Here is a 57671-nt window from a genome sequence, read left to right on the forward strand (position 1 = left end):
CCGGCACCGGCACCAGGCACCGCGCCGGTTGTTGCAGCACCGGTCACGCCAGCCGTGACTTCACCGACTGCCCCGGTCGTGCCTAACCCGCCAGCGAGCGCCTCGGTGACTCCGACCATTCCCGCCCAGGCAGGGACGGCGCCGGTTGCCGGTCAGGGTCAGGTGCAACTGCAATTCACCGCCGATTGCTGGACGCAGGTCACCGATGGCACCGGCAAGGTGTTGTTGAGCGGCCTCAAGCGTAAAGGCGAAAACGTTTCTGTCAGCGGCAAGCCACCTTTTGCCGTGCGCCTGGGCTTTGCCCGCGGCGCGCAGGTCAGCTACAACGGGCAAGTGGTTGATGTCGCTCCGTTCACCAGTGGCGAGACTGCTCGCCTGAAGTTGGGTCAATAAGTCATGCACGGCGAATCTCCAATCAAACGTCGCGAATCCCGCAAGATCTGGGTCGGTAACGTACCCGTCGGTGGCGATGCACCTATTGCTGTGCAAAGCATGACCAACAGCGATACCAACGATGTCGCCGCCACCGTCGCGCAGATCAACCGTCTGGAAGCCGCCGGCGTCGATATCGTGCGGGTTTCGGTGCCGGACATGGACGCCGCCGAAGCGTTCGGCAAGATCAAGCAGTTGGTAAAGGTGCCCTTGGTCGCCGACATCCACTTCGACTACAAGATCGCCTTGCGCGTAGCCGAACTGGGCGTTGACTGCCTGCGCATCAATCCCGGCAACATCGGTCGCGAAGACCGCGTGCGGGCCGTGGTCGATGCCGCCCGTGATCGCGGGATCCCGATCCGCATCGGCGTCAACGCCGGTTCGCTGGAAAAAGACCTGCAAAAGAAATATGGCGAGCCGACCCCGGCCGCGCTGGTTGAATCCGCGCTGCGCCACGTCGAGCACCTCGAGCGCCTGAACTTCCAGGATTTCAAGGTCAGCGTGAAAGCCTCCGACGTGTTCATGGCCGTCGCCGCCTACCGCTTGCTGGCCAAGGAAATCGTCCAGCCGCTGCATCTGGGTATCACCGAAGCCGGCGGTTTGCGTTCAGGTACGGTGAAATCCGCCGTAGGCCTCGGTATGCTGCTCGCCGAAGGAATTGGCGATACTATCCGCATTTCGCTGGCGGCCGACCCGGTCGAGGAAGTGAAGGTCGGCTACGACATTCTCAAATCCCTGCACCTGCGTTCCCGTGGCATCAACTTCATCGCCTGCCCGAGCTGCTCGCGGCAGAACTTCGATGTGGTCAAGACCATGAACGAACTGGAAGGGCGCCTCGAAGACCTGCTGGTGCCGCTGGACGTCGCGGTCATCGGATGCGTGGTCAACGGGCCGGGTGAAGCCAAGGAAGCGCATATCGGCTTGACTGGCGGCACGCCAAACCTGATTTACATCGACGGCAAGCCGTCGCAGAAGCTGACGAATGACAATCTGGTGGATGAGCTTGAACGCTTGATCCGTCAGAAAGCGGCCGAGAAGGTCGAAGCCGATGCAGCGGTTATCGCGCGCGGCTGATCAAACGAATTTAAGGATTTTTTGTGAGCAAGTCTCTGCAAGCCATTCGTGGCATGAACGACATCCTGCCCGAACAGACTCCGCTGTGGCGTCACTTCGAAGGCACCGTATCGCGTTTGCTGGATAACTACGGTTACAAGCAGATCCGCATGCCGATCGTTGAATTCACCGAGCTGTTCAAGCGCTCCATCGGTGAAGTGACCGACATCGTCGAAAAAGAGATGTATACCTTCGAGGACCGCAACGGCGATTCGTTGACCCTGCGTCCCGAAGGCACTGCCGCGTGCGTGCGTGCCGTACTAGAGCACGGCATCACCGGCGGTGGCCAGGTGCAGAAACTGTGGTACATCGGCCCGATGTTCCGCCACGAACGCCCGCAGAAAGGCCGTTATCGCCAGTTTCACCAGATCGGTGTCGAAGTGTTCAACCTCGACGGTCCGGACATCGACGCCGAGCTGATCGTGCTGACCTGGCGCCTCTGGGGCGAGCTAGGGATCCGCGATGCGGTCAAGCTCGAGCTCAACAGCCTTGGCACCAGCGAATCCCGTGGTCGCTATCGCGAGGCGCTGGTCGAGTTCCTGTCCGCTCACCTGGACAAACTGGACGAAGACAGCCAGCGCCGCCTGAAGACCAACCCGCTGCGGGTTCTGGATACCAAGAACGCCGACACCCAAGCGATCCTGGTCGACGCGCCGAAAATGGCCGATTACCTCGATGACGAATCCCGCGTGCACTTCGAGGGCCTCAAGGCGCGCCTCGATGCTGCCGGCATTCCTTATGTGATCAACCCGAAGCTGGTACGCGGGCTGGATTACTACAGCAAGACCGTTTTCGAATGGGTCACCGACAAGTTGGGCGCCCAGGGCACCGTGTGTGCCGGTGGTCGTTACGACGGCCTGGTGGAACAGATGGGCGGCAAGCCGACCGCTGGCGTGGGTTTCGCCATGGGGATCGAGCGCCTGGTGTTGATGTTGGAAACCCTGGAAAAGATCCCGCAAGAGATCTCCCGCCAGGTCGACGTCTACCTCTGCGCGTTCGGCGAGGCAGCCGAGCTGGCCGCCCTGACCTTGAGCGAAAAGGTGCGTGATCAATTGCCCAACCTGCGCCTGCAGATCAATGCCGGCGCCGGAAGCTTCAAAAGCCAGTTCAAGAAAGCCGACAAGAGCGGCGCGCTGTATGCGCTGATCCTTGGTGACGACGAAATGGCCCAGCAAGTGGTAGGTTTCAAACCCCTGCGTGGCCAGGGCGAACAACAAAGCATTGCCTGGGATGCGCTTGCTGCACACCTGGCCACCTGCGTCGTGCAGGGTTGAAGCTGTCAAACAGCCGATTTAGCGATTAAGGAGTATTGGGGTGTCGAGTACCGAAGACGAACAGCTGGCGGATTTGAAGGACTGGTGGACACGCAACGGCAAGCCCCTGGTTACTGGCGGCCTGTTGGCGCTGGTCATCGTGTTCGGTTGGCAAGCCTGGCAGAAATATCAGAGCAATCAGTCGCAAGGCGCCTCGATTCTCTATCAGCAACTGCTCGAAACCACGCTGACGCCGGACGGCAAGCCTGACGCCGCCCGTGTTTCGGACCTGGCCGGCAAGCTCAACAACGAATTCGGCGGCACCGCGTATGCACAGTACGGCAGCCTGTTCGTGGCGAAAGTCGCGGTCGACAGCGGCAAACTGGACGACGCCGCCACCGAGCTCAAAGCCATTATCGCCAAACCGGCCAAACCAGCGCTGGGCGAAATTGCCCGTCAACGTCTGGCCCAGGTTCTGGCGGCGCAAAGCAAGGCCGATGAAGCTCTGAAGCTGCTGGAAGGCGATGCCGACACAGCGTTCCTGGCCACTCGCGAAGAACTCAAGGGCGACCTGCTGGTGCAGTTGGGTCGTACCGACGAAGCAAACACGGCGTATCAAAAAGCCAAGGCGGCACTGTCGGATGAAGCGGCGGTCGGCGGCTTACAAATCAAGCTGGACGATCTGGCCAAAGGGGATGCGTGACGTGATTCGTTGGAAACATGCAGCATTGCTGGCTCTGGCCATTTTGGCCGCGGGTTGCAGCAGCAACAGCAAAAAAGAACTGCCACCGGCCGAGCTGACTGACTTCACTGAAGAAGTGGTTCTGCAAAAGCAGTGGAGTCGTTCGATCGGTGACGGTCAGGGCAAAACCTACAACATGCTGGTTCCGGCGATCGAGGGCGATACCATTTATGCCGCGGACGTCACCGGTGTGGTGATGGCGATGGATCGCAGCAATGGCGACGTCAAGTGGGAGAAGGATCTCGAACTGCCTGTCTCCGGCGCTGTTGGCGTGGGTTACGGTCTGGTCACTTTCGGTACCATCAAAGGCGAGATCGTTGCGCTGGATTCCAGCAGCGGTGAAGAGAAATGGCGCACGCGTGTGTCCAGCGAAGTACTCGCGCCGCCAGCCAACAACGGTGACGTTGTCGTGGTGCAGACTCAGGATGATCGTCTGATCGGCCTGGACGCTGCCACCGGCGACCAGCGCTGGTTGTACGACAGCACGCCAGCCGTCCTGACCCTGCGTGGCACCAGTGCACCGATCGTGACCAACCGCCTTGCGGTGGCTGGCCTGTCGACCGGTAAAGTGGTTGCGCTCGATATCTCCAACGGCGTGCCGGTGTGGGAACAGCGGGTTGCGATTCCTCAGGGGCGTTCGGAACTGGAGCGTGTAGTCGATATCGACGGTGGCTTGCTGCTGTCCGGCGGTACGCTGTATGTCGCCAGTTATCAGGGTCGCGTTGCGGCACTGGACCTGGAAAGCGGTCGTCAGCTGTGGCAGCGTGATGCTTCCAGCTATGCCGGTGTTGCTCAGGGTTTCGGTAGCGTTTACGTGAGCCTGTCGTCGGGCACCGTTGAAGGTGTCGACGAGCGTTCTACCTCTGCATTGTGGAGCAATGATTCGCTGGCTCGCCGTCAGCTCTCGGCGCCGGAAGTGTATTCCAGCTACGTAGCCGTCGGTGACATGGAAGGCTATCTTCACCTGCTGAGCCAGGTGGACGGTCGCTTCGTCGGCCGCGAACGCATCGACAGCGATGGCCTGCGCGCCCGTCCGCTGGTGGTGGGTGACACGATTTATGTGTATGGCAACAGTGGCAAACTGGAAGCCCTGACCATCAAGTAAAGATTTGACTATGCTTGGGTCAAACCCCAAGCGGCTTCATCTGTGGTGATCAATGTGGGAGCAGCCGGTCGACGCTCGACTGCTCGCGATGGACGTCAACGATAACGTTGGCATCCTGAATAAACGCGGTGCCTTTGCGCTTAGTCGCTGGCAGGCCAGCTCCCACAATGAAACCTACGGTGTTGCCCCGAGCACCAGCCGCTGCCTCGCAGCGGCTTTTGTATTTTCTGAAATAACGAAGTGGAGAGCCGCATGGTTCCCGTAATCGCCCTGGTGGGCCGACCAAACGTCGGCAAGTCCACCTTGTTCAACCGCCTGACCAGGACGCGTGACGCCATCGTTGGCGACTTGTCCGGTCTGACCCGTGATCGCCAATACGGTGAGGCCAAGTGGCAAGGGCGTTCCTACATTCTGGTCGACACCGGTGGTATCTCCGGTGACGAGCACGGTATGGACGAAAAAATGGCCGAGCAGTCGCTGCTGGCCATTGAAGAAGCCGATGTGGTTTTGTTTCTGGTAGATGCCAAGGCCGGTTTTACCGCCGCCGACCAGATGATCGCCGAGCATTTGCGCAAACGTAACAAGCGTTCCTACGTGGTGGCCAACAAGGTCGACAACATCGACCCTGAAATGGCGCGCGCCGAGTTCGCCCCTTTGGGCATGGGCCACGCGATCCCGATCGCCGGTGCCCACGGTCGCGGCATCACGCAGATGCTCGAAATCGCCCTGAGCACCTTCCCGAAAGACGAAGAAGAGCCAGAAGAGGGCGATGAAGAGATCGTTGCTGAAGGCGAGGAAGCCAAGCGCATTCCTGGCCCGAGCGAAAAAGACGGGATCAAGATCGCTATCATCGGCCGCCCGAACGTCGGCAAGTCGACCCTGGTCAACCGTATGCTCGGTGAAGACCGGGTAATCGTTTATGACGAGCCTGGCACCACCCGCGACAGTATCTACATCCCGTTCGAGCGTAACGAAGAGAAGTACACGCTGATCGACACTGCCGGTGTGCGCAAGCGCGGCAAGATCCACGAAGAAGTTGAAAAATTCTCCGTAGTCAAAACCCTGCAGGCCATCAAGGACGCCAACGTGGTGATCTTCGTGATGGACGCCCGCGAAGGCGTTGTGGATCACGACCTCAACCTGCTGGGCTTTGCCATTGAAGCGGGTCGTGCGCTGGTGATCGCGATCAACAAGTGGGACGGCATGACGCCCGGCGAGCGCGACTTCGTCAAGGTCGAGCTTCAACGTCGACTGTTCTTTGTCGATTACGCTGACATCCACTTCATTTCGGCCCTGCACGGCACGGGCGTGGGCAACCTCTACGCGTCCGTACAGAACTCGTTCAAGTCTGCGGTCACCCGCTGGCCAACCAACCGTCTGACCACGATTCTGGAAGATGCGGTTGGCGAACACGCGCCACCGATGGTAAACAACCGCCGGATCAAGCTGCGTTATGCCCACTTGGGTGGCGCGAACCCGCCAATCATCGTGATTCACGGTAACCAGATCGAGAAGGTGCCGAAGTCTTACGTGCGTTATCTGGAAAACACTTACCGTCGTGTCTTGAAGCTGGTCGGTACGCCGATCCGCATCGAGTTCAAAGGCGGCGAGAACCCGTACGAAGGCAACAAGAACTCGCTCACCGACCGACAGGTCAACAAGAAGCGTCGCATGATGTCGCACCACAAAAAGGCCGACAAAAAACGCCGCGATAAGAAATAGAAGCAGCTTTAAGCCTCAAGCTGCAAGCTTCAAGCTAAAGCGGATCTGCTTGTAGCTTGCAGCTTGCAGCTTGCAGCTTGCAGCTTGTAGCTCAAACCGCCAAACATACGGGTCCTGACAGGGCCCGTTTTATTGTGCGGCGGTTTGCCGCTTGACCGCTTGCAGCTTGTCGCTTGAAACTTGCAGCTCACCTGCAAGGGGCTACCGATGATCACCAGTAAGCTGCCGAATGTCGGCATCACCATCTTCACGCAGATGTCTCAGCTCGCGGCGCAAACCGGCGCGATCAACCTGTCTCAGGGTTTCCCCGATTTCGATGCTCCGCAGGCTCTGTGCGAGGCGGTCGGTCGGCACATCGCCAGTGGCCACAACCAGTATTCACCGATGACCGGCCTGCCAGCGCTGCGCCAGCAGGTGTCGGCGAAGATCGCTCGCAGCTACGGCGTCAATGTCGACCCCGACAACGAAGTGACCATCACACCCGGCGCGACCCAGGCGATTTTCTGCGCGATCCAGGCGGTTATCCACAGCGGCGACGAAGTGATCGTGTTCGATCCTTGCTACGACAGTTATGCACCGGCCACGGAGCTGGCTGGCGGTCGTTGTGTGCACGTGCAACTCGGACTGGAAGACTTTTCCATTGACTTCCAGAAGCTTGCTGACGCGATTACCCCGCGCACGAAAATGATCGTCCTCAACAGCCCGCACAACCCGAGCGGTGCCCTGATCAATCGTGGCGAGCTGGACCGGTTGGCGGCGTTGATTCGTGACCGCGACATCTATCTGATCAGCGATGAGGTCTACGAACACCTGGTGTTTGACGGTGTGCCCCACGTCAGCGTGCTGAATCACGAAGAGCTGTATCAGCGTGCCTTCGTGGTCAGCTCGTTCGGCAAGACGTACCACGTCACCGGCTGGAAAACCGGCTACGTGGTCGCGCCGCCGGCGCTCACGGCCGAACTGCGCAAGGTGCACCAGTACGTCAGCTTCTGCGGGGTAACGCCGCTGCAATATGCCTTGGCCGACTTCATGGCCGAGCACCCGCAGCACGTCGAAGAACTGCCGGCGTTCTACCAAACCAAGCGGGATCTGTTCTGCGACCTGCTGACACCGTCGCGGTTTAGCTTCAACCGCGTGGCCGGCACGTATTTTCAGTTGGTCGACTACTCGCAGATTCGCCCCGACCTCAACGACGTCGACATGGCGCTGTGGATGACCCGCGAGCATGGCGTGGCAAGCATTCCGATTTCAGTGTTTTATCAATCGCCGCCGGAAGGCCAGCGCCTGGTACGGCTGTGCTTCGCCAAGCGCGAAGAAACCTTGCGTGAAGCGGCGGAGAAACTATGCGTGATCTGAGTGCATTGCCCAATCTGAAACTTGCGCTGGTTCAGACCACGCTGACATGGCATGACCGGCAGGCCAACCTCGAGCATTTCGAAATACTCCTGGAACAGGCGCGTGGTGCCGATCTGATCATTTTGCCGGAGATGTTCACCACCGGCTTCTCCATGGAATCGCAAACCCTCGCTGAAGCCGAGAATGGCCCGACCAGCAAATGGCTGCGGCTTCAGGCGGCCAGGCTCAACGCGGTGATCACCGGCAGCGTGATCATTCAGGCCGCCGATGGCAGTCATCGCAACCGCCTGCTGTGGGCGCGGCCGGACGGCGAAGTGTTGCATTACGACAAACGCCATCTGTTTCGTATGGCCGGCGAGCACAACCACTACACGCCCGGCGAGCGCCAGGTGCAGTTCGAGCTCAAGGGCTGGCGGATTCGACCGCTGATTTGCTATGACCTGCGCTTCCCGGTGTGGAGTCGCGACGCCCAGGACACCGACCTGTTGCTGTACACCGCAAACTGGCCCGGCGCACGCCGGCAACACTGGAACCGCCTGCTGCCGGCGCGGGCCATCGAAAATCTGTGCTACGTGGCGGCGGTTAATCGCATTGGCACGGACGGCAAGGGTTTCGCTTATACCGGCGACAGTCAGGTGCTGGACTTCCAGGGTGAGACATTGCTCAGTGCAGGGGAGGCGGACGGCGTGTTCGAGGTGGTTCTGGATGCGGCTGAACTGGCGGCGTATCGCACGCGGTTTCCGGCGAATCTGGATGCGGATACCTTCGAATTCACCTAACACATTCGCTGTTTGACCCGGCCCTTTCGCGAGCAGGCTCGCTCCCACATTTGATCATTGTGAGTATGGATTTTGTGTACCAATGCTCCACTGTGGGAGCAAGCAGGTTCGCTTCCAAATTTGATCATTGTGAACACAAATTTTTGTACACCAATGCCCCACTGTGGGAGCGAGCCTGCTCGCTTTCACATTTGATCATTGTGAACACAGATTTTTGTACACCAATGCTCCACTGTGGGAGCGAGCCTGCTCGCGAAGAGGCACTGGCAGACAATACAGAACAAGCAGACAAAAAAAGGCCCCGAGGTTCACACCCCGGGGCCTTTGCATTGCAGCGATGACTTACGCCGCTTTCGCTTCCGGCTGACTCAGCGAGCGGTTCAGCGCGCTGAACAGCGCCTTGAAGCTCGCCGTGGTGATGTTTTCATCGATGCCTACACCGTGGACCGCGCGCTGACCGTCCACCCGCAGTTCGATGTACGCCGCCGCTTTCGCATTGGTGCCTGCGCCAATCGCGTGTTCGTTGTAGTCCATGATTTCCACCGGAATTGGCAGGCCGGCCACCAGCGCTTCGAGTGCGCCGTTGCCCTTGCCCCGCCAGTGCAGGTTGGTTTCGCCCTGGCCTTTGCCGGACACTTCCACTTCTACGGCGCTGTGACCGTTTTCTTCCTGCAGACGATGGCTGACCAGCGCGTACGGGGTGTTTGCCTGCAAGTATTCGCTGATCAACAGCGAGTGGATCTGCTTGGCGGTCATTTCCAGGCCAAGGCGATCGGTTTCCCGCTGCACCACCTGGCTGAATTCGATCTGCATGCGACGCGGCAGGCTGATGCCATATTCCTGTTCCAGGAGGTAAGCGATACCGCCCTTGCCCGACTGGCTGTTGACGCGAATCACCGCTTCGTAGCTGCGGCCGATGTCCGCCGGGTCGATCGGCAAGTACGGCACTTCCCACAGTGCATCCGGTTTCTGCTGGGCGAAGCCCTTGCGGATCGCGTCCTGGTGCGAGCCGGAGAACGCGGTGTGGACCAGATCGCCGACGTAGGGGTGACGCGGGTGCACTTGAATCTGGTTGCACTCTTCGACGACTTTGCGCACGCCGTCGATGTCGGAAAAATCCAGCTCAGGGTGGATGCCCTGGGTATAGAGGTTCAACGCCACGGTAACCAGATCGACGTTGCCGGTACGTTCACCGTTACCGAACAGGCAACCTTCGACACGGTCGGCACCGGCCATCAGACCCAGCTCGGTGGCGGCGACGCCGGTGCCACGGTCGTTGTGCGTGTGCAGGCTGATGATCACGCTGTCACGACGGTTGATGTGACGGCCGAACCATTCGATCTGGTCGGCATAGATGTTCGGGGTGGCGCATTCGACGGTGGCCGGCAAGTTGAGGATCATCTTGTGTTCAGGCGTCGGGTTCCAGACTTCGATCACCGCGTCGCAAACTTCCTTAGCGAACTCGAGCTCGGTCGCGCTGAAGGTTTCCGGCGAGTATTCGAACGTCCATTGGGTGTCCGGCTGTTGCGCGGCGTACTTGACGAACAGTTTGGCGGCGTCGACTGCGATGGCCTTGATGCCTTCCTTGTCCTGATTGAACACAATCCGGCGGAAGGACGGGGAGGTCGCGTTGTACAGGTGAACGATGGCTTTCTTCGCCCCGCGCAGAGATTCGAAGGTGCGCTCGATCAAGTCTTCACGGCCTTGGGTCAGCACCTGGATGGTGGTGTCGTCCGGGATGTGGTTGCCTTCAATGAGCGTGCGCACGAAGTCGAAATCGGTTTGCGACGCGGCCGGGAACGAGGCTTCGATTTCTTTCACGCCGACCTGCACCAGGGTTTTCCAGAAGCGCAGCTTCTTGACCGCGTCCATTGGCTCGATCAGCGACTGGTTGCCATCGCGAAGGTCGGAGCTGCACCAGATCGGCGCCGCGGTGATGGTCTTCGACGGCCAGGTACGGTCTGGAATATCAATGGTCGGGAACGCGCGGTACTTCGAAGACGGGTCTTTGAGCATGCTCATCGGGAAATCCTTATTGTGTGGCCGAAAAAAGGCGGCCTGCCGGTGGATCAAATGTTCTTGGGGAAAAGCTCAGGGCGAGGTACCGCGATTCAGCCCGGCAGTCGTGCACTGACAAGGCACAGACTGCGATGCTGGCGAAGCTGGATGAGGGTGTGAGAGGTTTTCATGCCCTCAACCCTAACCGCGAGGCTGAAGGTTGGCAAGCAGTCGAAAAAAATTGAGAGAATTTCTGCTTTGATTGAGTTTAGTGAGATTTAATCGCGCCAAATTGCTCGTTATGCATTATTGATTGCGGCGATAGTTGAACGTCGGCAATTGTGGAAGGGTGGTGATACGGCTTCCGCTATCGTCGGAATGCCGCCCAGAGCAGGCTTGCTCCCACAGTGGTTCTGCGGCGTGTCACAAATCCCCTGTGAGAGCGGGCTTGCTCTGGGCGGCATTCCGACGAAGGGGGCCATCAGCTCCTCCCACTCTCTAAGGCTGAAAAGCCCCAATAAAAATCGCCGGATCCACCCGCGCATCATTCAGGCTGACATTCCAGTGCATGTGCGGCCCGGTCGCCCGGCCCGTGGCGCCGACTTTGCCGACCACACCGCCCCGGGCCATCTGCTGTCCAACCTTCACGTCGATCTTCGACATGTGACAAAACATGCTGATGAAGCCCTGACCGTGATCGACAAATACCGTGTTGCCGTTGAAGAAATAGTTGCCGATCAGGATCACCCTGCCCGCCGCCGGCGTCTTGATCGGCGTGCCGGCGGGTACGGCGAAGTCCAGCCCGGAGTGGGGATTGCGCTCTTCACCGTTGAAGAAGCGGCGCACGCCGAATTTGCTCGACAATGGACCTTTGACCGGCTTGTCCAGCAACAGATTGCTTGGGGTGTTCGGGCTGAAAGTGCGGTAAGCAGCGATCTGCACCGCCAGTTCCCGCTCGATGCGCTTGAGGTTGTCCGGATCGGGGTTGACCTGCTGGGTGTTTTTCAAGGTGATGCGTTGTTCCGGGTATTTCTTGGTCCCTACGGTGAAATTCAGCAGGCGACCACCGCTACTGATCTGCTGAGCGCCGGGTTTGACCGTTAGCGGTACGCCGACGATCGCCAGCCAGTTGTTCTGTTCCTTGACCACCAGCACCGGTTTGCCTTGATAGCTGGCTTTCGGCGGCTGAGCGGCGGCGCCGAGATCGACCACGGCCACACCGCCCGGCACCGGTTTGTTCAGCAGGCGGGTGATGTAGCTGTCAGCGTGGGCATTGAACGTCAGGCACAGCAACAACAACGGAGCAAGAAAACGCGGCATTGATCAATCCAGTAGAGAGAGGGTGACGGGCGTCAGGTGATTGTCTTCGACCCTGACGTGCAATTCGCCTTCGCCAAGGCGCGCTTTCAAGCGCTGGCCGTTGCGGGTTTGCGCAGCGCTGCGGATCGCATGGCCGCGCTCGTCGAGCAAAATGCTGTAACCGCGCGCCAGGGTCGCCAGCGGGCTGACCACTTGCAGTGTCTGCACCTGACTCTGCAGCTCCAGGCGCCGCGATTTGAGCCCTTCGCGCATGGCGCGAGGCAACCGCTCGGCGAGGCTGTCGAGGCGTTGACGGAGCATCGCCAGTTGCCGTCCCGGATGTTGCCCGGCGAGGCGGGTTTCCAGACGGATCAGGCGTTCGCGGCGAGTATTGAGGCTGCGCTCGAAGGCGCGACGCATGCGCATGTCCAGGTCATCCAGACGTTGCGCTTGCTGGCGCAGACGTTCACCGGGGTGGCGCAAACGACGGGCCATGCCTTCCAGGCGCAAGCGATCACGCATCAGGCGGTCGCGGATGCGCATGACCAAGCGGCGATGCAGGCTTTCGACTCGGCGCACCAGATCGCTGGAATCCGGCGCGAGCAGTTCGGCGGCGGCGGATGGCGTCGGCGCGCGAACGTCGGCGACAAAATCGCTGATCGATACATCGGTTTCATGCCCGACGGCGCTGACAATCGGCGTCACGCAGGCATCCACCGCGCGGGCTACGGCTTCTTCGTTGAAGCACCAGAGGTCTTCCAGCGAGCCGCCGCCACGGGCCAGGATCAGCGCATCGAAGCCACGGGCATCCGCCAGTTTCAGCGCGCGGACAATCTGCGCGGTGGCTTCGCGGCCTTGTACGGCGGTCGGGATCAGCGTCAGTTGCACCTGTGGCGCCCGACGTCGGAATACGCTGATGATGTCGCGAATCACCGCACCGGTAGGCGAACTGATGATGCCGATGCGCTGCGGATGAGCCGGCAGCGGCACTTTGCGTTCGGCACTGAACAGGCCCTCGGCACTGAGTTTTTCTTTGAGCGCATCAAAGGCCAGACGCAGGGCGCCATCGCCGGCCGGTTCCACGGTGTCGAGGATCAGTTGATAGTCACCGCGCCCTTCGAACAGCGAAACCTTGCCGCGAACCTTCACCGCCAGACCGTCCTTCAGTGCCTGCCGCACCCGCGCAGCGTTCTGCCGAAACAACGCGCAACGCACTTGGGCGCCGCTGTCCTTGAGGGTGAAATACACATGGCCGGATGCCGGGCGGGCGAGGTTGGAGATTTCGCCTTCGACCCAGATATTGCTGAACACGTCTTCCAGCAACACCCGCGCGCGGCCGTTGAGCTGGCTGACAGTGAGCACTTCACGGTCCAGGCCGAGTCTTGCAAAAGGATCTTTAATCATGGGACGCAGTTTAAAGGCAATCTCCTGTGCAATGCACGATCACCTGCAGTGGCTGCCGCAGGATGCGAGCTTTAAATCATGTTTGGCGCTGATCAGTGGCAGGCCCATGATGCGTCTGAGCCTGTTTGCTGATACGGATGTGTCGGCCAAGCTAACCTTATGGCTGTTGGCGGCGTATTTGTTGCCGGCGGTGATCTGATCGTGTGGAATTTGAGTACTTGACCTCAGAGTGCCAGCCTTTAAGCTGCCCGGCGCCAAACCTTGTGGGAGCGAGCCTGCTCGCGAATGGGGTGCTTGTGTCGACATCACTGTCAGAAGACGGAATGCATTCGCGAGCAGGCTCGCCCCACAAAGGTGTTCACTCAGTATTTGCAGGCCTTCACCATGAATTCGCAAAGCATTATCGTCCCGAAAATCTCCGAGTTACCCGTGCACGAACCTCGGGCGCGGGCGATCGTGCGTTGGCTGGCACGCAAGAACATCATCAAGGAAGAACTGAGCACCTGCGGCCGGACCGGCAATCGCATGGGCCACGCCATTGCTGACGGTGCCCGCGCGGTAGTGTTGCATCCGCAGGCGCTGCCGTTTGGCGAGCCGATCAATGGCCTGGAAATCATCACCAAACGTTGCATCTACACGCCGGCCAAGGGATTTCTGGGCGAGGCGGGCTGCGCAGAGTGTCGCAAGGAAGTCGGCGAAGCGTTGTTCGAAAGCCTGGAAGAGTGGATGCCCGGGCGCACCGACAATTTCACCTGTCCTGAATGCGGTCATGAAGATGACATCAACGGATTTCTGTTCCTGCAAGAGTGCGGGTTTTCCAACCTGGGGTTTATTTTCAACAACTGGGCGGAGGCGGGGTTCAAGCAGAGTTTTATCGACGAGTTTGCCGACTGGCTGGATCAGCCGGTGAGTTGGGTCAAGGTCGAACTCTAAACGCCGCATCCCCCACGTAGGAGCTGCCGAAGGCTGCGATCTTTTGATCTTGTTTTCAGAACCTTCAACGTCAAAAGATCGCAGCCTTCGGCGGCTCCTACACAGCATTCAATCCCCGTATATCAATACTGGCAATAATAGCCGGAGTTTTACATTGAACCCGAGGGGGTGTCTGACTATAATGGCGCGCTTCCATTTTCCCGCTCGGGAGCCCCCGCGATGCTGCGTATCAGCCAAGAAGCTCTGACATTCGACGACATTCTCCTAGTGCCCGGTTATTCCGAGGTGCTTCCTAACGAAGTCAGTCTCAAGACCCGCCTAACCCGTGGCATCGAGCTGAATATTCCTCTGGTTTCTGCCGCCATGGACACCGTCACTGAAGCCCGTCTGGCAATCGCCATGGCTCAGGAAGGTGGCATCGGTATCATCCACAAGAACATGACCATCGAGCAGCAAGCTGCCGAAGTGCGCAAGGTCAAGCGTTACGAAGCCGGCGTGGTCAAGGACCCGATCACCATCGAGGCCGATGCCACGGTGCGTGAACTGTTCGAACTGACTCGCCAGCACAACATCTCCGGCGTTCCGGTGCTGCACGATGGCGACCTGGTCGGCATCGTCACGTCTCGCGACGTACGTTTCGAAAACCGTCTGGAAGCCACTGTCCGTGAAGTGATGACGCCTAAAGAGCGTCTGGTCACGGTCAAGGAAGGCGCCGACAAGAACGACGTGCGCGAGCTGTTGCACAAGAACCGCATCGAACGCGTGCTGATCGTCGACGACAAATTTGCCCTCAAAGGCATGATGACCGTCAACGACATCGAAAAAGCCAAGGCCTACCCGCTGGCCAGCAAGGACGATCAAGGTCGTCTGCGCGTCGGCGCTGCAGTCGGTACCGGTAAAGACACCGGCGACCGCGTTGCGGCATTGGTCAATGCCGGTGTTGACGTGGTGGTGGTCGACACCGCGCACGGTCACTCCAAAGGCGTGATCGACCGCGTTCGCTGGGTCAAACAGAACTTCCCTGACGTACAAGTCATCGGCGGCAACATCGCCACCGGCGCTGCGGCCAAGGCCCTGGCCGAAGCCGGCGCTGATGCGGTCAAGGTCGGTATCGGCCCGGGCTCGATCTGCACCACCCGTATCGTGGCCGGTGTCGGCGTGCCGCAAATCAGTGCCATCGCCAACGTTGCCGCCGCCCTTGAAGGCACGGGCGTGCCGTTGATCGCCGACGGCGGTATCCGCTTCTCCGGTGACCTGTCCAAGGCCATCGTCGCCGGTGCTTCCTGCGTCATGATGGGCTCGATGTTCGCCGGTACTGAAGAAGCGCCGGGCGAGATCGAACTGTTCCAGGGTCGTTCGTACAAGGCTTACCGCGGCATGGGTTCGCTGGGCGCCATGTCCCAGGCTCAAGGCTCCTCCGACCGTTACTTCCAGGACTCCTCGGCCGGTGCCGAGAAACTCGTCCCGGAAGGCATCGAAGGGCGTGTTCCTTACAAGGGCACCCTGAGCGCCATCATCCATCAGCTGATGGGCGGCCTGCGGTCCTCGATGGGCTACACCGGCAGCGCCGACATCGAAGAAATGCGCACCAAGCCTGAGTTCGTGCGGATCACCGGCGCCGGCATGGCCGAGTCCCACGTTCACGACGTGCAGATCACCAAAGAAGCGCCAAACTATCGGGTCGGCTGACGCCGACAGCTATAAGCCACAAGCTAAGAGCTGCAAGCGGTACTGTGTTTACGCAGCTACCGCGCAGCTTCCGACTACTTGCAGCTTGCAGCTTGAAGCTTGCAACTGCTTTTTGAGTTCTTTCCCATGTCCCTCGACATTCACGCCCACCGCATCCTGATCCTCGATTTCGGTTCCCAGTACACTCAGCTGATCGCCCGCCGCGTGCGTGAAATCGGCGTGTACTGCGAACTGCATCCGTTCGACATGGACGACGAAGCGATTCGCGAATTCGCACCGAAAGGCGTCATCCTCGCCGGCGGTCCCGAGTCCGTGCACGAAGCCGACAGCCCTCGCTGCCCGCAAGCCGTGTTTGACCTGGGCGTACCGGTTTTCGGTATCTGCTACGGCATGCAGACCATGGCTGAACAGCTGGGTGGCAAGGTTGAAGGTTCCGAGTTGCGTGAGTTTGGTTACGCCCGCGTCGACGTGGTCGGCAAGAGCCGCCTGCTCGATGGCATCGAAGACCACATCGACGCGGACGGCCTGTTCGGCCTCGACGTGTGGATGAGCCACGGCGACAAAGTCACCCGCATGCCGCAAGACTTCCACATCCTCGCCAGCACCCCGAGCTGCCCGATCGCCGGCATGTTCAGCGATGAGCGCCGCTACTACGGCGTGCAGTTCCACCCGGAAGTGACCCACACCAAACAGGGCGGTCGCATCCTGTCGCGCTTCATCCTCGACATCTGCGAGTGCGAAGCGCTGTGGACGCCTTCGAAAATCGCTGAAGACGCCATCGCTCAAGTGCGCGCTCAAGTCGGCACCGATAATGTGTTGCTCGGCCTGTCCGGCGGTGTTGACTCCTCGGTAGTGGCGGCCCTGCTGCACAAAGCCATCGGCGACCAACTGACCTGCGTGTTCGTCGACAACGGTCTGTTGCGTCTGCACGAAGGCGAGCAAGTGATGGCCATGTTCGCCGAGAACATGGGTGTCAAAGTCATCCGCGCCAACGCTGAAGATCAGTTTCTGAACAACCTGGCCGGCGAGTCCGACCCGGAGAAGAAGCGCAAGATCATCGGCCGTACCTTCATCGACGTATTCGATGCCCAGTCGAACAAGCTGGACAACATCAAATACCTCGCCCAGGGCACCATCTACCCGGACGTGATCGAGTCGGCTGGCGCCAAAAGCGGCAAGGCCCACGTGATCAAGTCACACCACAACGTCGGTGGCCTGCCGGAAGAGATGAACCTGAAACTGGTCGAGCCATTGCGCGAACTGTTCAAGGACGAAGTCCGTCGTCTGGGCCTGGAACTCGGCCTGCCTTACGACATGGTCTACCGCCACCCATTCCCGGGCCCGGGCCTGGGCGTGCGGATTCTCGGCGAAGTGAAGAAGGAATACGCCGACCTGCTGCGTCGCGCCGACCACATCTTCATCGAAGAACTGCGCAAAGCCGACTGGTACCACAAGGTCAGCCAGGCGTTCGTGGTGTTCCAGCCGGTGAAATCGGTTGGCGTCGTCGGCGATGGCCGTCGTTACGCCTGGGTCGTCGCCCTGCGTGCCGTGGAAACCATCGACTTCATGACCGCGCGTTGGGCACACCTGCCTTACGAACTGCTGGAAACCGTCAGCGGCCGCATCATCAATGAAATCGAAGGTATCTCGCGCGTTACTTATGACGTGTCGAGCAAGCCGCCGGCGACCATTGAGTGGGAATGATCGACTGATCAGGCGCTGAAATGAACAGGCCGTGTGAAATTCGATTTCACACGGCCTTTTTATTATCAGTTACCCGAGACCCGAACCGATCTGAGCCCCATCAGCCGCAGCGCCGCCGCGAACTCTGCCAGATTGGCGTAGCGTCGACCGCTGACAGTTGGCCACGCGGGTCGCTCGATGTAGAGCATCCCGAGGTAGTGGCGGATTGGTGTGCGAACCAGCGTGCCGTCATTGCTACGATGGATGAGCGTGCTGTTTCCGTCGATATTCATGACCGTGCAATCGCCCGGGTCGAGCAAAGCTTTCTCCAGTGACTCGGCCAGGGTCACACTCGCCGGTGTATCCAGTTGCAGCCGCAAGTCGTTTTTAACGCTGGTCAGCGGTCGATTGAATTCATCGGTCGCAATGTACCCCGGATCGACTTCAATCCCTCGGGCCGTGCCTGCCGGCGCGCTCTCGATCCGCAGACTGATCCCGCCTTCCAGCTCGCTCACGCCAGGCACACCTTCCCAGATGGCTGAGTGGCTGTCGCCGACCAGTGCCACCCAGCGGTGAGCACCTCGGGCGAATTGATCGGCAACGATCACTTCATGCGCGAAAAAATTCATCATCTTCTGGCGGAAAGTGCTGGTGACACTCTGCATGCCATTGCTCCTGTAACTGGCCAGGCAATCAATGGCCTGGAGCCGGATATGGCTTTTTCGAGCCGCCTTGACCAGTTCCAGAAAGTTGAATTGCCCGCTGGGGTCAGTGCCATGTCCTGTGTCCAGGTTTTTCAGGTAACGCTCAAGCTCTTCAGACAAGGTGCCGGTGCGGTTGAAAGCGTCCAGATCGGCCTGGTGAAAGTCAGTCAGCAGGTGCTCCATGTACAGTGTCCTGACTTTCTGCTTGCTCAGCACTTCCATGTTTTCTATCAGAAACTGCTTGCTGCCGACGCTCGCGTGCTTCTCACCGACCACCAGCCCCGGTGCGCTGTTCAACAATTTTTTGATGATGTCTTTGTTGGCTGAGCGGGCTGGTAATTGCGGAATTTCGGCGCGGGGAGGCAAGGGACGCGACTCGAAGAAGGTTGTGGCGTCACGGTACAGCGTCTGCCTCATGGCCTTGAAGGCTTCGATCGGGTTGCTGCCATCAGGTTTGGCTGGCTGGAGCAGATAGTCCTTGAGTTCGTATTTGCTGCTGGTGCCCTGGGCGATGTTGTTGAGATCTTCGCGTAGAGCCTGAGGCATGTCGTAGAGGGTTGGCGGGCTGTCAATGTCCGGCAATGGTTCGCTGGCTCGGCCCCAAGGCCACAGCCCATCGAATTTGCCGCCACCCAATAGCCCGGGTCGCTGGATTGGCTGCCAGGTTCCCGCCTCGTCCAGGCGAATGGGCAAGTTTCGGTGGAAGGAGTAAGGGTTGCCCGGGTCGATGATGACCCAGGTGTTCAACTCATTGACATACCGCACCTGATAAAAGCTGTCGTCGATGCACACATAGTGGCCACCGCTGGACGGTTGGTAGATGCCCTGGTATTTGCCGTCGCTGGCCACCGGCTCCAGACCGTCCAGAATTTCATTGGTTTCGAACTCTGAAAGCAGTGCCTCTCCCTCTTTGGCATAAGCCGGGCCGGGGGCCAGCCGGGCGATAGCGGGAAGGCCCGACGAGTCATCGAGCACCGGCTCGGCAACGTCTTCCTGAACCGTGAAGGTTTCACTGGCTTCAGCTGCTTCAGCTAGCTCCGATGCCCCGCGCAGGAAGGGCAAGTTGAACAGGGTTTCGATGCCGCTTGAAATGGCTCCGACGACGCCGGCCCTGCGATCAGTCTTTGAACTGCCATTGACCGCTTGATCAATGTTCAAGCCCATCGAAGCGATGCCCGCACCTACCGCAGCCAGTGCCACCGGCCAGCCGACCACGGCCATTGAGCCAAAGACGTGGAGGAAGGCGTTCAGATAGCCAATCCACATCTTCTCGCGCAGTTCGCCATTTGAGTGCAATGACAAATCTGCATCACTGGCCATCCGTGACTTCACGGAATCTCGCAGCCAGCTGAAAACGTCGCCAGTGATGGGCCTGGTTTTCTGATTGATCAGATGGTGATCGCTTTTCCCCCAGTTTGAGTAGAGCAGGTCGATCATGGCGTTCAGGCCAATGTTACCGTCGTCCTGCTGCTGCGCGGCCAGGGGGAAATGCGCCATGAAACGGGCCCTGTTTTGCGCCTGATTGTTTTGTCCCAGAAGCCACCAATGCAGATCGGTGGGGCTCGCGAAAATATGGAAGCCGTCGACTTCACCCGGTGTATAGAGAATCTGCACGCCATGGCGGTCGGTGATACAGAGGATATCAGTGGCGGTGTAACCGCCGATATCCAGTGGGTAAACCAGCAGCTCAGCGTCAACTGACGCCTGCGCTTCGAGCATGGAGCGGCTGATCGGCCACGTGACATTGCCGGCAACGGCTTTGATCACGGTCTTGAGGTTGTCGTTGTTCAGCCGTGAGCCATCGTGTTCGTCCAGTGCCTGGGTCAAAAAGTTAAGCTTGGCAAGGGTTCGATAGTCCGCCGAATGAAGGGTCCAGAACCGCTGCATTTTTTGCCGATACAAATCGCTGAAGTTGATCGCCCAGAGATCGTTGATCACTTTGCTCGGGTACATGCGGACTTCGTTGGTTTCGTTGTATATGGCGGCGTCGGGGCCTTCGTTGTAGAAACCTCCATAGTTATCCAGCAGGTCCGCGTTGTCCTGGTCATGTGCGCGGAAGCGCTTGACCACCAATTGCGGCAAGGTGAGGGATTGCGAGGGTGTGGGATCGTGCTCCCACCCCAGAAATGCACGGGGGCTGCTGACCGACGTATTATTGAAGCGATGCCACCAGACCTGGCTCGGGTCTATGTTTTTGATCCCGTGCTTATCCAGAATACCCTGCGCGGCGTCATGCGCCATGGCGTGCAAATCGGGACAGGCGTCGGTGAAAGGCAATACCAGCGCCCTTAGCGCCAGTTCGTCCGCGGGGTCGGGAAGCAATAACGCCGGGGACAGGTTCAATGTGCTCAATTCTCGCTCCTTGAGAAAGTGAATGTCTGAGTTCAGTCAGGAATACGACTCTGTAACTCCAGGCCAAATGGAGCCATTTTCCCGGCCATTTGTTCAAGACTGACGAAAGCAACATCGTTCAAATCGGGCCAGTTGGGGTTATGGATTGAAAAGTGACCGTCTGCGGATTGTTGAACCGCCGTGCGAACAATCATTCCGAGTCGGCTGCGATGCAGTAGCGTGTAATTTCCAGCCGTTTTTTCGAACAGGAAATAGCCTGGATTAATAAGCAGAGTTTGAATCTTCTGCTCGCTCCAGATGACTGGCGATGCCGGGATCCGCAGGCGCAGATCGCCGTATAAAACGCCGGAATTACCCATCATGATGTCGCCTGGAAACGACTGTCCGGGCACTTCCACTCCCGGATCGATATCGACACCTGAGGTCTCTCCCGGATTGACTTCCTCTATCCGCAATCCGATGCCTCCCTGCATCTCACTGATGCCTGGTATCCCTCTGAACGTATTGATGTTTTCCGCCCCGCTCAATACAACCCATTTACCGGGGGAGTTATACGACCTATCAGTAATCATGATTTGATCGGCCAGGAAGTTGTTCCTCAACTGCTGTTGAGGCCCACGGTCCGGCGCTTTGTAACTGACCGCGCAATCGAGCGCCTGAATACGCACGCCGTTGTCTCTGGCCGTCTTGACCAACTGCAGCATGTCGAACCGTTCCGCCGGGTCTGTGCCAAGGCCGGACAGGTAGGTTTTCAGGTCCTGAGACATATCGCCGGTTTCGTAAAATGTATTGAGCTCGTACTGCGCGAAATCATTGAGCAAGCGGCGCACGTAGATCGTTTTAGCGTGTCGGGCCAGCGAGGGCATGTTTTCAATCATGAAACGCATGCTGGTAATGCGGTCAAAGGTTTCGCCAACCACCAGGCCAGGCGCCGCTTCGAAAATACGCGCTATGAGATCGTCCATTGGCATGGCTCGACTGATTACGGGCATCACAGGCCGCGGAGGCAAGTTGGCCCAGGGAGCCCCTGCAAGATATCTTTCGGCTGCCCTGATAAGGTTATTGAGCTGAGCCCGATAAGTGTCGTTGTAAGGGTCTATGCCTGCCTCGGTATCGGACAGATCCAGCGCCCAGCTTCTCAACGATGTCTGCAACCGCGGCGGCAGGTCATAATTGGTGCTCACCAGGCGAACCGCTCGAGCGCTCGACGGTTGCGGCGCCATGCCGGGCTCAGTGGACGGCAGCACGTCGGGCTCGACATCAACCGTGGCCGTACATCCCTTGCCCATGCATTGCCCACCGCCGTTGAGCCTCAGTGCGCGCATCCGCTCCCATCGGCCTTCGGCATTCAAGCGAACCGGCAACGAATGAGCGAACTGGTTGGGTCTTTCCGGGTCGACGATGGCCCAGTAACCGCCGCCTCTGGAGTCCTTGAAGTAACGCACGTAGTAGGCGTTGTCATCCAGCAGTATGGCGTAGGACGGGTCGCTATCGAGCCGGTGAATTCCCTCGAATTTGCCGGATTCGTTAACCACTGAACCGTCATCGAGGATTTCATTGCATTGATACCTGGACGGCACTTCAGGCGGTGCATTTGTTGCGGGCTCAACTGTGGCGGGCTCTGCGATGTTGACCGGCACACGGTCGCTCTCAACCGGCGTGTTGACCTCAGGCTTGACGCCGGTCTGCAAATCAGCCTCAGCCGGTTCGAAAAATTCCGTGAGCTCTGCCATCTCGGCGGCTTCAGCAGCTTCAACTTGCGCACCAATCTCCAGCGTTGCGCCAGTACCTTTGAGAAAGGGCACATTGAACAGGACATCTATACCATTGAGCACCGCGCCGATAACGCCTTGCTTGCGATCGGCGGCGGTTTTGCCATTCACTGCCTGGTCGATGTTCAGGCCCATGCTGGCGATGCTTGCTCCGATAACCGGCAGTGCGACAGGCCAGCCAACGGCCGCCATCGGGCCAAAGACTTTAAGGCCGGCGCTGAAGTAGCCGATCCACAATTTTTTGCGTAACTCGCCATTGGAGGTCAGCGACAGGCTGGCGTCCGCTGACATGGCGCTGCGGGTTGATTCGCGCAGCCAACTGAACGCGTCACCCTTTATCGCTTGGTTAGTCTGGTTGATCAGGCGGTGATCGGCCTTGCCCCAACCGCTGACCAGCCGGTTCATGATATCGCTGATGTTTTCCTCGATCTCGTGGCGATCAGACAAAGGAAAGTGGTCGAGAAATGTGCTGCGCGGCGCGTTTTCATTCATCTGCTGCAAAATCCACCAGTGCATGTCCGCTTCACTGTCCACGACATGAAACGCCTGCACTTCACCCGGCAGATACACGATCTGTCGGCCGCCAGGATCCACGATGCGTATAAGGTTGGTGGCGACGTGGCCGGCGACATCCAGGGCTCTCACGTCATTGCCTGCGGGGTGCATCGTTTTCAGCATTTTCAGGCTGACTGGCCAGCTGATGGGCCCTATGACCGAGTCGATGAGGCGTTGGAAGTCATCGCCACTGAGTTGCTTCTGTTCCAGCGCCTGAACGGCACAACTGAGAAAGTTGCACTTGGCCAGGGTGCGAAAATCGTCCGAAGATGTGCGCCAGAAATGGGCCAGCCGCTCTCGATACAGCGTGCTGAAATCCAGGTCCCAGAAGGCTTTCAAGACTTCGTTGCCGTGCAGACGGACCTCGTTGGTGTCATCGAAACTTTCAGCGTCGGGGCCGGCCGAGTAAAAACCGCTGTACAGGTCCAGCAGATCGGCATTGTCCTTGTCAGTGACGCGGAAACGGTGGATTACCAGTTGCGTGAGCGTCATTGATTCATAGGGTTTTTCGAAGGGATGTTCCCAGCCGGTGAACGACTTCGCGCTGCTTTGAGAGGTCTTGAATCGGTGAAAATAAACCTGGTCGGGATCAATGCCCTGAAGGCCTCTCCTGATGAGGAGGTCGCTGGCGACCTCATGCGCAACGTCCTGCAGGCTCGGGCAGGCCGGAATGAGCGTAGCCGCGATTGCCTTGAGCGCGGCCTTGTCCCGGGCATTCGGCAAGGGGTGGATTTCGGAAGAGTTCACGCTGTTCATCCTTGAGAAAATGGCCAATGAGCTTGGTCCATTCGCTTTCGGAGAATGCACTGCATATGTACCGCACAAGAGCGTTGAGTGTGTGTCAGCTCAGCGCCGTGCGACATCCGAAAAATAGAATTTGTCCAGGGTGTGTCGCGACTCCGTGTATTCGAATTGCCGACCATCCTGCAAGAATGTCTGATTGCTGACCACGATCACATGGCTCTGGTCGTCAAGGTCGAGGTGCTGCTGGTCTTCTCTGTTGCGCGGCACTGCTTCGATGGTGCGCCGGGCGTAGGCAATTTGCAGTTGCAGTTGCTGTTCGATGAAGGCGTAGATCGAGTGTTCGGCAATATCCCGCGTCAGGCCTGGAATCACGTCGCTGACGAAATGGTTGATGTCCAGAATGACGCGTTTCCCGTCGATCCTCCGCACCCGTTTGATCCGGGTGATCAAACTGCCTTCCTGCGCCTGAATATGTTCGAGCAACGGGCCCTCGAGCGGCAGCTGTTCGAACTCGACCACTTCGGTACTGACGTCATCGCCCAGCCCGGGTCCGGTTTCCTGAAAGCTGACGATGCCGCCCAGCTGAAGTTCGATCGGGCTGGTCGACAGCACGAAGGTGCCTTTGCCGTGAATTTTTTGCGCGAAGCCGCGCTCCTGAAGTTGCTCGATGGCCTTGCGCACGGTGCCGCGACTCGCCTGATAGCTGTCCATCAGTTCGGTCTCGGAAGGTAACCGCGCGCCGCGTTCCAGACGTTCGGTAGTGATACTGGCAAGCAGATCGCTGTAGATCTGGTTGTATTTACTCATGGGAATGGCTCTGTGCCGCATTGCTCGAGGTGTCGAACCTTAAGGGCAGGGTAGGCAATTGTCCATGCAGGTTTGGGCGACTTCTCTTTTATCAGTAGGAAAAGTCATCGCGTGATTTACGCGAAATAAACTAAATCATACTCGTCTGTACCAGTGGTTGATTAAACTCGTACAGACGAGTACTTTTCACGTCGGCGTGCTGCCAATAACAAAAACCCATAGCGGAAGAACAAGCATGAGCCACGACTATCCGAACATCGTCACCGCCTTGCTGCAAAGCCTCGGTGGCAGTGACAACATCGAGCAGGCCGCGCACTGCGTGACACGCCTGCGCCTGGCGCTGAAGGATTCAAATCTGGTGAACAGCGCCACGCTGAATCAGATCGATCTGGTCAAAGGCTCGTTCTTCACCGGCGGCCTGTTCCAGGTGGTCATCGGCCCCGGTGAGGTCGAAAAGGTTTACGCCGAACTGCGCCGTCAAACCGGTCTGGCGGCGGCAACCATCGCAGATGTCAAACAGAAAAGCGCCGACAAGATCAACCCGATGCAGCGGCTGGTCCGGGTTTTTTCCGATGTGTTCATGCCAATTCTGCCGGCGCTGATCATTGCCGGCCTGCTGATGGGTATCAACAACCTGATCGGCGCCAAGGGTATGTTCATCGAAGGCCTGACGCTGCTTGAGGCCTACCCGGCGCTGGACGGGTTGTGGAGCCTGATCAACCTGATGGCCAACACGTCGTTTGTGTTCCTGCCGGCACTGGTGGGCTGGTCAGCGGCCAAACGCTTTGGCGGCAGTGAAATCCTCGGCATCGTGCTCGGCTTGATGCTGGTGCACCCTGATCTGCTCAACGCCTGGAACTATGGCAAGGCCGTGGCCGGGCTGGACGGTCAGCGTCTGCCGTACTTTGACATTCTCGGGCTGTTCCAGATCGAGAAGGTCGGCTACCAGGGGCAGATCCTGCCAATTCTGCTGGCGGCCTACGTAATGAGCGTTATCGAGAAATGGTTGCGGGCGCGGGTGCCGAACGCAGTGCAGTTGCTGGTCGTGCCGATCACCACCATCGTTGTCACCGGCGTACTGGCGCTGGCCGTTATCGGTCCGGTGACGCGGCATCTGGGGATTCTGATCACAGAAGGCCTGGTCACGCTGTTCGAACTTGCGCCGATGGTGGGTGGGGCGATCTTTGGTCTGCTGTACGCACCGTTGGTGATCACCGGGATGCACCACATGTTCCTCGCGGTCGACCTGCAGCTTATTTCCACGCAAGGCGGCACGTTCATCTGGCCGATGATCGTGATGTCCAACCTCGCTCAGGGCAGTGCAGCACTGGCCGTCTTCTACATGGCCCGCAATGCGCGGGATAAGAGCATGGCATCGACTTCGGCAATATCGGCCTACTTCGGCATTACCGAACCGGCGATGTTTGGCGTCAACCTGCGCTACAAATTTCCGTTCTACGCAGCACTGACGGGTTCTGCGCTGGGTTGCATTTTTCTGTCATTGAACAGGATCCAGGCGTCAGCCATCGGCGTCGGGGGCTTGCCAGGCTTCATTTCGATTATTCCGCAATACATCCCGATGTTCGTGATCGGCATGGTGATTGCCATGGTCGTGCCGTTTGTACTGACCTGCGTGTTAAGCATGAAGATTGTCCGGCCCGGTTATCGGGTTGCCTGACAGACCGCCTTCGCGAGCAGCCTCGCTCCCACAGGATGAGCGCATTGCTGTGTGGTAGCGAGCTTGCTCGCGATAAGGCCCGGACGGGCAGCACAAAACTTACTGAAGGAATATCGCCATGCAAGACTGGCAACGCTCGGTGATCTACCAGATCTACCCGAAGAGCTTTCACAGCAGCGCCGGCAACCCCACCGGCGATCTGCTCGGGGTGGTCGCCAAACTCGATTACCTGCAGTGGCTGGGTGTCGACTATCTCTGGCTCACACCGTTTCTGCGCTCACCGCAGCGTGATAACGGCTACGACATCAGCGACTACTACGCCATCGATCCTAGCTACGGCAGCATGGCCGACTGCGAGTTGCTGATTGCCGAGGCCGGCAAGCGCGGCATCAAGTTGATGCTCGATATAGTGGTCAACCACACCTCCATCGAACACAGCTGGTTTCAGCAGGCCCGAAGCAGTCTCGACAACCCTTACCGCGACTTCTATATCTGGCGCGATCAGCCGAACAGCTGGGAATCCAAATTCGGTGGTTCGGCCTGGGAGTACGAAGCGCAGACCGGTCAGTATTATCTGCATTTGTTTGATCACACCCAGGCCGATCTGAACTGGGAAAACCCTCAAGTACGCGCCGAAGTGTTCAGGATGATGCGGTTCTGGCGCGACAAAGGGGTCGGAGGTTTTCGTCTGGACGTGATCAACCTGATCTCGAAACCGATGGATTTTCCGGACGATGAAAGTGATGGTCGGCGCTTCTACACCGACGGCCCGAACGTCCATCAATATCTGCAGCAAATGCACCGCGAAGTCTTCGCCGGCCATGACCTGATCAACGTCGGCGAGATGTCATCGACCAGTCTTGAACACTGCATCCAGTATTCACGGCCGCAATCAAAAGAACTGTCGATGACATTCAACTTCCATCACCTGAAAGTTGATTACCCGAACCTGCAAAAGTGGGTTCGCGCTGACTTTGATTTCCTGGCGTTGAAGCGCATTTTGTCCGACTGGCAAACCGGTATGCAGGCTGGCGGCGGGTGGAACGCATTGTTTTGGTGTAACCATGACCAGCCGCGCGTGGTTTCGCGTTTCGGCAACGACGGCGAGTACCGCGCACTCTCGGCGAAGATGCTCGCCACTGCGCTGCATTTTCTCCAGGGCACGCCCTTCATTTACCAGGGCGAAGAGCTCGGCATGACCAACCCGGGTTTCGATCACATCGATCAATACCGCGATGTGGAGACGCTGAACATCTTTCGACTCAAGCGCAGCGCGGGGGCCAGTGATGCCGATAACATGGCGGCGATCATGCAGAAATCCCGTGATAACAGCCGCACGCCAATGCACTGGAACGCCGAGGCGACTGCCGGTTTCAGCGTGGCGCAACCGTGGATCGGCGTGCCGGCGAATGTCGCGCAGATCAATGTCGCAGCGCAGCTCGACGACCCCGATTCGGTGCTGCATCACTACCGCCAGTTGATCGCATTGCGTCGCACCGAGGCGCTGATGTCGGACGGCGTCTACCGGCAAATTCTGCCGGAGCACACGCAGATCTGGGCGTATGCGCGCGAGGGCGATGGAGAACGTTTGCTGGTGCTGAACAACTTCTACGGTTCGCCTTGTGAAGTGCTTTTGCCGCCTGAAATGCTCAGCGAATCGATGACGCAGCGCTTGGTCATCAGCAACTATCCGGATTGTCCTCAACGCAGAAGGCAGATCGTATTAAGACCTTACGAGTCTTTGGTCTTGCACATGACCGAATGATCCACCGCTAAAGAACAACAACTTTAAAAAACACGCAGAACGCTGCGCGGGGGATTTTTGCGCGTCGATTTTGCTGCTGCACACAATAAAAATAATGGAGTGGCTCATGAGCAGAACAATAAAACTTGGCTTCGCAATTGCCGGCGTATCCCTCGCAATGCCATTTACCGTCGAAGCGCTGGAGTTTGGTGGCTACTTGCGTAGCGGTGTCGGGACCTCGGTAAACGGTAGTTCTCAATCGTGTTTTCAACTGCCGGGGGCGCAAACGAAATATCGTTTGGGTAATGAATGCGAGCAGTACGGCGAACTCGAACTGCGCCAGGATTTAGTCACCCTGGATGACGGCTCGACACTCAGCGTCGACGGTATGGCTTCGCTGTATAACCAATACGATCGCAGCCTGACGTTCAAAGGCGATACCGGTTCGGTCCGTATGCCGCAGTTGTACGCGCAATGGTCAAACATGCCTGCTTTCAATGGCGGCTCGTTGTGGGCGGGGCGACGTTATTACAAGCGCAACGATATCCACATCACCGACTTTTATTACTGGAACCAGAGCGGCACGGGTGGCGGTATCGAGGACGTACTGATCGGCGGTCTGAAATATAGCTACGCCTTCTCACGCAAGGACAACCTGTATCAGAAGGACTCCATCAATCGACACGATTTCAATGTGGGCGGTTTCGATACCAATGCCGGCGGAGAGCTGGAGTTCGGCCTGAGCTATATCGACAAGCCCGATCGCCGCGATACACACCGGGGCTGGGCGATCAGCACTCAGCATGTGCAACAGGGATTTCTGGGCGGCAAGAACAAACTGGCCTTTCAGTACGGCGAAGGGCCCGGCACCGGGCTGGGCTATACCGGTAATGTACGACTGGATGACAGCAATAGAAGCTATCGGATTGTAGAGTTCTTCGATTGGCAGACAACGCCGCGATTCGGCGGACAGTTTCAGGCGGTTTATCAGAAAGACATTCGAGCGGGCGGTCGCGATCAGAACTGGATGTCCCTCGGCGTGCGTCCCACGTATGCGCTGAGCGAGCAGTTCAAACTGGTCACTGAACTGGGTCATGATCAGGTCGAGGCCGCGGGTGGCACGCGCAAGCTGAGCAAGTTCACCGTGGCGCCAACCTGGTCGCCCAAGGGCCCGGAATTCTGGGCACGGCCCGAGGTACGGTTGTATTACACCTACGCCACTTGGAACCAGGCTGCCAAACGAGCGGCCAATGAGCTGGCGAAAGGATCGGCTTTATCCGACACCGGCGCATTCGGCCGCGCGCGCCACGGTGCGAATGTCGGTTTGCAGGTTGAGTACTGGTGGAAATAATGCCCAATCAATCAGACGCCTCGAGATCGCAAGTCTCTTCAAAGAACACAACCCCAGGTGATGTCATGGCCACGCCCCAACCCTTGCAACTGCTCGCGCCACTGTCCGGCCTGCTTATGCCTCTGGATCAAGTGCCCGACCCGGTGTTCTCCAGTCGCGTGATTGGCGACGGGTTGTGTATTGATCCGACCTCGCAGACGTTGTGCGCCCCGATGGCTGGCGTGATCAGCAATGCGCCGGCCAGTGGGCACGCCATCAGCATCACCGACGACAATGGCGTACAGGTTTTGCTGCACGTCGGGCTCGACACGGTAAAACTCGCCGGCACAGGCTTCACGCGTCTGGTCGAGGAGGGTCAACGGGTCACGACCGGCCAGGCGCTGATCGAATTTGATGCCGATTACATCGCCCTGAATGCGCGCAGCCTGCTGACATTGATGCTGGTGGTCAGCGGCGAGGCGTTCACCTGGCTGGCACAGGACACTGGCCTGGTGGAATGTGGTCAGCCACTGATCAATTTGCAACCTGTGGCGCCAGTCACGCAGGCTCTGCTGCCGGAGGAGGGAACATCTCTGACTTCGATGTCGGTGACACTGCCAAACCCGAACGGCTTGCACGCACGACCGGCCGCTGTTTTTGCCCAAGCGGCGAAGGGTTTTTCAGGAAACGTTTACCTGCACAAAGGGCAACACAAGGCTAACGCCAAATCCGTGGTGGCGATCATGGCGCTGCAGACGGCTTTCAACGACATCGTGCACGTGAGCGCGACGGGCACCGACGCCGACAATGCGATCAGGACGCTGCCGCGGCTGCTCGCTGCAGGGTGCGCTGAAGTGACCACCGTCGCACCGGTCGCAGTGAAGACACTCAAGGATTCATCGCCGACAGTGCTGCGCGGTATCTGTGCTTCTGCGGGTTCGGCGTTTGGCCAGGTGGTGCAAATTACGGAAAGTACCTTTGAGGTCAATGAGTTCGGTGCAGACTTGCAGACCGAGCGGGACCATCTTTCCCGTGCCCTGATTGCTGCGGATGTGGATTTGCACCTGCTGTCGCAGGCAAAAACCGGAGAGCCTCAGGCCGATATTTTCAAGGCGCATCAGGAGTTGCTTCAGGACCCGAGCCTGCTGGATCAGGCACATACCCTGATCGGCGAGGGCAAGAGCGCCGCGTTCGCCTGGCGTACGGCTACCGAAACGACGGCTGCACTGTTCATGAATATGGGCAGTCCGTTGCTGGCCGAGCGCGCCGCCGATCTGGCGGATGTCGGCCAGCGTGTACTCCAACTGGTTCTCGGCGTGCAGGATCACGCGATGGACCTGCCCGACGGGGCGATCGTTATCGCCGAGCAGCTGACACCGTCCCGCACCGCTGCGCTGGACACGCGCAAAGTGCGAGGGTTTGCCACAGTCGGTGGTGGCGCCACCAGTCACGTCGCGATTCTCGCGCGGGCGGCCGGACTGCCGGCGATCTGCGGCTTGCCGGTGCACGTGCTGACGCTGGCCACCGGTACGCGAGTGTTGCTCGACGCCGACAAGGGCGAGCTGCATCTTGATCCGGAAATCGCGGCCATCGAGCAGCTGCAAGCCCTCCGTCAGCAACAACAGCAACGTCAGCAGCAGGCGCTGGCCAATGCTTCGCTGCCAGCCTGTACCCGTGACGGTCATCGCATCGAAGTGACGGCCAACGTTGCCTCACTGAGCGAAACCGAACAGGCCGTTTCCCTGGGCGGTGAGGGCGTAGGTTTGCTGCGTTCGGAGTTCCTGTACCTGGACCGCAACCACGCGCCCAGCCATGATGAACAAGCCGCCACCTACGGCGCGATCGCCCGGGCACTGGGCCCAATGCGCAATCTGGTGGTCCGCACGCTGGACGTCGGCGGTGACAAGCCACTGGCGTACATGCCGATGGAGCGGGAAACCAATCCGTTTCTGGGTATGCGCGGGATTCGCCTGTGTCTTGAGCGTCCGCAGTTACTGCGTGATCAATTCAAGGCCATCCTCGCCAGCGCCGGTCTGGCCCGTTTACACATCATGTTGCCAATGATCACGCAACTCTCGGAGCTGCGCACGGCTCGGCAGCTGCTGGAAGAAGAGGCGCAGGCGCTCGGCCTCGCGCAACTGCCGCAACTGGGGATCATGATCGAGGTGCCTGCAGCCGCGCTGATGGCGGATCTGTTTGCGCCCGAAGTGGACTTCTTCTCGATTGGCACCAACGATCTGACCCAGTACACCCTGGCCATGGACCGCGATCACCCGCGGCTCGCAAGTCAGGCCGACAGTTTCCATCCGTCCGTATTGAGATTGATCGCCTGTGCGGTAAAGGCAGCGCACGCTCACGGCAAATGGGTCGGCGTATGTGGCGCGCTCGCTTCGGAAACCCTGGCGACACCGTTGTTGCTCGGGCTCGGGGTGGATGAGCTATCGGTAAGCGTGCCGCTGATTCCTGCGGTCAAAGCCGCCGTTCGCGAGGTGAATCAACTGGACTGTAAGGCTATCGCCGAGCAAGTGCTCGGCCTGGAAAGTGCAGAACAGGTGCGCGAGGCGTTGCGGATTTATCACGAGGCAACGGTCGATACTTCACAGTTTCTGGAGGGCTGAAAATGTTCGAGAAAATGCAGCGGGCGTTCTGGAAGGCGTTGACGCCGGATCTGGTGGTGGATGAGTCGCAGGAGACCGCGCCGCCGATGTCTGGCCTCGTGCCGCAGATTGTGGCGGCGTTGGGGGGTGTCGATAACCTCAAATCGCAGCAACCTGTGGCGCTGACCAGGGTTCGCGTGGAGTTGCGTGATGTGGCGCGGATGGATCGACAGGCTTTGAGTCTGGCCGGTGTGCCGGCAGTCATGACCCTGAATGACGGCATTGTGCATCTGATCGCCGGCCACGCGCACTGATCGTTCTGCTGTGAACAGGTCTTGCTGTGGCTAAGAGGCTTGGCGAAACTTCGCAGCGTTGTGTTCGGCTGCGCGGCAGCTTGAAAACGGCTGACGCGGCTCGGCTGGAAGGATGCCGAGGCCGCTTCGCGCCCCAACGGGGGCAAGCCCCCTCGCCACAGTGGGTGTACCAGACCGATACCCTGCGGCCATCCGCCGCCCCACCCTTACTGTTTCTCAACTGCGGGTGTATCGTATTCGCCTTTTACAGGCCCACGGGCCTGATGTTGATTCGTGAGGTAGTTGAGTTCATGTCCTTTACCCGTCGCCAAATCCTCGGTGGCCTGGCCGGTCTTGTTGTCGTTGGCGTCGGAGCGGGGGGCGCCTCGCGGTATTGGCTGGGCAAGATGGCCGATGCGGACGCCGGTCACGACTATGAACTGATCGCCGCACCGCTGGATGTCGAACTGGTCGCCGGGCACAAGACGCCGGCGTGGGCCTTCGGGCCGTCGGCGCCGGGCACCGAGTTGCGCGTGCGTCAGGGCGAATGGCTGCGGGTGCGATTCATCAATCACTTGCCGGTCGCCACCACCATTCATTGGCACGGTATCCGCTTGCCGTTGGAAATGGACGGCGTGCCTTACGTTTCTCAACTGCCGGTATTGCCCGGTGAATACTTCGATTACAGATTCCGTGTGCCGGACGCCGGCAGCTACTGGTATCACCCACACGTAAACAGCAGCGAAGAACTCGGTCGCGGGTTAGTTGGCCCGCTGATTATCGAAGAGCGCGAGCCCACCGGTTTCAAGTACGAGAAAACCCTGAGTCTGAAAAGCTGGCACGTCGATGAAGAGGGCGCGTTCGTCGCGTTCAGCATTCCCCGAGAAGCGGCGCGCGGCGGCACCGCCGGGCGGCTGTCGACCATCAACGGCGTGCCGGTGCCGGTGATTGATTTACCCGCCGGGCAGATCACCCGCGTTCGCTTGCTCAACCTCGACAATACCCTGACTTATCGTCTGAACATTCCCGGCGTCGAAGCGCAGATCTACGCGCTGGACGGCAACCCGATCGAGCCGCGCCCGCTTGGCAAGGAATACTGGCTTGGCCCCGGCATGCGCATTTGTCTGGCGATCAAGGCGCCGGCGGCTGGCGAGGAATTGTCCCTGCGTAACGGCCCGGTGCGCCTGGGCACGTTGCGCTCGGTCGCCAACAGCGAGGCGCCAACTCAATGGCCGCCGGCTTTGCCGGCCAATCCGGTAGCCGAGCCGGACCTGGCCAATGCCGAGAAACTCAACTTCAATTTCGAATGGGTCGGCTCGGTGTCGGTCAACGTCGACAACGGCAAGCCGCCGAGTCTGTGGCAGATCAACGGCCAGGCTTGGGATATCACTGACAAGACCTGCGCCGACCGCCCCATCGCAAAACTCGAGAAGGGCAAAAGTTACATTTTCGAATTGAAGAACATGACTCAGTATCAGCACCCGATTCACCTGCACGGCATGAGCTTCAAGGTCATCGCCTCGAACCGGCACAAGGTGATCCCGTATTTCACCGACACCTATTTGCTGGGCAAGAATGAGCGCGCGCAAGTCGCGTTGGTGGCGGATAACCCGGGCGTGTGGATGTTCCATTGCCATGTTATCGACCACATGGAAACCGGCCTGATGGCCGCCATCGAGGTGGCGTGATGCGGCAGATTCGACCCGCAGCGATCATCGACCGCAGTCGTGATCGAGATTTCATGCGCGAAGCCCTGACGCTGGCGGCACAAGGCGCAACGCTGGGCGAAGTGCCGGTGGGTGCGGTGCTGGTGCAGGATGGCGAGATCATCGGTCGCGGTTTCAATTGCCCGATCAGCGGCCACGACCCGAGCGCCCATGCGGAAATGGTCGCGATTCGTGCCGCTGCCTTGGCTGCCAGCAATTATCGTTTGCCGGGTAGCACCCTCTACGTGACGCTTGAACCGTGCAGCATGTGCGCCGGGCTGATCGTGCATTCACGGATTGCGCGAGTGGTGTACGGCGCGCTGGAGCCCAAGGCCGGGATCGTGCAGAGTCAGGGGCAGTTTTTTACCCAGGGTTTTTTGAATCACCGGGTGTTGTTTGAGGGGGGGGTGTTGGCGGAGGAGTGCGGGGCGGTGCTGAGCGAATTCTTCAAGGCCCGGCGGGCCAGACCAACAGACCAGACCTAAACCCAATGTGGGAGCGAGCCTGCTCGCGATGCGGTGTGTCAGCCAACATTTTGTTGGATGTGAAACAGTCATCGCGAGCAGGCTCGCTCCCACAGTGGAATCTCCATTGGCCGGGTGATCGGTGTTTATTTGCGCGCCACGATAACGGCACGCATCGGCGCCGGTAATCCCTCAATGGTCTTGCTGTGATCCTCGGGATCGAGAAAATCACTCAGCGACTGAAACTTCATCCATTGCGTCCCGCGCTGTTCCTCGACCGTGGTCACGCTCACATCCACACATCGCACATCCGTAAACCCGGCGCGGCGCAGCCATAGCATCAGCGCAGGCACCGACGGCAGGAACCACACGTTACGCATCTGTGCATAACGGTCTTCCGGCACCAGCACCTGCTGCTGATCGCCTTCGATCACCAGGGTTTCCAGCACCAGCTCGCCACCCTTGACCAGGCAATCCTTCAGCGCCAGCAAGTGCTCGATCGGTGAGCGACGATGGTAAAACACGCCCATGGAAAACACCGTGTCGAAGCCTTCGAGTTCCGGCGGCAGGTCTTCGAACGGGAAGGGCAGATGCCAGGCGTTCGGTTCGGACAGGTAACGTTGAACCGCCTGGAACTGGCAGAAAAACAGCCAGTTCGGATCGACCCCAATCACGCTGTCGGCCCCGGCGCCGAGCATGCGCCACATGTAATAACCGTTGCCGCAGCCGACATCGAGGATGCGTTTGCCCTGCAGATCCAGGTGCGGCGCGACGCGTGACCATTTCCAGTCGGAACGCCATTCGGTGTCGACGTGCACGCCAAACAGATCGAATGGGCCCTTGCGCCATGGCGACAAGCCCATCAGCGCGCTGTGCATTTGCGCGCGGGTTTCTTCGTCGCAATCGGTGTCCAGCTTCAGGCCGTTGAGCAGGTCGACTTCGCTCGGCTGAATCTTCGGCAACGCGTCCAGCGCACTTTGCCAGCGCTCCAGATCGCCGTGACCTTTTTCCATTTTCTTGTCGAGCTGCGCTTGCAGGGTGTTAGCCCACTCGGCCAGCGGTGTGCCGGCCAGACGGCGGGCGAGGGGGGACAGATCAATCATGGCAAGGCAATCAACGAGGCAAAGTTAAGACACTGAAACCACGGCACGACTTTCGAAAAACCGGCCGCCAGCAGGCGCTCGCGGTGTTCTTCGAGGCTGTCGGGTTTCATGACGTTTTCGATGGCGCTGCGCTTCTGGGCGATTTCCAGTTCGCTGTAGCCGTTGGCGCGTTTGAACGCGACGTGCAGATCGGTCAACAGCGCCTGTTCTTCAGGGTCGGTGAAGCGCAGTTTTTCCGAGAGAATCAGCGCGCCGCCAGGTAGTAGCGACTGACGGATACGCGCGAGCAACGCAGTACGCTGATCGGGGGCGATGAATTGCAGGGTGAAATTCAGCGCCACCACCGAGGCCGGCTGGAACTGCAGGGCCAGAATGTCGCCTTCGATCACTTCGACGGGCAGCAGCTCCTGGAACATCGAGTCCTGGCCGTTGAGGTATTCGCGGCAGCGCTCGACCATCGCCGCCGAGTTATCCACAGCGATGACGCGGCACCCGTCGGTGCGTACGTGACGGCGCAAGGCCTGAGTCACCGCGCCCAAGGACGAGCCGAGGTCGTAGAGCACGCTGTTCGGCTGGGCAAATTGTGCCGCGAGCACGCCGAGGTTTTCGACGATGGTCGGGTAACCTGGCACCGAGCGTTTGATCATGTCCGGAAACACCCGCACCACGTCTTCGTTGAAGGCGAAGTCAGGCACCTGGGCCAAAGGCTGGGCGAAAAGGCGATCGGGTTCTTTGCTCACGGCGGTTCCGGCGGCTTTGGTGGAAAGGGCCGGCATTTTAGCCAAGTTGGCGCTGGTATGCGCGGGTTGTCTGATAAACCGCTTCCGTAGCGTTAGCAAGTCTGTAGCAGCTGCCGAAGGCTGCGTCCGGCCGCAAGGCCGTTGTGACTTTCCACCACGTCACTTCAGGTCTATCGAGGTCATGCAGGGCGAGGGCTTCGCCCTCGGACGCAGCCTACGGCAGCTGCTACAGAGTGCGGTGGTTTTGCTTTTTTAGATCGAACGCCGACGCCGTGATCGCCCATTGTCCCAACCAGTAGCTGAGGATAATCACGTAGGGCGCGGCATGGAACGGTGCTACAAAACGGTCGATGCCGATCACACTGTCGGAAAATACAAAGGCCAGTGCGCCAGCCGCTGCCAACCACGCCGAACGCTTGGGCACGTCGGTGCCCAGCCGTGCCAGCGCGCGCCAGAGCATTGTGCTGATGGCCACACCGTAAATAATCACCGGAACCAGTAGTGGACCGAGATCATTGGCAATCAGGATGCCCAGCAATAAAGTCCCTACGCCGCAAGCGATGAGCAGCGGCAACACTGCCAAGCGCCGGCAATCACTCAAATAGGCTTTCAGGTAAGCCAGATGAGCGACCAGAAACGCTCCCAGCCCGAAGACAAATAAATCCCCCGGCCATGCCAGAAGCACGTCACCCAGCAGGGAAAAGATCAGGCCCAGGCTGATCCAGCGCCGATAGTCGCTGGCCGGAGCGTCGTGCAGCCAGCCGAGCAAGGCCAGCACCGGCAGCGGCTTTACCAGCAGGCAAAGCAGCGTGGCGTGCACGGTCAGGCCGTAGATAAAAGTTACTGCCCCCATCAACGCCAGGATCAGCCAACCCACGATCAGTTCACCGAAATGGCACAGTCGAATGTTTCAACCGGCAACACTTCCGGCGCCCACGGTTGCTGCGACGTCAGGCGCAAACGACCGTTACCGGAAGCGAATGCCTGAAAGCGCCAGGTGGAGACGCCGGCAGCGCCAACGACACCGGCGTCTTCCGGATTGCGATAAACCTCTGGTCCTAACGCATGCAGCACGCCACCGGCCGAGTCCTGAATGGCCCAGCGATAGCCCGTGGTCGGATTGCTGGGCAGCGTCAATATCAGGTTTTGACCGTTGCGCATTTTCAATGGGCACGCGCTCTGTTTTTCCACGGTCAGGTTTTGTTTCGATGGCGAGGCGCAACCCGCCAGCAAGACGAGGGCGATAGGGACCAGCAGGCGGGTGGGGGACATGGGATCAGCGGCTCCGGATGTTCACGACGAACGGCGAGCATAACCGAAGATGAGACAAATTGTGACGGCGCCTTGGTCAGGGGTGACTGCGCAGCCGCCATCGCGGGCAAGCCCGGCTCCTACAGGGATTGGCGGTGGAGGACCATGCGCGTTTCAACTGTAGGAGCGAGTCTGGTCTGGGCGGCATTCCGACGAAAGCTATCGAGCAGGCACTGAATCCCTGTCAGAACAGTATCTTCGCCACATCCGCAAAGCGCTTGGCAAAGTGCACGGTTATCCCTTCCTTCAAATAATCCGGCAATTCATCAAAGCTGCCACGGTTCGGCTCCGGCAGTATCAATTCAAAGATCTTCTGCCGCCGCGCTGCAATCACTTTCTCGCGCACACCTCCGATCGGCAGCACGTGACCGGTGAGCGTCAGTTCGCCGGTCATGGCCACGCCTTTTTTCGGCGCCTGGTTGCGGGCGAGGGAGAGCAGGGCGCTGGCCATGGTCACGCCGGCGCTCGGGCCGTCTTTCGGTGTGGCGCCTTCAGGAACGTGCAGGTGGACAAAGGCTTCGTCGAAGAACTTCGGATCGCCGCCGAACGATTTCAGGTTCGAGCTGACGTAGCTGTAGGCGATTTCCGCCGACTCTTTCATTACATCACCGAGTTGCCCGGTGAGTTTGAAGCCACGGTTCAGGGTGTGGATACGCGTTGCTTCGATCGGCAGTGTTGCGCCGCCCATGCTGGTCCAGGCCAGGCCCGTAATAACGCCGGTGCCGGACAGTACTTGTTCGTTGCGGAATACTGGGTGGCCGAGGGAGGCTTCAAGGTCTTTTGGCGCAATTTTGATCACGGCTTTCGGCTCGTCGATCAGCTTCACTACGGCTTTGCGCACCAGTTTGCCCAGCTGTTTCTCTAGCTGACGCACGCCGGCTTCCCGGGCGTAACCGTCGATCAGGGCTTTCAATGCGCTGTCGCTGATTGCCAGACTGCCTTTCGAGACGCCGGCTTTTTCGAGCTGCTTGGGCCACAGGTGGCGTTTGGCGATGGCGATCTTTTCTTCGGTGATGTAACCCGACAAGCGAATGATTTCCATCCGGTCGAGCAACGGCCCGGGGATCGAGTCCAGGGTGTTGGCGGTGCAGATGAACAGCACTTTGGACAGGTCCATGCGCAGGTCGAGGTAGTGGTCGAGGAATTCGACGTTCTGCTCCGGGTCGAGGGTTTCCAGCAGCGCCGACGCCGGATCGCCCTGGTAGCTCTGACCCATCTTGTCGATCTCGTCGAGCATGATCACCGGGTTCATCACTTCAACGTCTTTCAACGCCTGCACCAGTTTGCCCGGTTGCGCGCCGATGTAAGTGCGGCGGTGGCCCTTGATCTCGGCTTCATCGCGCATGCCGCCCAGGCTGAAGCGGTAGAAGGGGCGGCCGAGGGATTCGGCGATGGACTTGCCGACACTGGTTTTACCCACGCCCGGAGGGCCGACCAACAGCACGATCGAGCCGCTGATTGCGCCTTTGTAGGCACCCACAGCGAGGAACTCAAGGATGCGATCCTTGATGTCATCCAGGCCGGCGTGGTGTTTATCGAGCACTTTGCGCGCGTGTTTGAGGTCCAGTTTGTCATCACCGTAGACGCCCCAAGGCACCGAGGTGGCCCAGTCGAGGTAATTACGGGTGACCGCATACTCTGGCGACCCGGTCTCGAGGATCGACAGCTTGTTCATTTCTTCTTCAATGCGTTTGTGTGCCTGGGGCGACAGAACCTTGCCTTCCAGGCGCTGCTCGAACTGCTCGATGTCGGCGCTGCGGTCGTCCTTGGTCAGGCCGAGTTCCTGCTGGATGACCTTGAGCTGTTCCTTGAGGAAGAATTCGCGCTGATGTTCGCCGATCTTGCGGTTCACTTCAGCGGAGATTTCTTTTTGCAGGCGTGCGACTTCGACTTCCTTGCGCAGCATCGGCAGGACTTTTTCCATGCGCTTGAGCATCGGCACGCAGTCGAGCACTTCCTGCAGTTCGTTGCCGGTGGCCGAGGTGAGCGCGGCGGCGAAGTCGGTCAGCGGTGACGGGTCGTTGGGGCTGAAGCGGTTGAGGTAGTTCTTCAGCTCTTCGCTGTACAGCGGGTTGAGCGGCAGCAGTTCCTTGATCGCGTTGATCAGCGCCATGCCGTAGGCCTTGACCTCATCGGTCGGCTCGGTGGGCTGGTGCGGGTATTCGACTTCCACCAGATACGGCGGGCGATGGTGCTTGAGCCAGGTGCGAATGCGTACGCGGGTCAGGCCCTGGGCGACAAATTGCAGTTTGCCGTTTTCGCGGCTGGCGTGGTGCACCTTGACCAGTGTGCCGTAGAGAGGCAGGGCGGAGGTGTCGAAATGGCGCGGGTCTTCCTGGGGGGTGTCCATGTAGAACAGGGCCAGGGAGTGGTGTTCGGATTTGCTGACCAGGTCGAGGGTTTCGGCCCAGGGTTCTTCGTTGACGATGACCGGCAGGACTTGCGCCGGGAAGAACGGGCGATTGTGGATCGGGATGATGTAGACCTTGTCTGGCAGGTTTTGCCCGGGCAGGGCCAGGCCTTTGCCAGTGGAGGAGTGTTCGGCGTTTTCGGGGTCGGCGTATTCGCTCAGGTCTTCGGGCAATTCTTGCTGGTCGCTCATGGGGCACCTGCACAATGGAGTATGGCTCTTAGATGGGGCGGGTCGGGGGTGGTTTCAATGGTCGTCGATATTTCGGGGTGTGTTTTGGGCGCGGCGGCCTCTGGGACCAGAGCAGTGAATGCTCGCGCGGCCCCCTGTCAGTTCGGCTAGTTGTGAGCTTCGAAATCAGGGTTGATGATTGTAAATCATGCATGGAGAGCAGATTTATGGTGACCAAAACTTCATTGAGCTACGACGCACTGGATAGGCTTGTCTGCACTGCCTCGACTGGCGACGTGACAATTCGCAGTTTTTACAGTCGTGACCTTCTTGATATTGAAGTGCAGGGTGATAACGGCCTGCGCATTGTCAGGAGTAACGATTGTTTGCTCGCTCAGCATCTAATAGTGGCGGGCGAGGTATCCATAAGCCTGCTGGCCACCGATTTACAACGCTCGGTGTTATGCGAGTCGCAGGGGCCGCGACTCAGCCCATTTGCATACAGTCCCTATGGTCATCGGTGCCCGCTGAACTCCAGGAAAAGCCTGCTGGCATTCAACGGAGAGCGACCGAACCTGGCAACGGGAGACTATCTGCTTGGCAACGGCCACCGCGCTTACAATCCGGCACTTATGCGGTTCAACAGTCCGGACAAGCTCAGCCCGTTCGGTCGGGGCGGGATGAACGTTTACGCCTATTGCAAAGGTGACCCTGTTAATTTCAATGATCCGACTGGACAGTTCTTCGAAGTGATTTTGCAAGCGCTTAACGCAGTTCATAAAGGGCTCAAATTCAGTTGGAAAAGTTACAGCCTGACACTTAAGCCAGCGGGCAGCGGGCTGGCTTGCGCGGCAACGGTAATAACTCGCGCAGGCTATATAACAACGGCAGTGGGTTGGGGGGTACGGTCGAGCGGGTATGCGGTGGGGCAGCCAATTGCAGCGGTTGGAGCTGGTCTGGTATCCACAGGCAAGGTCCTGAAACTTGTCGACAAGCTGGCCAATGTGGTGAGGACACGGAAGTTCGCCGACGGTTTAAGGGTGAGATACCGTCAACTCAGGTGGCGACGTGAGAAGTCTGTTGTTGCTGATCCGGAAGTAGGGCGAATCCGTCGCCTCTGACTGGCCTGAGAAAAAAAAAGGCGACCCCTTGCAGGAGCCGCCTCTCATTACCGTCGTTGAAACTTACTCGGACAGTTTGTACGCAATCACATAGTCACCTTGCTTGGTGCCCAGCGAGCCATGGCCACCGGCGACGACGAGCACGTATTGCTTGCCGTCCTTGCCGGTGTAGGTCATTGGCGTGGTTTGTGCGCCGGCGGGCAGGCGGCCCTCCCAGAGTTGCTTGCCGTTTTTCACGTCGTAGGCGCGCAGGTACTGGTCGAGAGTGCCGCTGAGGAAGCCGACGCCGCCAGCGGTCATGATCGGGCCGCCCAGGCTTGGCACGCCCATGCTCAGCGGGATCGGGACTGGCGAGCTGTCACGCACGGTGCCGTTCTTGTGTTTCCACAGAACTTTCGAGGTGGTCAGGTCGATGGCTGCCACGTAACCCCAAGCGGGTGCCTGGCACGGCAGGCCCATTGGCGAGAGCAGGGCCTCGAGGACGACGCCATACGGCGCGCCTTTGTTTGGCTGCACGCCTTCGGTTTCGCTTTTACGCGGACCTTGCGCGGCGATTTCAGCGGCCGGGATCATTTTCGATTTGAACGCCATGTAGCTCGGGTTCACGAAAGCGAGCTGGCGCACCGGGTCAACCGAGATGCCGCCCCAGTCGAACACGCCGAAGTTGCCTGGGTAAACGATCGAACCCTGCAACGATGGCGGAGTGAACGGTCCGTCGTAGCGCATGGATTTGAAGTCGATCCGGCAGATCAGTTGATCGAACGGGGTCACGCCCCACATGTCGCGTTCCTGCAACGGTGGCGGCATCAGGTTGAGGTCAGATTTCGGTTGTGTTGGCGAAGTGTGATCGCCTTCAACTGCGCCCTGAGGCACCGGCACTTCCTGGATTGGCACGATCGGCTGACCGTTGCTGCGGTCCAGCACGTAGATGCTGCCCTGCTTGGTGGACGCAAGTACCGCCGGCTTCACGCCGTCAGCGGTTTTCAGGTCCATCAGGGTTGGCTGGCCACCGACGTCCATGTCCCACAGGTCATGGTGGGTGAACTGCATGTGCCAGCGCACCTTGCCGGTACCGATATCGAGGGCGGTCAGGCCGGCGGCATGCAGTTCCGATTCAGGGGTGCGCGCACCGCCGAACTGGTCCGGCGTCTGGTTGCCCATCGGCAGGTAGAGCATGCCGAGTTTTTCGTCGACGGCGAACATGGACCACATGTTCGGCGAGTTACGGGTGTAAACCTCGCCTTCGGCAATCGGCGCAGTGTCGTCCGGCTTGCCACTGTCCCAGTTCCAGACCAGTTGACCGGTGTGCACGTCGAACGCGCGGATCACGCCGCTTGGCTCGTCAACGGAAACGTTGTCGGTGACGTGGCCGCCAATCACAACCAGGTCCTTGGTGACCGCCGGTGGCGAGGTCGAGTAGTAACCGCCGGCGTTGAAGCCGCCGATGTTGGCGCTCAGGTCAACCTGGCCGCCGTTACCGAAGTCTTCGCACATCTTGCCGGTGTCGGCGTTCAGGGCGATCAGGCGGGTGTCGGCAGTCGGCAGGAAGATGCGACGCGGGCAAGCGTTGCTGGCCGGTGCAGGGCTGGCGGTGCCTGTCGGGCTTTGCTCGGAGGCGTAGACAGCGTCATCGTGATACGACACGCCACGGCAGGTCATGTGCGCCCAACCCTTGAAGTTCTCCGCGTTCTGCGTAGAGAGCTTCGGATCGAAACGCCAGATTTCCTTGCCGGTGTCCGGGTCCAGTGCAATCACCTGGCTGTGCGGCGTGCACACGTAGAGCATGCCGTTGACTTTCAGCGGGGTGTTTTCGGCAGTGGTCTCGCCCGGGTCGTTTGGCCCAGGGATGTCGCCGGTGCGGTAGCTCCAGGCTTCGACCAGCTTGTGCGCGTTTTGCGGGGTGATCTGCGCCAGTGGCGAGTAACGATCACCGTGGGCGCTGCGGCCGTAGGAATTCCAGTCACCGTCGGCCATGGGCGGGGCAGTGTTGGTCATGCCCGGCACGCTGTCGCGGTCCAGTTGGCCCTTGATTTCGCCCGGGTTGGTGAACTGGCTCGCCAGTGCAGTGACGCCCGCCAGGATCACGGCCACGGCCAGTACGCCGGTGGTCATCGGCCCAGTACCCTCGCGCGGCAGCGGACGGCGGAACCACGGCAGCAACATGACGATGCCCAGCGCAAACAAAAACGCCAGACGCGGCACCAGTTGCCACCAGTCGAGGCCGACTTCCCACAATGCCCACACCGTACTGGCGAACAGCACGATGGCGTACAGGCTCAGCGCAGCACGGCGGGCGGCGATCAGCAGCGCACCGGTCAGCGTCAGGCCGATACCGGCCAGCAGGTAATACAACGAGCCGCCAAGCATGCTCAGCTTGATTCCCCCGGCCAGCATGGCCAGGCCCATTAGCAGAAGCAAAATGCCAAGCAGCGTTGGCAGCAGACGGCTTCGACTCAAAGCACCATCAGTGCTCATAGTGTGGTTCTCCGTGACGTTTTAAGTGTTCCCGCACAGGTTCACTGTAGATGACGATCCTGTGCGGGCATGGTTCAGATAAAAACTGGTTGGGCGCGACATCCCCTGTAGGAGCGAGCCCGCTCGCGAAAAACCTGAGGACGCCGTGGGGTGTCAGGTTCCCAGCGTTACCGTTGACGTTCTTCGCAAGCGAGCTCGCTCCTACAAAAGGTTTTGTGGTGTTGCTTAGAACGACGACTGGATCTTGATCCCGCCAATCAGCGCGTCATCGACCTTGTCCACGCCACCGGGGTGGCGGATGTACTGCAGGTTGGGCCGCACGGTCAGCCAGTTCGTCACGTGCACGCCGTAATAAAGTTCGGCGCTGTATTCGGTGTCCTGCGGCGGCAGGAAGCTCGGGTCATCGTAGTCGTAGACCGCGCGCGCCTGATTGGTCGCTTCAGCGTTTTTACGGAATGCCGGGTTGACGTGCACACGAGCCATGGCGAAACCGATGTCGTCCTTGGCGCGGGCGTCGAACAACCCTTTGTAAACCACGCCGGCCTGCACGTAGTTGTCGATGGCGTTGGTCTTTTTGTCGTGCATCGTCGCGTTGGCGAACACGCTCAAGCCCCGCGAGTTATCGCTGGCGCGGCTGGTCAGTTGTTGCTGCACGCCGAGCCACATGCCGTGCTTGCTCGACGCACTGCGATAAGCCTCGCCACTCAGCGCAGCGGGCTGACCGTTACTGTCTTTATAGGCATCCGTGGCTTTCGCGTTGCTGTAGTAATAACCGGCGCGGTATTCACCCGGCAGGCCGTTGAGCTTCGGCGACCAGACCAGTTCCACCGGCAGAACCGCGCCCTGGGTGCCGCTGCCGCTGAGCTTGAACCCGTTGTTGCGATCAAGGTTGGACGGGTTTTGCTCATACACGCCGACCTGCGCATACAGCTGCGGCGTCAGGTGATATTTGACGCGCATTGCCCACTGGCTGACCGGCCAGTTGTACCAGATGCCGCCGACCCAGTTGCCGACCTGCGAGCCGCAAAACGCCAGGTTCTGGAAGTCGCACGGGAAGCTGTTGAAGTCTTCGCCTTCGCCGAAGCGGCCGACCTTGATGTCGAGTTGCTGATCGAAGAATTTCTGCTGATACCACATCTGCGTGAGCCGCCAGGTCTGCCCGCGCCCCCACACTTCCTGGGCCGACGTGAAGCCACCGACGCGCGGGTCGTTGATGCGGTCATTGCTGATGTTATTGCCACTGCGTTCGGTGATCGTCAGCTGAAACTCGGCATCGTCCCAGCCGAGAATCTTCTGCAGGTCGAGGTGCGTGCCCAAGCCGAACTGGTCGCTGTAACGCGCGGTGCGATCGTGGTCGTAGCCACCGTGCAGATTACTGCCCATTTCGCCGGTGTAATCGAGCTTGAAGTCGTAGCCTTTTTCCGAGAGTTCGCTGCGCGTGCCGTTCCAGTCACCGAGCATCCAAGGGGAGTCGCTGTCGAACGCGGGTGCCGCCTGTGCGCAGGCGGCACAACCCAGGGCAGTGAGCCCGCCGATCAGGTTGAGGGTTTTTCGATTGGCAGCAGTCGTGCGGACAGCGCTGTCTCGCGAATGGGGGAAATAAGGCATAGGGAAATTAATTCTTGATCTTTTATGGAAGTGAGCTGGAGCGGCGCTTTGTCGCGGGCAGAAGAAGCGTTTCAGCTTGACGGGCGCAAGGATAATGTTCTGTTACAAATAGAGAAAGCCCTTTTGCCAAGATGGATACTTTCAGATTTGGTAACAGTGCGCAGGGAGATCGATATCTATAGGCGCGAGCGATGCGGCGACCCGACTTGCCGGCGAAGGCCAGTCGGGTCGCCGGAAAAGATCGCAGCCTTCGGCAGCTCCTACAGAGAAACGCATTTCAGCGTAGGAGCTGCCGAAGGCTGCGATCTTTTCAAGCTCACCTACATTTACTACAGCACCACAGATCACTTCCCCCCAACGAAGCCCTCGGCTAAGGTGCGCGGCTTCCAATTCCCACTTCGCTCGAAAGGCCCGGCATGACCGAACAACATGACAACCCGCTGCACGGCGTGACGCTTGAGCAGATTCTCAACGCCCTGGTTGAACATTACGAATGGTCGGGGCTGGCCGAGCGCATCGATATCCGCTGCTTCAAGAGCGACCCCAGCGTCAAGTCGAGCCTGACCTTTTTGCGCAAAACCCCGTGGGCACGGGAAAAAGTCGAGCGCCTGTACGTCAAGTTGATGCGCACCAAGCGACCGGTCTGAGCGTGCTCGTCCAGTCGGCGGCGCGTCGTCCTTTTGTCGCTGTGGCGGCCTTTCTCGCCTGGGCGGGACTGGTCATTCAGCTGTATCTGGTACTGTATTCGCGCTGGAGTATCGAGGCGAGCCTGCTGGGTGGGCTGATGAGTTTTTTCAGCTATTTCACCGTACTGACCAACACGCTGGTGGCCACGGTGTTCAGCTTCGAGCTCACGTCCCGTCAGTCAGCCGCGCGACGCGGGTTTTTGCAGCCCTCGGTCAGCAGTGGCGTTGCCGTCAGTATCGCTGTGGTCGGCCTCGCCTATAACGTGTTGCTGCGTCACCTTTGGCATCCGGAAGGCTGGCAGCGGTTGGCTGATGAATTGATGCACGTTGTCACCCCGCTGCTGTTTCTGGGCTATTGGTGGTTGTGCGTGCCCAAAGGCCTGTTACGCATTCGGCATATCGCGCTGTGGGCGATTTATCCGCTGGTGTATTTCGCCTATTCAATGGTGCGCGGTCATGAATTGGCGGTTTATCCGTACCCGTTCATTGATGTCGACAAGCTGGGTTATCCACAGGTGTTTATCAATGCGCTGGGCTTGCTGGTGGGGTTTATATTGATTGCGTTGGCGCTGATCGGGCTGGATCGATGGCAGGGCAGGCGGGTTAACCAGGCGCAACGGTAGCGAGCCAGCGATGAGCCCCAAGCCCACCGCCAGTCTGTGCTTAGCCAAAATGCCCGTGGCAGCAGGCGCGAAGGTCTCTCACTCCTCGTCGCTGCCATCCAGCCGCCAATACCCGGCCGCTTTGACAAATTGCTCATCCAGCCCGTGCTCATCGAGCAACACTCGCCGAATCTGCCGCGACACTTTGCTTTCGGTCGCTACCCACGCGTACAAATTGCCAGTCGGAATCTGCACCTGGCGCACCGTGGTCAGCAGGTGATCTTTACCGCCCTCGCGCAGTACCCAGATCACATCGATTTCAGCAGCGCTGTTGAGCACTTGTTGCTCCTTGCCGTTTTCCACCTCGATAATCACCAACGCCCGACGATTACCCGCCAGGCCTTCCAGCCGACGAGCGATTGCGGGCAAGGCGGTTTCGTCGCCGATCAGCAGATAACTGTCGAAGATGTCCGGCACGATCATCGAACCGCGTGGCCCGCCAATGTGCAGGAATTGCCCGGGTGTGGCCTGTTCGGCCCAAGTCGAAGCAGGGCCATCGCCGTGCAGCACGAAGTCGATGTCCAGCTCGAGTGTTGCCAGGTCGTAGCGCCTCGGCGTGTAGTCGCGCATCGCCGGTTTCGGCCCGTCATCCTTGCCCGCGCCCAGGACCAAGGTCTCCAACGCTGCCTGCTCCGCCGCGTTCTGCGGGAACAGCAACTTCACATGATCATCGGCGCCAAGGCTTACGAAACCTGCCAGTTCCGGGCCACCCACGGTGATGCGGCGCATGCGCGGGGTCAGGTCGACCACCCGTAATACTTCGAGGCGGCGACGTTTGATTTCATGCATCACGCGGTGGATTGTTCGAGTGTCAGTAGCGCTCATTCGGCTGTCTCCTGAACGGATGGAGTAGAGGGCCCGTCGACGATGGCCCTGGCGGCGTTGTTGAGCAGGTCGCGAACCCGCAAAATTTCTTCCGGGTTCCAGCGCCCGTGGTGCATCTGCAAGGCGTGCCGAAGGTTGTGCACGGCTTCATGGATTTCGGCCGGGCGATCTTGCCCGCGCAGTGAACGCTTGCTGACGTCGATGCGCATGCGCACGCCGTCCAGCGCAATCGCTTGCTCGCTCAAGGAAACACGTCCGGCGTCGGTCACGCTGTAACGTTTTTTTCCGCCTTCGGCATCGCCCTGAATCATTTCGCTTTCTTCCAGAAAGGTCAGGGTCGGATAGATCACGCCTGGGCTGGGGCTGTAGGCGCCATCGAATATGTTTTCGATCTGGCGGATCAGGTCGTAGCCGTGACAGGGCTGCTCGGCGATCAGCGCGAGCAGCAGCAGTTTCAGGTCGCCGGGCGCGAACACCCTGGGGCCGCGTCCGCCGCGTTCGCGGACAGGGCGTTTTTCAAAGCCGTCGCGGCCGTCACCGTGTTCGCGGTGTGGGGAATGATGGTCTCTCATTTTTGCACTCTCGTCATGTCTAGATATAACTTAAGATATATCTTATGTTTTCTGCAAGGCGTTTGTGATGCAGAGGATGGTCTGCCGGACGAGTGGCAAGCGCCCAACCTTTGTCATTTACCCTGAGGACTTTTCATACGGAGCGAAAACTTAGCGAAAGTTAAAGCTATTACTCTAATATTTTAGAGTTACTGTACTAAATGGCCTGCAAGTCGCCGTCCTGTCTAGTTACAAGCGCTGTACGGTTTTTTGTTCAAAACTGTCGGTAGGTCGTAACTTACAGCCTTTATTTTGTTTTTCTATTTTATGTCTTTTTTTCCTTCTGTTAGTGGGGTGGTGGAACTACGCAGCCGTGGGAAGTTGCCTGCTTACTTTCAAGAGCAACCAGTCGAAGATGCACTGGCGTTGAGATATCACTTAAAACCGACTTATCAATGAGTCGAACAATGTGATCTGTCAATGGACCGACTACTCAAGAAAACAGGTACTTATCAATGTTCAAAAAAATCGCAATTGCTGCTCCTCTGGCACTTCTGGCACTGAGCTCGTCGGTGACCTACGCCGCTGATAGCGCCATCCATACCATCCAGCTCGAAGCTCGCGTTCCGGCCAAGGATTTCTATGTGATCCCGACCAACCCGGACCTGGTGAACAAAACCCAACCGATGCACTACAACCCAAGCACCGGTGAACTGGATGAGGTGGCTGGTACCTTCGAAATGCTGCACACCGGCGGTCATATCGAATCCAGTCTGACCAGCCCGGCCGTGCTGCAGTCCGGCGCTGACAGGATCCCGGTAGAGGTTTCATTGAATAATGTCGTCCTCAGCCTGACGCCATCAATGACCGTTGAAGATGACCCGTCCAACACTAACTTCCGTGCGCAGTTCAAGGCTAAGGCGTTGGTCAAGGGTGTGGATGCCAAAGCGGGCGAGTACACCGGTTCCATCTCGATGGTGCATGACGCCGTTGTTCGTTAAGACTGCCTGATCGGGTAATAAGCGTCGGCTGCAGGCAGCCGCGTTCACCGTTGGGGCAAGTCGTGTTTGTTTGCCCCGACGGACTTTCATCGTTCGTAATCAGAGTAAGAGTTCATGTTCCCGATGACACCCATCGCGGCTGCGCTTGCGCTGCTGTTTTGTGCCAGCGCTGCCGTGGCTTCCAACTCTGCGGGCACTACGCCGCGAAGTCTGTTGGCCCAGGCCAAGGGGCTGCCGGCGGATTTCGAGGAGCACTTCTTTGACGTACCTCTGGCGGTCCGGGTCGAGCTCGATCAACAGCCATTGGGCGAAGCCATGGTGGTGTTGTCCCGTGATGATCGGATCACCCTGCTTGAGTTCACCGACACCAGCGAAAACCGCTTCGGCCCTGCCGAGCGGGAAAAGTGGGCGAGTTATCTCAAGCCCGGCGTGGCCCTGGGCAACTGCAACGGGTCGTGTCCGGATCAGGTTCTGGCGGTGCATTACAGCCTGGAAAACTCGCTGGTTTCGATCCTCACCGAAAACGCCGAGCGCGACGCCGAGGCCAAGCGTTACTACGTGCAGCCCAAAGAGGGCAGCAGTGGTTTGATGGTGCGCAACCAGCTCAACTTTAACGGTGGTCAGGATCAGGACCTGGGTGGGCGCTTTGGCCTTGAGGCCAGCGGCAGCCTGGGCAACTGGAGCCAGACGCTGAACCTGCAAGTGGCGCGCCTGGGCGGGCCCGATACCAAGCTTTATCACGCGATCCATGAGCTTCACACCCAGCGCGAACTTGAAGGCAGTTTTTTTCGCCTGGGCTTTTTCACCCCCAATTCCGAAGGGCTGACGCGCCAGCCGCGCACGTTCGGCAACAGCCCCGACACCGCGGTCGGCATCATGTATGGCAGCTCCGACAGCCTGGCCATCAACAGCCCGATGCCCAGCGTCTATCCGATCTATGTCACTGCCAACCGCCAGGGTTCGGTCGAGATTTATCGTGATGGCTTGCTGATCAACACTCAGTCAGTGCCCGCCGGTTTGCAAACCCTCGACACCCGGCCGTTGCCCGGTGGCATTTACGAAGTGGAAGTTCGACTGGTCGAAGACGGTCAGATCACCTCCACCACGCAGGAGCTGGTGTACAAGCCCAGCAACTGGCGCAACCTCGATGAACGCTGGCGCTACAACGTGTTTGCCGGGCAGGAGTCCAAGTTATTCAGCAACTGGGAGACCCAGTCCAGCGGTAGTCCCACGGCGGGCGCGGCGCTCAACTACCTGCTGCACCCACGGGTCATCCTGGGCGTATCAGCACGGCAGGTTCGTGAGAAGTTGCAGTACGGTACGTCGATCGACTGGACGCTGGCCAACCACATCAGTTTGTATGCCAACGTCTACAAGACCGAGGACTACGGCACCGGCCTGGATCTGCAAAGCCTGTACAACTACGGCGGCGGCAGCATGGTGCTCAGCCACAACCGCAGTTGGCTCGATACCACCAACACCTACGACACCTTGCCCGATGGCACGCGGATCCGCCCGCGCAACGTGTTCATCGGCCAGACCAGCAATTCAGCGCTGGCAATCAACCATCGGGTCAGCAGCAAGAGTTCGCTCAATGCGCGGGTTTCGCACAGTGAGGGCAACGTCGAAGGCATCGCCCTGGATCTGGGCTGGACGCAGCGCACCGAGCTGTTTGGCAGCGATGCCAGTTGGCGCCTGTCGCTGTTCGACCGACCGGGCAGCTACAGCAGTGGCGATGCGCGCAATCGCGGGGTCGATTTGAGCGTCAACCTGGCGCTCGGCGCGCCGGGCCAGCAGATCTCCGGCAGCATCGGCTCGCGCACGGCGCGTGATGGCGGCCGTGACAACAATGCCTCGCTTGGCTGGCGCAAGGATTTCAAGGACCACGTGCTGCAAAGCGTTTCGGTGACGGCGCTGACCGACACCTACGGCCTGGGCGTTTCCAGCCTGGCGAGTTTCCGTACAGACACGGTGAGTGGCGACGGTTTTATCCAGCGCTCCTCGTACAGCGGCAATTTCACCGGCGGCCTCAACCTCGACAGCACGCTGGTGGTCGGTGGGCAGCAGATGCTCATGACCAGCCTGAACGAAATGCGCGGCGCCGGGATGATTGTCGACGTCGAGTCAGACCTGGAAGGCATCAGCCTGCGTGCCGACGATTACAGCGGTGGCAGCGCGGCGCTCAAGCCGGGGCGTAACTTCATTCCGGTCACGGCGTATAAAAACAGCTCGGTGGCTTTCGACTTTCTGGGCAATGACGTACCGGCAGCCACCATCGAGCCGCCGCGCACCCGTTATCACCTGAACAAGGGCGGCGTCGAGTACCGCAAGATCCGCGTGATGAAAACCTTGACCGTACTCGGTCGCCTGGTGGATGCGCAAGGCCGGCCGCTCAAGGGGCACCACGTTATCAACCACGCCAGCCGTGGCGTCACCGAGGTCGACGGCTTCTTTTCGATGGAAATGAATGCGGGCTCGCCCACCCTGGAAGTCCGTCGCAACGACCAGCTGCTGTGCCAGTTCCGCCTGGACGAAAGCCGGTACCGCAGTGAAAACAACGTGCTGATGATCGGTGACCTGCGCTGTACGCCAGACACCTTGGCCGATGTCACCACCCCTCACCAGAAGGCAGGTTGAACCGATGAAAAAATTCACGTGGGGCCTGGGGCTTTGCCTGGCCACGACCCTGCCAGCGGTGGACGCGGCGAATCAGGAAATCCGCGCCGAGTTCCGGCTTGACCCAAGCCGGCCGGGCAAAAACGAATTCATCAACACGACGCCGAACAGCGGTTATTGCGCGGATTGGCCAAACCAGTGCATCGAGAACAAAATCTTCAGCATTCAAATGCCGGTCCGTTTCACTTCAAGTCGGGCGCTGGAACCTGGCCGGGGTGTTTCACTGAAGGTACCGGCCGACTGGCGGCAAACGCGAGTGACCAATCCAGTGACTCAGGAATCGGCGCTTGTTGAAGTACGCATCATCGGTGCTGGCTCCCGGTTCGTCTTGAGTGATACGGCGTCCAAGCTGACCGGAGCGGCGACTGATGCGCAGGGTCATGTAAAACTCTGGGAGGGGGCGGACTGGGTCAACCCTGCGTCCCCTTGTCAGTACAGCGGCGTAGGTGCGTGGACGTCCAAGACTTACCGGTTCTTCTGGAAAACGCCGCTGGAGGCTTACTGCACAAAGGTCAACGCTTACGAAATTCCGGGCATCGAATTCAATTCCCTTGATATCGCCTACGAGTTACGAACGCCCAATCCTCTGAAGCTGTCCACCGGGCTCTATACCGGTTCTATACCGTTCATGGTTGGATACCGCGGGGATTTCGACTTGGGGCCATTGATGCAGGCGGACGACGGCTGGCTGTATATGAATTTCGTGCTGGACGTGGTGCACACCCTCAAAGTCGACCTCCCGCCAGGCGGCAACAAAGTGATGCTCGAACCCGAAGGCGGCTGGGCGAGCTGGATCAACAGCGGCCGAAAACCCACGAAAATTTACCGCGATCAGCCGTTCTACATATCTGCTTCATCGCGGTTCAAGGTGATGATGCTATGCAATTCAACCGGTGGTTCGCGCTGCAAACTTTACAGCCCCAAGGGCAATGTCACCGATGTGGAAACCTACCTCACGCTGCCCCATGGCATCAGTGGCCCAGGTGGCCCCGGCAGCAACGTCACGTTGCATCCCTTGCGGCACAGCGTGTGGGCGGGTCCCTTTGAGCCCAGTCTCTATGTCGATCGTAAGGCCGGGTCGCTCAGGTTTGACATGCCCAAAGATGCGATCGACTTCCTGCTCAAGCCCGGCTTGAGCGACACCCTGAGCGGCAACATCACCATCATCTGGGACTCGGAAGTATGAGCGGTTGCCAGGGGCGAATTTCATTTTTCAAGGAGTTGTAAACGATGAACCGTGTTTATTTGCTGGGCGTGCTCAGTGTGTTTTGCCTGACGGCGCAGGCCGGCCCACAGATCAATGTCGGCACGGTGTATGACTATATGGATGGCACTCAGAGCACTTACCTCAAACGGGTATTCAACAGTGGCGACGCGACTGCGTTCGTCAAGATCGATGTCCTGGAAATCATCTACGGCGCCGATGGCACACAGCAGGAAATACCTGTGCAAGACGCCGCCGACGGCGCTTCGCGCAACGGCCTGATGGCCAGCCCGGCACGGCTGATCGTGCCGGCACAGGGCATGCAGGGCACGCGCTTGCTGTACATGGGCGAGCGCGATCGCGAACGCTACTTTCGCGTGCGGTTTTTGCCCGTGGTGCCGGAAAAGGAAGATGAGTTCGCGGTCAGCCCCGAAGAGCGCGACGAGTACAAAAAGGCGATCACCGCCGGGGTCAACGTGATGACCGGCTTCGGCACGGTGTTTTTCGTGCGGCCCAAAGACCCCCACTACGCCATGGCTATCAATGACACTGACAGCCGCTATGAACTGCGCAACACCGGCAATACCGTGTTGATCGTCGATGAGTTCAAGAGCTGTTCGCTGAGCGATGAAAGCGACTGCGGCGCGACCACCAAATATCACGTGCTGGCCGGCAAGAGCTTCGCTTTCGGTAAAGAAAAGGGCCGCGAATATCGCTTCTCCCTTATCGAAGGCACGCAGAGAAAACCCCTCAAAGTCGTCAGTCGCTAGGCGAGCCTTCCATTGACGCAACGGGTAACCACCATGATCAAGCAATGCACGGCTGTCGCGCTGATGGCCATGACGGGGCTGACCGCTACCGCAAGCTGGGCGGCTCGGGAAACACACATTTTCGAGGTGTCCCTGGACATTCCTGCCCGGCCGTTTTACATCATCCCGGCAGAGCCGGACTGGATTCACCGGGCACAACAGCTCGAGTGGAATTACTCGGATTCGACGCTGAGCGGTCTGCGCAAGAACTTTGATGTACGCCACGACTCCAGCGCCATCGAGGCGCGTCTGGAGAGCATCCCGTATCTGTTCAACGGCACACCGGGCGGAGTGATCAATTTGCGCGTGTTGTTCAATGGCGTGTCGCTCAATACCCAGGCGCGGCAAGTACTGTCGAAAGAGGAAGCTGCCGCGGGCAAACGGGTGTTGCTGGAAATCGAGCCGATCAAGCCGCCCACCGGCTATCTGCCGGGGGATTACGGCGGCACTGTCGTGCTGTTGTTCAATGCCCGCGCACCGGGGGAGTAATGAGCGCTGCGAGTTGTCGCCCGGCTGCATCGACGCTGTCTTGCAGCCGGGCGGAGAGACCCACTCCCAGCGGGAGAGGGGTTTGCCCGCAGAGCGGTTGGCCGGTGGACTACATCATTGTCGGCCCTCAGCATCATCGCGCTTCAAAGTGATGATGCAATGTCAGAGCCCGGCGTTAGCCATTGCCTCACGGGTCAGGGTTCTGGCCAGTTCATTGCGCTCATAGCCGAATCTACTCAACAGGCTGTTGTAGTAAGACGTACTCATTTCTTCGCCGCTGAATACGTCGATGTGCGGCACGTTGAGTTGGTCGGCAAGACGGGTCAATGTTTTGCTGCGCTGGTTGACCTGCTTCGCATCCGTCATGTTCGCATAGTCATTCTGGGCTTCTCGCAAATCTTCCAGCAGTCCGAATTTTTCGCCGAACAACCGATCATTGGCTCTAAACTCCGCAGGGTGGGTGCTGCGCAAGTGTTGTTCCCAGAACGGATGTTCAAACAGCCCGATCATGGCGTTGACCAATCCATCGCCTTTTTCACGTTCGATAATCGTGTCGTAGGCGGTGTTGACTTTCGCCTGGTTGACACCCGATCGATCACCATAAAGCATGCTTTCCGAGCGCCATGGCAAATCCAGTCGTTGGGCCAGCCCTGTCTCGAACGCCAAATGCACCTCGACATCGTCCGGGGGTAGATTGCGCTGTGGATTGATCAGGTGTTGCTGTTGCTGGCTGCTGATTTCGGCCCTGGCAATCTCGCCGACACTTTCCAGGCGAGCCGCGCTGCGGGCCAGTTTAACCAATGCATTATCCAGCTCGGTTGCACTGCCGGATGTCGCACGCGCTTCAGCGACCAGTACTTTCATGCCCATGCTGTTGAACAACTGAGCGCCTGCATCGGCGCAGGTTTCAGGTTGCCGAGCCTGTTTGAAAAGCTCTTCACGCAATTTAGTGTCCTGCGCGGCGGCTTCGATCATTTGCCAGACCCGTTTTGTCAGCTGGCGGCGCGAAGCCCCGTGACGAAAGTCTTCGCCGGCGCGCAGCTTTGGAAAAATCCTGAAGAAACCACTGGAGCCCGGTTCGGCGTACAAGTCATGCCAGAACATTTCTCGATCAATGTGGTAGGTGGCTGACCGACTGAAGACCGAAATGTCATCGGCTCTCTGGGTCCAATAACGTAATTCAGCGGAGACTGCCGGCGAGTAATGTTGCTCGCGAGCGAAGCCCAGGGATTCGCGGTAATCGCCTAAACGGAGCCGGTCTAACTCGGCAAGATTGGTCATATTGAACCTTGCCGTGGCGACAATGAAGGCCTGGTCTGATCCAGGCGTTACGATGGGGACATCGGTGATCGGGCAGTCCCGCAGGTCAAGATAAAAGTTGCGCGGCCGATTGATTCCGTTGACGTCATTGAAGATGCCGGACGGCCATTCGGTAATACCCGTATTGGCCAGGCGCAGGACTTTCAGATTGGGCAGGGCACTGACGTCCAGCGCCTGGCCCAACGGATTGCCGTCCAGCCGCAGTGTTTCCAGCAGTTTCAACGCGTTCCAGTGAGTGGTGGTGCCAGCTGGAAAGCGGATGTTGTTATCGGCAAGATTCAAGGACTCAAGCTTCGGCATTGCAGCAATCGACGGCGGCAACTCGGTCAACCCGGCAGCGACAATTTGCAGGTGGCGAAGGTTGGGGAAATCGCTCAGCAAACCGTGGGCATCGGGCGTAAAACGAGCGTTATTCAGGGTAAGTACAGTGACCTGCTCGAGGTGCTTGTAAAGGTCAGGCATTTCGCGCAGATCGCGCCACCAGCGATCGAGCGGGGGCCCTGGAAAATCGGTCGACAGGTCAAGTGTATAGCCCGCGTCGGGATGGCTGCTCGCGTCAGCGCTGCCCGTTCTGCGTTCAAAGCACTGAAGGAGCCGCTCCTGAATGAAACGGCCGCCATTACGCAAAAAGTCTTGCAGATTGTTGGTGGAGCCGACGACGTCCGAATCCACAAACGGCTGTTGAGCCTCCTCCCAACCGTTCAGTAGCTCGCGGAGTTGCTTACGTTCGTTTGTCAGTCGCCGCAGATCCTGTTCGGGGTTCGGCAAGGCTTCGATGAAGCGACTCACTTCCAGTTCACTCAATAACGGATACAGCTCCTTGACTGTTTGCTCGGGGGTTTTTGCGCCGAAAAACCACGGCCAGCCGCGCACCAATGACTCGGTTTCGACACGAGCCACAGGGCGGATGGGAAACTCCGCCAACACTCTCCGGCGCTCGGCTGCGGACGCAGCATGTTCCATGATCCACAGTTTCAGCCACCAGCCTTGACCCTTGTTGTAGCCCAGTGCCTCACGCTGTTCTTCAGGCAGGGCGCGCAGAATTGATTCGTAGAAATCGGCGGCGTTGTGCAGTGTGTTGTTGAATTCATCGAGAACTTCATATTGCCCCTGTTCTTTTCTGATGAGCTTGCGGACTTGCGTGGCGTCCAGCGGTCCGGCACTGCAGCGCAATGTGCCTTCAGGGCTGCCCTCGAACACCTCAATCCGCAAATCACCAAACGTGTCGGTGTTGAATTTGAGGGTGTTGAGCGCCAGGCGCTCGGTGTCCGGCACCGCCTGCGCATCCCGATAGAAGCCGTCGTAGGCACGGGCGGTAGCCGCTTCGAAATTCAGCTCCCTGGCCTGGTTTTTCAGCCGCAGCGGCAGGCGCTGTTCGTCGTGCATTCGCTGCAATTCGGCGGGGCTCGCGTTTGCGAGAAGGGTGTCCGTCAGAGGCAGGGGCAGGTCAGGAAACGCCTGTCGCAGCACGCCCGATTCAGCGCTGTCGGAGCTTTCACCTGCCCGGTAGAGGTGTTCGGCGAATTCAACCTGTCGCCGATCGACAACATTGCCAAGCAGGTTGCGCAGTGCCTGAGCGCGTTGCTCCACGGGCACGTTGCGTCCGAACAAGGCCTCAATTTCGCTTTCGTGGAGAAAGTTGATCAGTCGCTGAGACATTTCACCCGACATGAATTCGTTGACACTGATGCTCAGGGTATTGCTGTCCATTGCGTTGATGTTGCCATAAAGGCGTGAATGGCCGGTGGCATCGGCGCCCTCATACACCTTCAGCGCCCGCTCCGGCGGCCATCCCGGCAGTTGCGTGACCAGTGGTTCGAACCAGGTATTGGACAGATCGATTGGCTGACCACGACGAATATTGGTGCTCGCTGTCTGAATGTCGGCATAGGCACTGAAGCGCTTGATCGTGTCTGTCAGCAGCGGTGATGGCGGGGTGTTCTCGACGTGCATCCGGCGCAGTACAGCCTCGTCAGCGCCGCTGCTGATGCGGATTTGCTCCAGTTCCGTGGCCGAGAAGCGATCAACACTGTGGCCCAGGCGCCGCATCAATGTCTCGCCCTTCCAGTTAGCCGGTGTCTCACCCTCGTGCACCCACGCCCCATGGCCGTTGTGTTCAATCTTCGGCGAGTAAGCACCGGGACGATTGGGGTGCTTGACGCGATGTGTCCGCGAGGCCGGCTCGGTCGAAACTTTATCGACCGTATAAAGCTTGCCATCCAGCGGCAGGATGTCTTGATTGATGTGTCGATGCA

44 protein-coding genes (2 of these 44 cut by a window edge) are annotated in these 57671 nt (G+C 59.1%); 28 read left to right on the forward strand and 16 right to left on the reverse strand.

All coding sequences use genetic code 11. From position 1 onward, the window contains the following. From F8N12_RS09400 to F8N12_RS09435, 8 genes are all read left to right on the forward strand, one after another. Window positions 1–393 carry the 3' end of a helix-turn-helix domain-containing protein gene (locus F8N12_RS09400; protein ID WP_150580210.1) on the forward strand. It extends 621 nt beyond the left edge of the window, so only the last 393 of its 1014 coding nucleotides appear in the window; its start codon lies off the left edge, out of view; it ends in the stop codon at window positions 391–393. Between the two features lie 3 nt (window positions 394–396). After that, complete coding sequence (gene ispG, locus F8N12_RS09405; RefSeq protein ID WP_007903603.1) at window positions 397–1506, forward strand: flavodoxin-dependent (E)-4-hydroxy-3-methylbut-2-enyl-diphosphate synthase; 1110 nt, start codon at window positions 397–399, stop codon at window positions 1504–1506. 23 nt (window positions 1507–1529) lie between these two features. Then, window positions 1530–2819: a histidine--tRNA ligase gene (hisS, locus tag F8N12_RS09410; RefSeq protein ID WP_150580211.1), complete on the forward strand. Its 1290-nt coding sequence runs from the start codon at window positions 1530–1532 to the stop codon at window positions 2817–2819. A 40-nt stretch (window positions 2820–2859) separates the two neighbouring features. Beyond that, a complete protein-coding gene (locus F8N12_RS09415; protein WP_150580212.1) occupies window positions 2860–3501 on the forward strand; it encodes a tetratricopeptide repeat protein in 642 nt (213 codons plus the stop codon). Continuing rightward, entirely contained in the window at window positions 3494–4645 is a 1152-nt protein-coding gene (gene bamB / locus F8N12_RS09420) for an outer membrane protein assembly factor BamB (protein ID WP_150580213.1), read from the forward strand. Before F8N12_RS09415 ends, bamB begins: the two co-directional genes overlap by 8 nt. 252 nt (window positions 4646–4897) lie before the next feature. Beyond that, window positions 4898–6367, forward strand: a complete 1470-nt coding sequence (der, locus tag F8N12_RS09425) for a ribosome biogenesis GTPase Der (protein ID WP_150580214.1) — start codon at window positions 4898–4900, stop codon at window positions 6365–6367. A 207-nt stretch (window positions 6368–6574) separates the two neighbouring features. After that, on the forward strand, window positions 6575–7723 hold the full coding sequence (locus F8N12_RS09430) for a pyridoxal phosphate-dependent aminotransferase (RefSeq protein ID WP_150580215.1): 1149 nt from the start codon (window positions 6575–6577) through the stop codon (window positions 7721–7723). Beyond that, the gene (locus tag F8N12_RS09435; RefSeq protein ID WP_150580216.1) at window positions 7711–8502 is read left to right on the forward strand and encodes an amidohydrolase; all 792 of its coding nucleotides are present in this window, start codon (window positions 7711–7713) and stop codon (window positions 8500–8502) included. Before F8N12_RS09430 ends, F8N12_RS09435 begins: the two co-directional genes overlap by 13 nt. A 342-nt stretch (window positions 8503–8844) precedes the next feature. Here the strand turns inward: F8N12_RS09435 and leuA are convergent, their stop codons facing one another. The 3 genes from leuA to xseA all read right to left on the reverse strand — a co-directional run bounded on the left by leuA (window position 8845) and on the right by xseA (window position 13203). Next, the gene (gene leuA, locus F8N12_RS09440) at window positions 8845–10524 is read right to left on the reverse strand and encodes a 2-isopropylmalate synthase (protein ID WP_150580217.1); all 1680 of its coding nucleotides are present in this window, start codon (window positions 10522–10524) and stop codon (window positions 8845–8847) included. 474 nt (window positions 10525–10998) lie between these two features. Beyond that, window positions 10999–11820 carry a M23 family metallopeptidase gene (locus F8N12_RS09450; protein WP_150580218.1) on the reverse strand — a complete coding sequence of 274 codons (822 nt, stop codon included), beginning with the start codon at window positions 11818–11820 and terminating at the stop codon, window positions 10999–11001. A 3-nt stretch (window positions 11821–11823) separates the two neighbouring features. Further along, window positions 11824–13203, reverse strand: a complete 1380-nt coding sequence (xseA, locus tag F8N12_RS09455) for an exodeoxyribonuclease VII large subunit (RefSeq protein ID WP_150580219.1) — start codon at window positions 13201–13203, stop codon at window positions 11824–11826. 31 nt (window positions 13204–13234) lie between these two features. Between xseA and F8N12_RS27590 the strand changes: the two genes are divergently transcribed. From F8N12_RS27590 to guaA, 4 genes are all read left to right on the forward strand, one after another. Then, window positions 13235–13402 (forward strand): hypothetical protein, encoded by a 168-nt coding sequence (locus tag F8N12_RS27590; protein WP_191623139.1) that lies wholly within the window; start codon window positions 13235–13237, stop codon window positions 13400–13402. Between the two features lie 185 nt (window positions 13403–13587). After that, a complete protein-coding gene (locus F8N12_RS09460) occupies window positions 13588–14136 on the forward strand; it encodes a sugar ABC transporter ATPase (protein ID WP_150580220.1) in 549 nt (182 codons plus the stop codon). A gap of 219 nt (window positions 14137–14355) precedes the next feature. Continuing rightward, on the forward strand, window positions 14356–15825 hold the full coding sequence (guaB, locus tag F8N12_RS09465; protein ID WP_028624385.1) for an IMP dehydrogenase: 1470 nt from the start codon (window positions 14356–14358) through the stop codon (window positions 15823–15825). Between the two features lie 126 nt (window positions 15826–15951). Further along, a complete protein-coding gene (gene guaA, locus F8N12_RS09470; protein ID WP_150580221.1) occupies window positions 15952–17529 on the forward strand; it encodes a glutamine-hydrolyzing GMP synthase in 1578 nt (525 codons plus the stop codon). Window positions 17530–17594: 65 nt separating this feature from the next. Here the strand turns inward: guaA and F8N12_RS09475 are convergent, their stop codons facing one another. The 3 genes from F8N12_RS09475 to treR all read right to left on the reverse strand — a co-directional run bounded on the left by F8N12_RS09475 (window position 17595) and on the right by treR (window position 24442). After that, window positions 17595–20564 (reverse strand): membrane-targeted effector domain-containing toxin, encoded by a 2970-nt coding sequence (locus F8N12_RS09475; RefSeq protein WP_224787687.1) that lies wholly within the window; start codon window positions 20562–20564, stop codon window positions 17595–17597. A 32-nt stretch (window positions 20565–20596) separates the two neighbouring features. Further along, window positions 20597–23665, reverse strand: coding sequence for a membrane-targeted effector domain-containing toxin (locus F8N12_RS09480; RefSeq protein WP_224787688.1), 3069 nt, complete (start codon window positions 23663–23665; stop codon window positions 20597–20599). A gap of 72 nt (window positions 23666–23737) precedes the next feature. After that, window positions 23738–24442, reverse strand: coding sequence for a trehalose operon repressor (gene treR, locus F8N12_RS09485; RefSeq protein ID WP_150580222.1), 705 nt, complete (start codon window positions 24440–24442; stop codon window positions 23738–23740). Between the two features lie 235 nt (window positions 24443–24677). Between treR and treP the strand changes: the two genes are divergently transcribed. The 7 genes from treP to tadA all read left to right on the forward strand — a co-directional run bounded on the left by treP (window position 24678) and on the right by tadA (window position 34275). Further along, window positions 24678–26120 (forward strand): PTS system trehalose-specific EIIBC component, encoded by a 1443-nt coding sequence (gene treP, locus F8N12_RS09490; protein WP_150580223.1) that lies wholly within the window; start codon window positions 24678–24680, stop codon window positions 26118–26120. A gap of 118 nt (window positions 26121–26238) precedes the next feature. Further along, window positions 26239–27885 carry an alpha,alpha-phosphotrehalase gene (gene treC / locus F8N12_RS09495; RefSeq protein WP_150580224.1) on the forward strand — a complete coding sequence of 549 codons (1647 nt, stop codon included), beginning with the start codon at window positions 26239–26241 and terminating at the stop codon, window positions 27883–27885. Window positions 27886–27991: 106 nt separating this feature from the next. After that, window positions 27992–29215 carry a maltoporin gene (locus F8N12_RS09500; protein WP_150580225.1) on the forward strand — a complete coding sequence of 408 codons (1224 nt, stop codon included), beginning with the start codon at window positions 27992–27994 and terminating at the stop codon, window positions 29213–29215. Window positions 29216–29280: 65 nt separating this feature from the next. Then, window positions 29281–31812 (forward strand): phosphoenolpyruvate--protein phosphotransferase, encoded by a 2532-nt coding sequence (gene ptsP / locus F8N12_RS09505; protein ID WP_150580226.1) that lies wholly within the window; start codon window positions 29281–29283, stop codon window positions 31810–31812. Between the two features lie 2 nt (window positions 31813–31814). Further along, complete coding sequence (locus tag F8N12_RS09510; RefSeq protein ID WP_150580227.1) at window positions 31815–32105, forward strand: PTS transporter subunit EIIB; 291 nt, start codon at window positions 31815–31817, stop codon at window positions 32103–32105. Between the two features lie 290 nt (window positions 32106–32395). After that, window positions 32396–33772: a multicopper oxidase family protein gene (locus tag F8N12_RS09515; RefSeq protein ID WP_150580228.1), complete on the forward strand. Its 1377-nt coding sequence runs from the start codon at window positions 32396–32398 to the stop codon at window positions 33770–33772. Next, window positions 33772–34275 carry a tRNA adenosine(34) deaminase TadA gene (gene tadA / locus F8N12_RS09520; protein WP_150580229.1) on the forward strand — a complete coding sequence of 168 codons (504 nt, stop codon included), beginning with the start codon at window positions 33772–33774 and terminating at the stop codon, window positions 34273–34275. The genes F8N12_RS09515 and tadA overlap by 1 nt, the downstream gene beginning before the upstream one ends. A gap of 125 nt (window positions 34276–34400) precedes the next feature. Here the strand turns inward: tadA and cmoB are convergent, their stop codons facing one another. From cmoB to lon, 5 genes are all read right to left on the reverse strand, one after another. Continuing rightward, window positions 34401–35357 (reverse strand): tRNA 5-methoxyuridine(34)/uridine 5-oxyacetic acid(34) synthase CmoB, encoded by a 957-nt coding sequence (cmoB, locus tag F8N12_RS09525; RefSeq protein WP_150580230.1) that lies wholly within the window; start codon window positions 35355–35357, stop codon window positions 34401–34403. Next, window positions 35354–36133: a carboxy-S-adenosyl-L-methionine synthase CmoA gene (gene cmoA / locus F8N12_RS09530; protein ID WP_191623140.1), complete on the reverse strand. Its 780-nt coding sequence runs from the start codon at window positions 36131–36133 to the stop codon at window positions 35354–35356. Before cmoA ends, cmoB begins: the two co-directional genes overlap by 4 nt. 190 nt (window positions 36134–36323) lie before the next feature. Further along, window positions 36324–36974 (reverse strand): lysoplasmalogenase, encoded by a 651-nt coding sequence (locus F8N12_RS09535; RefSeq protein WP_150580232.1) that lies wholly within the window; start codon window positions 36972–36974, stop codon window positions 36324–36326. Window positions 36975–36976: 2 nt separating this feature from the next. Next, window positions 36977–37369 (reverse strand): protease inhibitor I42 family protein, encoded by a 393-nt coding sequence (locus F8N12_RS09540; protein WP_150580233.1) that lies wholly within the window; start codon window positions 37367–37369, stop codon window positions 36977–36979. Between the two features lie 223 nt (window positions 37370–37592). Then, window positions 37593–40010 carry an endopeptidase La gene (gene lon / locus F8N12_RS09545; protein WP_150580234.1) on the reverse strand — a complete coding sequence of 806 codons (2418 nt, stop codon included), beginning with the start codon at window positions 40008–40010 and terminating at the stop codon, window positions 37593–37595. Window positions 40011–40216: 206 nt separating this feature from the next. Between lon and F8N12_RS09550 the strand changes: the two genes are divergently transcribed. After that, complete coding sequence (locus F8N12_RS09550; RefSeq protein ID WP_224787689.1) at window positions 40217–41110, forward strand: RHS repeat-associated core domain-containing protein; 894 nt, start codon at window positions 40217–40219, stop codon at window positions 41108–41110. A gap of 63 nt (window positions 41111–41173) precedes the next feature. On the opposite strand, the gene F8N12_RS09555 is transcribed toward F8N12_RS09550, so the two are convergent. Together F8N12_RS09555 and F8N12_RS09560 are read right to left on the reverse strand one after the other, a co-directional pair. Continuing rightward, the gene (locus F8N12_RS09555; RefSeq protein ID WP_150580236.1) at window positions 41174–43585 is read right to left on the reverse strand and encodes a glucose/quinate/shikimate family membrane-bound PQQ-dependent dehydrogenase; all 2412 of its coding nucleotides are present in this window, start codon (window positions 43583–43585) and stop codon (window positions 41174–41176) included. 225 nt (window positions 43586–43810) lie between these two features. Then, window positions 43811–45193, reverse strand: a complete 1383-nt coding sequence (locus F8N12_RS09560; RefSeq protein ID WP_150580237.1) for a carbohydrate porin — start codon at window positions 45191–45193, stop codon at window positions 43811–43813. A gap of 24 nt (window positions 45194–45217) precedes the next feature. Here F8N12_RS09560 and F8N12_RS09565 point away from each other — a divergent pair, with 24 nt between their 5' ends. From F8N12_RS09565 to F8N12_RS09575, 3 genes are read left to right on the forward strand one after another with little or no spacing between them, the layout of a single operon-like run. Beyond that, on the forward strand, window positions 45218–45613 hold the full coding sequence (locus tag F8N12_RS09565; RefSeq protein WP_150580238.1) for a hypothetical protein: 396 nt from the start codon (window positions 45218–45220) through the stop codon (window positions 45611–45613). Then, complete coding sequence (locus F8N12_RS09570) at window positions 45610–45840, forward strand: VF530 family DNA-binding protein (protein WP_150580239.1); 231 nt, start codon at window positions 45610–45612, stop codon at window positions 45838–45840. The genes F8N12_RS09565 and F8N12_RS09570 overlap by 4 nt, the downstream gene beginning before the upstream one ends. 2 nt (window positions 45841–45842) lie before the next feature. Continuing rightward, window positions 45843–46502, forward strand: coding sequence for a Pr6Pr family membrane protein (locus F8N12_RS09575; protein ID WP_150580240.1), 660 nt, complete (start codon window positions 45843–45845; stop codon window positions 46500–46502). A gap of 78 nt (window positions 46503–46580) precedes the next feature. Here F8N12_RS09575 and F8N12_RS09580 read toward each other — a convergent pair whose 3' ends face one another. Both F8N12_RS09580 and F8N12_RS09585 read right to left on the reverse strand, forming a co-directional pair. Then, the gene (locus F8N12_RS09580) at window positions 46581–47366 is read right to left on the reverse strand and encodes a siderophore-interacting protein (RefSeq protein WP_150580241.1); all 786 of its coding nucleotides are present in this window, start codon (window positions 47364–47366) and stop codon (window positions 46581–46583) included. Then, entirely contained in the window at window positions 47363–47938 is a 576-nt protein-coding gene (locus F8N12_RS09585) for a PadR family transcriptional regulator (RefSeq protein ID WP_150580242.1), read from the reverse strand. The genes F8N12_RS09580 and F8N12_RS09585 overlap by 4 nt, the downstream gene beginning before the upstream one ends. 494 nt (window positions 47939–48432) lie before the next feature. Here F8N12_RS09585 and F8N12_RS09590 point away from each other — a divergent pair, with 494 nt between their 5' ends. The 5 genes from F8N12_RS09590 (at window position 48433) to F8N12_RS09610 (ending at window position 54096) form a co-directional block, all read left to right on the forward strand. Further along, window positions 48433–48918, forward strand: coding sequence for a CS1 type fimbrial major subunit (locus F8N12_RS09590; RefSeq protein WP_150580243.1), 486 nt, complete (start codon window positions 48433–48435; stop codon window positions 48916–48918). A gap of 114 nt (window positions 48919–49032) precedes the next feature. Further along, the gene (locus tag F8N12_RS09595; protein WP_150580244.1) at window positions 49033–51555 is read left to right on the forward strand and encodes a CS1-pili formation C-terminal domain-containing protein; all 2523 of its coding nucleotides are present in this window, start codon (window positions 49033–49035) and stop codon (window positions 51553–51555) included. A gap of 4 nt (window positions 51556–51559) precedes the next feature. After that, complete coding sequence (locus F8N12_RS09600; RefSeq protein WP_150580245.1) at window positions 51560–52780, forward strand: hypothetical protein; 1221 nt, start codon at window positions 51560–51562, stop codon at window positions 52778–52780. Window positions 52781–52824: 44 nt separating this feature from the next. Continuing rightward, window positions 52825–53568 (forward strand): molecular chaperone, encoded by a 744-nt coding sequence (locus tag F8N12_RS09605; RefSeq protein ID WP_150580246.1) that lies wholly within the window; start codon window positions 52825–52827, stop codon window positions 53566–53568. Window positions 53569–53601: 33 nt separating this feature from the next. Continuing rightward, complete coding sequence (locus F8N12_RS09610; protein WP_191623142.1) at window positions 53602–54096, forward strand: CS1 type fimbrial major subunit; 495 nt, start codon at window positions 53602–53604, stop codon at window positions 54094–54096. Window positions 54097–54258: 162 nt separating this feature from the next. On the opposite strand, the gene F8N12_RS09615 is transcribed toward F8N12_RS09610, so the two are convergent. Continuing rightward, window positions 54259–57671, reverse strand: partial view of an NEL-type E3 ubiquitin ligase domain-containing protein gene (locus tag F8N12_RS09615; protein WP_150580248.1) — the 3' portion only. 1693 nt of this gene lie beyond the right edge of the window; 3413 of the gene's 5106 nt are visible here — the last part of the coding sequence; the start codon falls outside the window, past its right edge; it ends in the stop codon at window positions 54259–54261.

This window comes from Pseudomonas fluorescens (genome assembly GCF_902497625.1).
GTDB lineage: Bacteria > Pseudomonadota > Gammaproteobacteria > Pseudomonadales > Pseudomonadaceae > Aquipseudomonas > Aquipseudomonas fluorescens_BQ.

Bases quoted from the DNA above. Each gene is read 5' to 3' on its own strand.
- F8N12_RS09600 (WP_150580245.1), top strand. From the start codon at position 51,560: ATGAAAAAATTCACGTGGGGCCTGGGGCTTTGCCTGGCCACGACCCTG.
- F8N12_RS09510 (WP_150580227.1), top strand. From the start codon at position 31,815: ATGTTCGAGAAAATGCAGCGGGCGTTCTGGAAGGCGTTGACGCCGGAT.
- F8N12_RS27590 (WP_191623139.1), top strand. From the start codon at position 13,235: ATGCACGATCACCTGCAGTGGCTGCCGCAGGATGCGAGCTTTAAATCA.
- der (WP_150580214.1), top strand. From the start codon at position 4,898: ATGGTTCCCGTAATCGCCCTGGTGGGCCGACCAAACGTCGGCAAGTCC.
- F8N12_RS09515 (WP_150580228.1), top strand. From the start codon at position 32,396: ATGTCCTTTACCCGTCGCCAAATCCTCGGTGGCCTGGCCGGTCTTGTT.
- F8N12_RS09460 (WP_150580220.1), top strand. From the start codon at position 13,588: ATGAATTCGCAAAGCATTATCGTCCCGAAAATCTCCGAGTTACCCGTG.
- treP (WP_150580223.1), top strand. From the start codon at position 24,678: ATGAGCCACGACTATCCGAACATCGTCACCGCCTTGCTGCAAAGCCTC.
- cmoA (WP_191623140.1), bottom strand. From the start codon at position 36,133: ATGCCGGCCCTTTCCACCAAAGCCGCCGGAACCGCCGTGAGCAAAGAA.
- F8N12_RS09430 (WP_150580215.1), top strand. From the start codon at position 6,575: ATGATCACCAGTAAGCTGCCGAATGTCGGCATCACCATCTTCACGCAG.
- F8N12_RS09580 (WP_150580241.1), bottom strand. From the start codon at position 47,366: ATGAGCGCTACTGACACTCGAACAATCCACCGCGTGATGCATGAAATC.
- ptsP (WP_150580226.1), top strand. From the start codon at position 29,281: ATGGCCACGCCCCAACCCTTGCAACTGCTCGCGCCACTGTCCGGCCTG.
- F8N12_RS09450 (WP_150580218.1), bottom strand. From the start codon at position 11,820: ATGCCGCGTTTTCTTGCTCCGTTGTTGTTGCTGTGCCTGACGTTCAAT.
- F8N12_RS09435 (WP_150580216.1), top strand. From the start codon at position 7,711: ATGCGTGATCTGAGTGCATTGCCCAATCTGAAACTTGCGCTGGTTCAG.
- cmoB (WP_150580230.1), bottom strand. From the start codon at position 35,357: ATGATTGATCTGTCCCCCCTCGCCCGCCGTCTGGCCGGCACACCGCTG.
- F8N12_RS09565 (WP_150580238.1), top strand. From the start codon at position 45,218: ATGGAAGTGAGCTGGAGCGGCGCTTTGTCGCGGGCAGAAGAAGCGTTT.
- F8N12_RS09570 (WP_150580239.1), top strand. From the start codon at position 45,610: ATGACCGAACAACATGACAACCCGCTGCACGGCGTGACGCTTGAGCAG.
- tadA (WP_150580229.1), top strand. From the start codon at position 33,772: ATGCGGCAGATTCGACCCGCAGCGATCATCGACCGCAGTCGTGATCGA.
- ispG (WP_007903603.1), top strand. From the start codon at position 397: ATGCACGGCGAATCTCCAATCAAACGTCGCGAATCCCGCAAGATCTGG.
- F8N12_RS09550 (WP_224787689.1), top strand. From the start codon at position 40,217: ATGGTGACCAAAACTTCATTGAGCTACGACGCACTGGATAGGCTTGTC.
- treC (WP_150580224.1), top strand. From the start codon at position 26,239: ATGCAAGACTGGCAACGCTCGGTGATCTACCAGATCTACCCGAAGAGC.
- xseA (WP_150580219.1), bottom strand. From the start codon at position 13,203: ATGATTAAAGATCCTTTTGCAAGACTCGGCCTGGACCGTGAAGTGCTC.
- lon (WP_150580234.1), bottom strand. From the start codon at position 40,010: ATGAGCGACCAGCAAGAATTGCCCGAAGACCTGAGCGAATACGCCGAC.
- F8N12_RS09555 (WP_150580236.1), bottom strand. From the start codon at position 43,585: ATGAGCACTGATGGTGCTTTGAGTCGAAGCCGTCTGCTGCCAACGCTG.
- F8N12_RS09500 (WP_150580225.1), top strand. From the start codon at position 27,992: ATGAGCAGAACAATAAAACTTGGCTTCGCAATTGCCGGCGTATCCCTC.
- bamB (WP_150580213.1), top strand. From the start codon at position 3,494: ATGCGTGACGTGATTCGTTGGAAACATGCAGCATTGCTGGCTCTGGCC.
- F8N12_RS09605 (WP_150580246.1), top strand. From the start codon at position 52,825: ATGAACCGTGTTTATTTGCTGGGCGTGCTCAGTGTGTTTTGCCTGACG.
- F8N12_RS09595 (WP_150580244.1), top strand. From the start codon at position 49,033: ATGTTCCCGATGACACCCATCGCGGCTGCGCTTGCGCTGCTGTTTTGT.
- guaB (WP_028624385.1), top strand. From the start codon at position 14,356: ATGCTGCGTATCAGCCAAGAAGCTCTGACATTCGACGACATTCTCCTA.
- guaA (WP_150580221.1), top strand. From the start codon at position 15,952: ATGTCCCTCGACATTCACGCCCACCGCATCCTGATCCTCGATTTCGGT.
- F8N12_RS09540 (WP_150580233.1), bottom strand. From the start codon at position 37,369: ATGTCCCCCACCCGCCTGCTGGTCCCTATCGCCCTCGTCTTGCTGGCG.
- treR (WP_150580222.1), bottom strand. From the start codon at position 24,442: ATGAGTAAATACAACCAGATCTACAGCGATCTGCTTGCCAGTATCACT.
- F8N12_RS09560 (WP_150580237.1), bottom strand. From the start codon at position 45,193: ATGCCTTATTTCCCCCATTCGCGAGACAGCGCTGTCCGCACGACTGCT.
- F8N12_RS09590 (WP_150580243.1), top strand. From the start codon at position 48,433: ATGTTCAAAAAAATCGCAATTGCTGCTCCTCTGGCACTTCTGGCACTG.
- F8N12_RS09585 (WP_150580242.1), bottom strand. From the start codon at position 47,938: ATGAGAGACCATCATTCCCCACACCGCGAACACGGTGACGGCCGCGAC.
- F8N12_RS09610 (WP_191623142.1), top strand. From the start codon at position 53,602: ATGATCAAGCAATGCACGGCTGTCGCGCTGATGGCCATGACGGGGCTG.
- leuA (WP_150580217.1), bottom strand. From the start codon at position 10,524: ATGAGCATGCTCAAAGACCCGTCTTCGAAGTACCGCGCGTTCCCGACC.